Genomic DNA, 56,166 nt, shown 5'->3' with positions numbered 1-56,166 from the left:
GGCTGCGGGTCCGCACGCGCGTTTCCAGGGCGACGGCCTCGACGGCGCGACCCTCCCAGCGCGCCATGCCGTAGTCGACCAGGATGCTCGACGTCTCCACCGGCTCCCAGGCATCGGCGGCCAAACCTTCGCGCCAGCTGGCGAAGCGCGGGAACAGCCCGGCCAGGTGCTGTCGCTCGGCGGACGTGGCGTCGCCGCGCACGAAACGCTCGATCAGGGGCGCGAATCGGTTGAGAAGCGTCGCCGCCTCGGTTCCGTGCCGGGCGCGAAGTTCGCGCTCGCGCGCCTGCGCGGTTTCGGCCTGCCGTTGGCGCGTGCGCTCGGCGTCGGCCCGCTCCCCGTCGGCGGCGAGACGCCGCGCCTCGGCGCTGGCCCGTTGCGCCGCGTCCGCGCTGGCCAGCGCGGCGCGTCGCTGCTCGATCACCGCCGGTGCAAGCCAGACCGGAGCCACCGCTACCGTCTCGCCCTCGCGGCGCAGCGCGTCCCGCACCGAGGCGAGCGTCGGCCCCTCGGCGTAGATCGCACCGCATTCGCCGCGCCGAGCGGCCTGAAAGGCATCCTCGGCCGTCATCGAGCGGATCCGCGGTTCCTCGCTCTCGCCGCGGCGCGCCATCCGCGCGACCTCCCGCAGGGTCGGCTCGTGCAGGGCGCGCGGCTCGGCATCCACCGCGCAGACCGCGCCGCGCCTCGCGAGCACGGAGCCGAAGCCGGCGCGCCCGCGTCCCGTCAGGTCGCGCTCGATCTCGCCCGCCAGCGCCTCGTCGGCCTCGACACGCCGGCGAAGGTCCGCAAAGCCGAGCGCGGGATAAGGGCGAAGGCGCCCCGCCTCCAGCGCTTCCAGCACCGGCACGGCGAAGGCGGTCGGCGCGTCGAGGAAGCGACCGCGCTCCAGGATCAACAGATCACGGTCCGCCAGATCGCGGCTCGCGCAGTCCGCTTCCGCCAAGTTGAGGGTCCGCGCGCCGCTGGGCGCCAGCGCGGTCTCCAGCGCGCCGCGCAGCGCCGCCGTGCGGTCCACGCCGAGCGTGCAAAGAGCGGCCGCGCCGGTGCGGAAGGAAAAGTCGCCGCGCAGGTTGCGGCTGAGCGAGGGCGCGCGCGGATCGGCGTTGTAGAGAACCACCACCTCGTCGCGCGCGCCGTCGAGCAGAACCGCATTGAGCGGCGTGCGAACCGTGGCCCTGGCGAGCACCGCGGCATCGGGTTCGACGGCGGCCGGTTCGTTTGCCGGACGCTGGAGCCGTTCGACCTGGGCTTCCAGGCCCTTCTCGCGCAGGAGCGCCGCGACGCGCCGGTGCGCCTCGTCCAGCGCCGCGATGTCGGCGCTGTTCCGGTCCCGGCCGAGCCGGTCGAGTTCGGCCACCACATCGGGAAGCGCGGGCGCCGTGAGGTTGGCGGCGATCCAGGCCGACAGGCCCGCCCGATCGCGGTCGAGCGCCGCGCGCAGCTCGTCGCGCCGCGCGCCCTCGGCCGCCGCCCGCTCGGCCGAACGCCGGGCCGCAAAGGCCGCAAAGCCGCCTTCCGCTGCCAGCGCGTCGCCCAGACGAGCGGTCGCGGCCGCGACGGCGTCGGGGTCGCTCGTGCCGCTCGCGCCCTTCAGGTCGGCTGCGGCCTTGGCGATCTGCAGGAGGTTCGGGCTCGTGGGGTTGAGGCGCAAAAAGGCATCGGCGTCGGAAAGCTGGGCGTCGGCCGCCTCGCGCGCGTCCTTCAGCGCCTTGGCCCGGGCCGCCCGCCAGCTGGCCTCGTCGCCGAAGCCCGCGCGCGCCGCCTCACGGAAGGCGGGGGCGTCGCGGAAGCCCGAGGCGCGAAACGCCGCGAACTCGCGGGCCGTGTCGAAGCCGGCGCGCCGCGCCTCGGAAAAGGCGCTGGCGCTCTGGAAGCCGCCGGCGCGGGCGCGGACGAACTCGTCGCTCGAGCGAAAACCGCCGGCCAGCGCGTCGTCGAAGTCGCGGCGCGTGCGAAAGCCCATGGAGCGTGCTTCGTTGAAGCTCGTGGCCGACGGGAATCCGCCGGCCCGCGCCTCGCCGAAGCTGGCGGCGTCCGCGAAGCCGCCGGCCTGCGCGGCCATGCGCTCGGCGGGCGAGCCGAACCCGTCCACCGCGGTTTCCTCGATTCGGGCCAGCGCGTCATCGTCCAGCCGCTCGCCGCCGGGCGTGCCGAAGCGCGTCTCGAAACGCGCGAAGGCGTCCGCCGTCGAAAGGCCGATCAGACCGTCCACCGGCCCATCGTAGAGGCCCAGTCGCTGGAACGAGGCCTGAAGGCGCCGCACCGATTGCCGATAGGCCGGGCGCGTCATCAGGTCGAGCGAGCTGTTCTCGGGAAACGCGTGCCACACCACGCGCTCGAGGTTGCGCCCGTCCGACAGGAAGCTGTCCTGGGGAATGAGCCGGATGGCCTTGAGCGTCTCGAGGTTGATCTTCGCGCGGTCCCTCGCCAGGGTTCCCGCCAGAACGGCGTAGCGCCCGTTGCGGCTGAGCATGACGAGCGTGGGTCCGAGCGTCGGGCCGTAGCTTTCGGCCAGGGCCACCGCCTCCTCCGGTCCCTCGCGGCTGGCGATCACCAGCCAGCGCTTGTCGCTGATCGGCACGCGCTGCCGGGCGGCGGTGCCGCGGCGGGGCGCCGGCCGCGGCTCGTTCTCCGCCGCCATCTCCCGCAGAACCGCGCCGATGAAGCCGGCGAAGTGACCCTCGGCCCGGACCGGAAGCACTGCCGCGCCCGCGACAAGCCACGCCAGAAGACCTGCCCCGACCACCGTGCGCACCGTCGAACCTCATGAATTGTGGCAGACCCGAGGCGAGAGTAGCAGCTTTGACACAATCTCCAAGCGCGCAAGTGGTCGAAAGTTCAACCGACCGATGGGATCGGTCGCCTGCCTGCGACCCTGTATGTCTCCACCGGAAATTCCCCTGCCTTTGTGCCGTCGGCAGGCGGAAGCCGTCGCGATATTTCGTCCAATAAATAATGCGTCGATATTCGATACTACCGACAATGCGTAGGATTCGTTCAAGGTGTTGGTAACGCGCCGAACCCTATCTGAACGCATGACGACGCATTCACCGACACGCACGGGCATCCTGCAAGGCTTTGCAGCGCATCGGGGCGGAGCGGCGGCGATCGAGTTCGCGTTGATCGCCCTTCCGTTCTTCTTCGTGCTGTTCGCCTCGATCGAGACGGCGATCGTGGCGGGCGCGAACGTCGTCCTGCGCAATGCGGTGGACCACGCGGCGCGCGAGGTGATGACGGGCCAGATCCAGACCCGCGACGTCACGGCGGCGACCTTCCGGTCGGAGATGTGCGCCGACGTGTCGTTTCTCCTGTCCTGCGACCGGTTGAAGATCGACATGCGGACCTACCCGACCTTCAACGCCATTCCGACCGACGTGAGCTTCAAGCTCGGCGACGTCGACGACACCGGCTTCTGCTTCGACCCCGGCGCGCAGGACACCATCACCGTCGTGCGGGCCTTCTACGCCTGGCCCTGGGTCACCGGCTTCCTTCAGGAGCTGGCGGAGGACACCAACGGCAACGCCACGATCTTCGCGATGGCCGCCTTCATGAACGAGCCGTTCGGCACCGCCGCCTCGACGCGGTCGACATGCTGAGCGCGCGCCGCCTCGCTCGAGCCGCGCGGCGCTTCGGACCCGACCGCCGGGCCGTCGCAGCGGTGGAGTTCGCGCTGATCCTACCCGTGATGCTGGTCTTCTATCTCGGTACCGCCGAGCTGACGCAGTTCCTGAACGCCAACGCCAAGGTCGCCGCCACCGCCGATACGGTGGGAAACCTCGTGACGCGGATGAAGACCATCGACGGCACCTCGATGGGCAACGTCTTCGCGATCTCGTCGGCGGTGATGAACCCGTTCGCGATCGGCTCGCTGTCCCTGAAGGTTACCGCGGTGCGGGTCGACGCGAGGGGCCGAGGCACGGTGCACTGGTCGAGGGTGCGCGGCGCCGCCACGGCCGATACGGCCGGGGCGCCGTTCACGGTTCCCGCCGACCTGGCGGCCGTCACCGACAGCTACTTCGTCGCCTCCACCGCGACCTACGCCTATCGCCCGGTCATCGGCTACGGCGGCATCGTGGGTCCGGTCACGCTCGAGAAGACCGCGATCTACCGTCCGCGCAAGAGTTCGGAGGTCACCCCGCAATGAGCGTTCCGGCGCCTCACCGCTCGCGCGGGCTTCGGCCGCTGCGCGGCCTGCTGGCCGACCGGCGCGGCAACGTCGCGCTGATCTTCGCGATCGCCGCGCCGGTGCTGGTCGCCGCCACGGGTGTGGCGATCGACATGACGAACCTGCAGGCGCAAGGGGTGGCGCTGCAGAACGCGCTCGACGCCGGCGCGCTCTCGGCCGCCAAGGAGTACGGCCATACGCAGGACAAGAACGAGCTGAAGCGGATCGCCGAGGCTTATTTCACGGCCAATCTCGGCACCAGCGCCGTCATGCCGACGACGTTCCACTTCGACGGCGTGGTGCTGGAGAACGGCAACAACGTGCTGAAGGTGTCGGCCGAGCGCGTGGTGCCGCAGTATTTCGGGCCCGCGATCCAGCGTCTGATCGGGGGCGACGCCCCGAGTTCGCGCACGCTGCAGCGCGCCAGCCAGATCGTGATCCAGAACCGCTCGATCGAGCTGGCGCTGGTTCTCGACAACTCGGGCTCGATGAACGATCCCCCGGCGGGCGGCGGGGCGAGCAAGATCTCGACGCTGAAGACCGCGACCACCAACCTCGTCAACCAGATGCTGACGGCCAGCACCTCCAACGTCCAGTATCCGGTCTCGATCTCGGTGGTGCCGTTCTCGGGTGCGGTGAAGGTCGGCACGACCTATGCCAACGCATCCTGGATGGACACGAAGGGCATCTCGCCCGAGCATCACGACGACTTCGACTGGTCGACATGGAAGGTGGGCCCTGTCCGCCAGGCCGTTCAGGTCTTCGACCTCTACGGCTCGCCCTACTGGGTCAAAGCCATTCCCAGTGGCGTGACGGTCCTTCCCGGCACCGAGGCGCTGACACGCTTCTATCTCTACAAGCACGCAGTGGGAGCGGGCAGCTGGGCCGGGTGCGTCATGTCGCGACCCAACGGCTATGCCGTGACCGACGACGCGCCGACCGAGAGCAACCCCTCCACCCTTTTCGTCCCGACCTTCGCGCCGGCGGAAGCGTACTGGAAGGAGATGAACCGGAATCTCGGAAACGACTGGATCACCGCCGACGGCACCGCGCGGAGCGACAAGGATGCCATCGTCGCTCAGCGCGACATGAACCGCTACTTCAACGGAAAGAAGAATCCGGCCAACTACGCCACCGGCCCCAACTTCGTCTGCAACACCCAGCCGATCACGCCGCTCACCAAGACCAAGTCCACGATCCTGTCCTCGGTATCCGGGATGGTCGCCTCGGGCGGCACGAACATCATGGAGGGACTGGCCTGGGGCTGGCGCACGCTGACCTCGCGCGAGCCCTTCCCGGAAGGCAAGCCGGCCCGGACGCGGGACAATCTCAAGGTCATCGTCCTGATGACCGACGGCGAGAACACCTACAACGCATCGAACAGTCTGACGGGTCAGCAGGTCGAGATGGCCAGCCCGGGGCACTCGCTCTACGGCACCTACGGCTATGCCCAGATCCTCCAGAGCGACCCGAAGCTGCCGAACGCCGGCCAGCTGCGGCCCGGCCGCATGTTCGATTCCGTGAAGACCACCAGCAAGCAGGCCAACATCACGCAGGTCACCGCGGCGATGAACGAGAACATGTCCCTGGTCTGTGAGAACGCCAAGTCCGACGGGCGCAACGAGGATGGCAGCGACGGCATCGTGATCTTCACGATCGCCTTCGACCTGAAGGACGGAAGCCCGGTCAAGGACCGCCTGCGGGCCTGCGCGTCGAACGGCATCAGCGGCCGGGGCGCCAAGCTCTACTACGACGCCCGGTCCTCGGCCGACCTCAACCGCGCCTTTGCCGACATCACCGAGGAAATCTCGAGCCTGCGCATCGCGCGATAGGCGCGGACCGCTCAACCATCGAGGACGCCGGAGCGCGCCACCGCGCGGGGAAACAGGCGGGCGCAGAGCGCGGCCCATTCCGCCTGGCCCCCGTCGGTCGCGATCAGGTCCTGCCGGATCTCGATCTCGGCATAGGGAAGCCCGGCGCCTTCCGCATGGGTGGTGATCGTATAGTCGCTGAGCGCGCTCGCGACATAGGGCTCGTTGCGCCCGACCGTGAAGGCGGTCTCCTCGCGCAGGATCTCGATCAGCGCGTCGCCGACGCGCCAGTCGCGATCCGCCAGGATGCCGATCTCCCAGGGACGGTGGACGCCGTCGGCGCGCAACGCGTCGGTGCAGGAGTGCATGGCGAAGACCACGGTCGGAAGGGTCCGCGCGCGCCGCGCCGCCAAAAGCTCCGCCACCGCGTCCTGGTAGGGATGGAACACCTCGCGCTCGCGCGCCGCGCGCGCCTCGTCCGACACCACGAGGTTGCCCGGCACCTCGGTCGTGTCGCTGATCGGGGCGATGGACTGCGGGTGTCCGGGGCGGCGGTTGCAGTCGATCACGAGACGCGAATAGCGCTGAAAGACGTAAGGGGCGCCCAGCGCCTCGGACAAGCGCGTCGAGACGCCGTGGATGCCGATGTCCCAGCCGATATGACGGTTCAGCTCCGCGTCCGGCAGGCCGAGCGTGCCGAGGCTCTGCGGGACGGCCCGGCCCGCGTGGTCGCCGAGCAGCACGATCGAACCGGCAGCATCGGGACGAAGCCGGCCGACCGGTTCGGGATCGCCGGGCTGCAGGAGGGAGGTCATGGGCGGCTCGCGGGGACGGGGAGGGACGGGTGGTTGATGCCCCGCGCCCGTCCGCTTGTCCACCGCCGTCCGGCGCGTCGCCCGCGCCGGCTACCAGCGTGCGTGGACGTGGGGCGCGACGATCCGGTCGTAGATCTCGCGCGCCGCCGCCATGGTTTCGGCGGGAAGCGCGGCCAGATCGCCGGCCGCCGCGTTGCCGCGGGCCTGCTCCGCGCGTCGCCCGCCCGGGATCACGACGCTGACGGCGTCCTCCATCAGGATCCAGCGCAACGCGAAGGCGGCCATGCCGCCGGCGTTGCCGGGCACGAGCGGCCGCAACGCCTCGACCGCTTCCAGCGCCGCCTCGAACGGTACGCCCGAAAAGGTCTCGCCGACGTCGAAGGACTCGCCGTGCCGGTTGAAGTTGCGGTGGTCGTCGCTCGCGAACTGCGTGGAGCGGTCGATGCGGCCGGTCAAAAGGCCGCTCGCCAGCGGGACGCGCACGATCACCGCCGTGTTGGCCGCACGCGCCGCCGGGAAGAAGTCGTCGGCGGGGCGCTGGCGGAAGAGGTTGTAGATGATCTGGACGCTCACGACGCCCGGCTGGCGGATCGCCCTGAGCGCCTCGTCGACGCGCTCCACCGAGACGCCGTGAAAGCGGATCTTGCCCTTCTCCACGAGCCGATCCATCGCGCCGAACACCTCGGGCCGGTCGTAGACCTCGGTCGGCGGGCAGTGGAGCTGGACGAGGTCGAGCGTCTCGACCTCGAGGTTCGACAAGCTCCGGTCGACGAAGCGCTCGAGGTTCTCCAGCGTGTAGCCGTCCGCCGCATGCGGCTGGAGGCGGCGTCCCGCCTTGGTGGCGACAAGCGGGCGCTCGGCATCGCCGCGCTCCCTCAGGACGCGCGCGATCAAACGCTCGGAGCGCCCGTCGCCGTAGACATCGGCCGTGTCGAGAAAGGTGACGCCGCTGTCCAAGGCGGCATGCAGCGTCGCCACCGCGTCGTCTTCCGAAACGTCGCCCCAGGAGCCGCCGATCGCCCAGGCGCCGAAGCCGATCTCACCGACGCGCCAGCCGGTGCGCCCGAAGTCGCGCTGTTTCATGGATAGCCCTCCCGTTCGCCGTAGCGGATGCAGGCGGCTCCAACTGGCGCGGGCGGCCGGCCTGTCGAGGGTGTTTCACGGGAAACACCCCGTGGCCGCCTCTCGATGCCGAACGCGTCAGCCGCGAGCGGCCGGGTCCACCGAGGCCGCAAAGAGCGCGTGCAGGCGTTCCAGGTCCGCCTCCTCCAGAAGCAGCACCTCGGGCGTGCCGAGCCGACCGCTCGGGTCCACCAGAACCAGGCCGCGCCCCGGCCCCTCGCCCAGAACCACGTCGAGCGAGGCGCGGCTCGTGCGCCGCGCGATGCCCGGCTCCAGCAGAAGCGCGGCGGCCAGCGGGTCCACGAAGCGGAAGACGTCGCCCGCCCCGTAGGATGCGTTGGTGCGCCGGGCATGCCGGGCGAGCGCCTCGGAGAAGCGGCGCCCTTCGCTGTCGGGCGCGCTCGCGAAGACAGCGTCGATCTCGTCGCCGGTCATCACATGGCGGCGGCACGGCTCCCACGGCACGAGCTCGATCGGCAGACCCGAGGTGAGCACGATGCGGGCCGCCTCGGGGTCGGACAGGATGTTGAACTCGGCGGCCGGCGTGGTGTTGCCGCGACCCTCCAGCGTGCCGCCCATGATCACGAGGCGCCGCACGGCGACGGCGACGCCGGGATCCAGCGACAGGAGGATGGCAAGGTTGGTGAGCGGGCCGAGAAACAGGAGATCGACGCTGGCGGGAGCGGCTGCCCGCAGAAGCCCGCGCAGCGCATCCACCGCGCCCTCCTCTCGCGCCGCTGCCAGGCCGGCGGGACGCGGCGCGCCGCCGAGCCCGTCCTCGCCGTGGATGTGCCGCGCCTCGATGCGGGGCGCCAGCAGCGGGCGCGCCGCGCCGGGATGCACCGGCACGTCGCCCGCGCCGCCGCTGGCGAGCGTCGCCAGGACGTTGCGCGTCGCCGCCTCGAGCGCGACGTTGCCGAAGACCGTCGTCACCAGCGCCGGCACGCGCCCCGCGCCGAGCAGCATCAGGAGCGCCTGCGCGTCGTCGACGCCGCCGTCGGTATCGACCACGAGAACGGGGGAAGCGGTGTCGGGCATGGCGAGGCGGGTCCTTCCGAAAATGGCGCGTCGGCTTATGGCTTGCGCGGGGCGCGTTGGGTAGCCCCGCGAACCCGTACCCGCGCCGCGCCCGCCTTACCGATCCGTATAGGCAAGGAGCCGCGCGGTGCCTTCCCAAACCGCCCGTTTCGGGCGCAGGAAGGCACCGCTCGCCCCCTTGCCCAAGCGGCGCGCGTCAGACGAGGCGAGTACCATCATGAACGGCATCCTGGCTGCGATCTCGCGTGTGGTCGTTTGGGTGATCTCGGCCGGGGGCCTGCCGGCTCTCGCGCTTCTGATGGCGCTGGAGTCCGCCTGCATTCCGATCCCTTCCGAGATCGTTCTGCCGTTTGCCGGCTATCTCGTCGGCGAGGGACGCTTCACCTTGCTGGGCGTCGCGACCGCCGGAGCGATCGGCTGCAACCTCGGCTCGGCGGTGGCCTATCTCGCGGGCTCGCGCGGCGGACGCGCGAGCGTGGAACGGTTCAGCCGGCATTCCGTGTTCGGTCGAGCCGAACTCGCCATGGCGGACCGCTTCTTTGCCCGCTTCGGTTCGGCTGCGGTCTTTGCGGGCCGTCTTCTGCCGGTGGTGCGCACCTTCGTGGCCCTGCCGGCCGGCATCGCGCGGATGAACGTCTGGACCTTCCACGCTTTCACCTTCGCGGGGTCGTGGATCTGGTGCTATGTGCTTGCCCGTATCGGCCTGTCGCTGGGCCATGGCTGGGCCAGCGACCCGCGCCTGAAGACCGCCTTCCATGCGGCCGACATCCTGGTGGTCGTGGCGCTGGCGGCCGGGCTCGGCTGGTTTCTCGTCAGCCGCCGCCGCCGCTCGCGTCCGCGATGAGGTCCGACCCGGCGCCAGTTGTCGCAGCCGCCCGGGCTTCGACCACGCCGCACTGGCCGCCGATCGTTGGCTGCCTAACTGATGCGTGCCGAACCCTTCCCGCCTCACCATCATGCCGCCGGCCGCGACACGGCGCGGCGCGCGGGAGGGCGGCCTTCGACGCGCGAGGATGACATGGATACGAGACTGGACGACGTGGGCACGGGCATGTGCCCGTTCGGCGGCACGCGCATCAGCGGCGCGGCCGGCACCGGGCCTCAGATCGACCATTGGTGGCCGAACCGCCTGAAGGTCGAGCTTCTCCACCAGAACCCGCCCGCGGCCAACCCCTTGCGCGACCACGACTACGCCCGGGCCTTCGAGGCGCTCGACCTCGAGGCGGTGAAGGGCGACATCAAGAGCTTCTTGACGAGCTCGGTTTCCTGGTGGCCCTCGGACTACGGCAACTACGGGCCGCAGATGATCCGCATGGCCTGGCACTCGGCCGGCACCTACCGCATCGCCGACGGGCGCGGCGGCGCGGGTCAGGGCATGCAGCGCTTCGCGCCGATCAACTCGTGGTGGGACAACGGCAACACCGACAAGTCGCGCCGTCTCCTGTGGCCGATCAAGCAGCGGTACGGCGCGGCTCTCTCCTGGGCCGATCTCATGGTGCTGACCGGCAACTGCGCGCTGGAGATCATGGGGTTCCGGACGTTCGGCTTCGGCGGCGGGCGCATCGATGCCTGGGAGCCGGACCGTTCCACCTACTGGGGGCCGGAAGGCTGGGACGGCAAGCCGGTCGACGAGGCCCCCCACGGGCCCAAGGCCGGCCACCCCGAGGAGATGGTGAACCGGGGCCTGCGCTGGCAGGGCGGACCGAAGGACGCGACCTACGAGCTCGACAGTCCGCTGGGCGCCACGCACCAGTCGCTGATCTACGTCGACCCGGAGGGGCCGAACGGCAACGGCGACCCGCTGGATTCGGCGCGCGACATCCGCTTGTCCTTCGGCCGCATGGCGATGAATGACGAGGAGACCGTGGCGCTGATCGCGGGCGGCCACGCCTTCGGCAAGTCGCACGGCATGGTGAAGGCCGACCGCATCGGCGGGGCGCCGGAGAACTCGCCGATCGAGGCGATGGGTCTGGGCTGGCACAATCCGGAAGGGTCGGGCAACGCCGAGTTCACGATGACCAACGGCATCGAGGGCTCCTGGACGCAGGACCCGACGAAGTGGGACAACAGCTATCTCGAGAACCTCTTCCGCTTCGAGTGGCGCAAGACCAAGAGCCCGGCCGGTTCGATCCAGTGGACGCCGGTCGACCCCGACGCCCCCAAGACGCCGGATGCGCACGTGAAGGGGCGGATGAACCCGCTCATGATGATGACCTCCGACATCGCGTTGAAGGAGGATCCGGCCTATCGCGCCGTGTGCGAGCGCTTCCTTCACGACTTCGACGCCTTCTCCGACGCTTTCGCGCGCGCCTGGTTCAAGCTGACCCATCGCGACATGGGCCCGAAGGTGCGCTACCTCGGACCCGAGGTGCCGGCCGAGGACCTGATCTGGCAGGACCCGATCCCGCCGCTCGACTTCACGCCGATCAACGACGACGACGCCGCGCGCCTCAAGACGGAGGTTCTGGCGAGCGGCCTGACGGTGACCGACCTCGTGACGGTCGCCTGGGCGGCGGCCTCGACGCATCGCGTCTCCGACAAGCGCGGCGGGGCGAACGGCGGGCGCATCCGCCTCCAGCCGCAGCGCGGCTGGGCGGTGAACGAGCCCGAGCGCCTGGAGCGCGTCATCCCGAAGCTCGAGGAGATCGCGGAGCGCTTCAACGCCGCCGGCAACGGGCGCCACGTCTCGTTTGCCGACATGGTGGTCCTGGCTGGTTGCGCGGCCGTGGAACAGGCGGCGCGCGACGCCGGAACGCCGGTCGCGGTGCCCTTCGTGGCGGGCCGGCGCGACACGACGCAGGAGCTGACCGACGTCGAGCAGTTCAACTGGCTGCAGCCCGTCTCCGACGGGTTCCGCAACTACCAGGACGACACGATCGACATTCGCGTCTCGCCGGAGGAGCTGTATCTCGACCGAGCGATGCTGCTGTCCTTGAGCGCGCCGGAATGGACCGTCCTGCACGGCGGCCTCAAGGCGCTCGGCCTGGCCTATGGCGGGTCCCGTCATGGCATCCTGACGGACCGTCCCGGGGTGCTGACCAACGACGTGTTCCGAAACCTCACCTCGATGGACACGGTCTGGTCGCCGGTGGACGGCGCAAGCCGCATCTTCGAGGGTCGCGAGCGCGAGGGCGGCGCGCCGCGCTTCACGGCCACGCGCTGCGACCTCGTGTTCGGCTCGAACTCGCAGCTGCGCGAGATCGCGGAGGTCTACGCCTCGGACGACGCGGGCGAGCGCTTCGTGCGGGACTTCGTGGCCGCCTGGCACAAGGTGATGATGCTGGACCGCTACGACGTCGCAAAGTAGCCCGAGCCCTGAGAAACCGGCCCGCCCGCGCGGGCGGGCCGGTTCCCTTCAGCGCCGGATGCGGTTGCCGAGCACGAAGCCGAAGAGCCCCATCAGGATGATGCCGACCGCGCCCTGCAGGCCGACCAGGATGTTGGTCCAGCGACCGACGGGATCGAGGCCGATCGCGGGCGGGTTGGCGGTCATCATGTTGAGCGCGCTGTAGCTCATGAGATCCACGACATGGCGGGTGCCCTGCGCCGCGCCGGTCGGAACCAGCCCGGCCGACAGGCCGTAGAGCGCGGCGAAGACGACGATCAGGAGCGCGAAGGCGCGCACGATGCGCGACATGCTTTCCCCGTAGTCGCAAAGCCATTCCACGGAGCGGTCGGCGGCCCAGCGGTAGCCGGCCGCCAGCGCCTCGCGCCGCCGCCCGGCGCGCCAGCTGGCGACCGCCTTCTGGCCGGCGGCGCGCCGGCCCATGAGGCGCGAGCGCTTGTAGGCCCAGCTCGCCTCGTCCTTGGCGCCGATGCTGGACAGGTTCGTCTCCAGCGCGCGGTAGCTTTGCGCCGCGGCCTCGAAGTCGCCGGCCCGCTCCTCGCCCACCATGCCGCCGAGCTGCTCGACGCTCATGCGGCTGCCCTCGATCCAGGCGCCGGCGAGGCGCACATGGGTGAGGTCGCAGCTCGACAGGTTGAGGCGCACGAGCGTGGTGTTGGAGAGATCCGCCCCGCGCAGCTTCGCCCCGTCGAGCCGGGCGCCCGCGAACTGCGCGCCGCGCAGGCGCGAGCCCGACAGGTCGGCGAGCTTGAGGCTGGCGCCGGTGAAGTCGGCATGGGTGAGGTTGACGTCGGCCAGCCGGGCCTCGTCGAGGCGGGCCCCGCGAAACACGGTGTTGTCGGCGTCGGCGCCGTTGAAGTCCGCCCCCCAGAGGTCGGCCTCCGCGAAGTCCGCCCCGTCGAGCAGCGCGCCGGGGAGCTTGGCGAAGCGCATCGCGGCGCGGGCGAAGGTCGCGTCCTCCAGCATGGCCTGGGCCAACACGGCCTGGCCGGCGACCGCACCCGCGAACGAGGCGCCCGATAGGTCGGCACCCGTGAAGTCGGTTTCCTCGATCAAGGCGCCGTCGAGGCGCATGCCGCGCCCGACCGCACCGGCCAGTCGCGCCGCGCCGAGATCGGCGCCGGACAGATCGGCTCCGTCGAGCTGGGCGCGTTGAAGCTCCGCGCCCCGCAGCGCCAGGCGCGCCTCGCGCTCGTCCCACCAGACGGGGGGAGGGGCGTTCGCGCCGAGCGCTTCCCGCAGCGCGGCCGTTCGGCTCGCCATCGCCTCGCGGCCCAGCGCGGCGCGGCGCAGATCGAGACGCTCGCCCGCGCGCTCCAGGCCGCAATCGGCGAGAAGCGCACCGAGCGGAGCGTCGGCGCGAGGAGGAGCATGCTGGTTCATGGAAGGGGGCTCGCCGGCGTCCGGCGCCCGGCAAGAGACCGGACGCTGGATGATGCTCACGAACGGGTGAGGAGCCCGCGCGGTTCCGCCCGTCAGATGCCGCGAACGAGCCCGCCGTCGCAGCGCACCGTCGTGCCGGTGACGTAGGCGGCCGGTCCCGACAGGAGGAACGTGGCGACCGCCGCGAACTCTTCCGGCGTGCCGTAGCGCCCGGCCGGAATGCCGGCGCGCGCCGACTCCCGAACCTCCTCCACGGCCTTGCCCGTGCGCTTGGCGGCGGCCTGGTCGAGCTCCTCCAGGCGGTCCGTCGCGATGCGGCCGGGCAGGAGCATGTTGACGGTGATGCCATCGCCCGCGACCTCGGCCGCCAGCGTCTTCGACCAGCCCTGAAGCGCGGCGCGCAGCGTGTTGGACAGGGCAAGGTTCGGGATCGGCTGCTGCACGCCCGACGAGGCGATGGTGAGGATGCGCCCGAAGTCGCGCTCGCGCATGGCGGGCAGGAAGCGGTTCGTCAGAGCGATCAACGGGAAGACCATCGTGTCGGCCTGACGCTGGAGCAGCTCGGCGGTCATCTGGCTGGTGGTGCCCGGAGGCGGGCCGCCGGAATTGTTGACCAGAAGATCCACGGGTCCCAGCCGCTCGGCGGCCTCGGCGATCGTGTCCACGGCGCCGGGCTGACCGAGGTCGGCGACGACGAACGAGGCGTGACCCGCACCGTGGGCGGTGATGCGCTCGGCCTCATGGCGCAGGCGGTTCTCGTCGCGGCCGACGAGGAGCGGATGGGCGCCCTCGGCGGCGAGCTGGCGCGCGATCGCAAGGCCGAGGCCCTTCGAGGAGGCGAGAACCACCGCGCGGCGGCCGGCGAGTTGAAGGTCCATGAACGAGAACTCCCTTGGTCTGTCTGGATCAATCCACCGACGCGTCGCCGGCGGGTGGCGGATAGGGGTGGAGGGTGCCCTGCGGGTCCTCGACGCGCCATGCCTCGCCGTCTCGTTCGAGATAGGCGGGGCCGACCGGCACCTTGCCGTGGCCGCCAGGGATGTCGAGGACGTAGGTCGGCTGCGCGAGACCCGACAGCTGGCCGCGCAGCCGGCGCATCAGGGCGCGGCCCTCGGCCAGCGGCACGCGCAGGTGCGAGGTGCCCGGCGCGAGGTCGCCCTGGTGGAGGTAGTAGGGCTTCACGCGGTTCTCGGTGAAGCGGCGCATCAGCGCCTCCATGGCCTCCGCCGTGTCGTTGACGCCGCGCAGGAGCACGCTCTGGCTGACCATCGGCACGCCCGCATCCACGAGCCGCGCGATGGCGGCCTCGGCTTGCGGGGTGAACTCGCGCGCGTGGTTGGCGTGTAGCGCGACGAACGCGGCTCCGCCGAAGGCGCGCAGCGCCGCCGCGAGCTCCGGCGTGACGAGCGCGGGTGAGACCACGGGCACGCGCGTGTGGACGCGCAGGACGCGCACGTGCGGAATGGCGGCGAGCGCTTCCGCGATCGCGCGAAGCCGGCGCGGCGACAAAAGGAAGGGGTCGCCGCCCGTGACCACCACCTCCCAGATTGCCGGGTGGTCGCGGACGTAGTCGAGGGCCGTATCGAATTCCGCCGCCGAAAGCGTCCCGAGACCGTCCGGTCCCACCATCTCGCGCCGGAAGCAGAAGCGGCAGTAGACCGGGCAGACGTGGAGCGGCTTCAGGAGCACGCGGTCGGGATAGCGATGGACGATGCCGGGAACGGGCGCATGCGCCGCGTCGCCGATCGGGTCGGCACGCTCCTCGGCTTCTGTTTCCAGCTCTTCGGCGCGCGGCACGAACTGGAGGCCCATCGGATCGTCGGGATGCTCGATCAAGGCCGCGACGTCGCCGGTCACGCCGACGGCGTAGCGCTCCGCCACGCGCCGGATCGCATCCAGACGCTCGGGTGCGACGAGGCCGGCACGGGCGAGCGCGTCGGCGTCGCGGATCGGGACGGGCACGCCGCTCACCAGTCGCCCCCCGGCACCGGCGTCCAGACGACGTCCTCGACGCGCGAAGCGCCGGTCGCGAGCATGGCGAGACGATCGAAGCCGAGCGCGGCGCCGGACGCCTCGGGCATGTGGGCGAGGGCCGCGAGAAAGTCCTCGTCGAGCGGATAGCGCTGGCCGAAGCGGCGCTCGCGCTCGCTCATCTCCGCCTCGAAGCGCCGGCGCTGCTCGGCCGGATCGGTCAGCTCGCCGAAGCAGTTGGCGAGCTCGACGCCGCAGGCGAACAGCTCGAAACGCTCCGCGACGCGCCCGTCATGGGCCGAGCGGCGCGCGAGCGCGGCCTCGGGCGTGGGGTACTCGCAGAGGATCGTCGCCCGCCCATTGCCGATCGCGGGCTCGACGCGCTCCACGAGGAGGCGCGTGAAGAGATCGCCCCAGGTGTCATCAACGGCCTGGCGGATGCCGGCGCGCGTCAGGGCGGCCGCCAGCGCCTCGCGGTCGGTCTCGCCCTGCGCCGAGACGGTGGCGAGGAGGTCGATCCCGGCGAAGCGCTCGCAGGCCTCGGCCACCGTCAGGCGCTCGGGCTCGGCGAAGGGGTCGACCTCGCGGCCCCGGAAGCAAAAGCGCGTCGCGCCGGTTGTTTCGGCCGCGAGCTGCAGGAGCGCGGCGCAGTCGCGCATCAGCTGCTCGTAGGGCTCGCCCGCGCGGTACCATTCCAGCATGGTGAACTCGGGCGCATGGAGCGCGCCGCGCTCGCCGTTGCGCCACACGGGACCCAGCACCACGAGGCGCCGCTCGCCGGCGGCCAGGAGCTTCTTGGCGGCAAATTCCGGCGAGGTATGGAGGTAGAGCGGCTCTTGCTCCCCGTCGGCGGTGTGGAGCACGGTCGAGAAGGCCGACAGCCCCATCTCGTTGCCGGGCGAGCGCTGGAGCGCCGCGGTCTCGACCTCCAGGAAGTCGCGATCCTCGAACCAGCGGCGCACCGCCGAGCGCAGGCGGTTGCGCTGGACGAGGTGCGGGCGCCGGTCGGCGTGGACATGGGGCGTCCACCAGGGAGAACGGGAAGCGGAGGTCATCGCGTGCCCTTTAGAGCCTCGGGACGGCGCGCGCAAAGCGCCCGAAGCTGGCGCTGCGGGGCGAGATGGGCTAGGCGAGGCGCCACGCATCCTCCGGCGGGCTCTCGTGTCCGCCTTCCCCATCCCTCTTCGATACAAGGTTTTCGCCCGTGGTGAAGGTCATCGCCAGCTCGCTCCGCAAGGGTAACGTCGTGGAGCGCGAGGACGGCAAGCTCTACGTGATCCTGTCGGCCGAGAACATCCATCCCGGCAAGGGTACGCCGGTCACCCAGCTCGACATGCGCCGCATCTCGGACGGCACCAAGGTGTCGGAGCGCTACCGCACCACCGAGCAGGTCGAGCGCGCCTTCGTGGAGGACCGCGAGCACACGTTCCTCTACAGCGACGGCGAGGGCTTCCACTTCATGAACCCCGAGACCTACGATCAGGTCGCGGTGCCCGAAAGCGTCGTCAGCGACGCCGCGCCCTACCTCATCGAGGGCATGGCGGTGATGGTCTCGCAGCACAACGGCGTGCCGCTCTCGATCGAGCTGCCGCAGCGCGCGACCTTCGAGGTCGCCGAGACCGAGCCTACCACCAAGGGGCAGACGGCCTCGTCGTCCTACAAGCCGGCGGTGCTGTCGAACGGCGTGCGCACCCTCGTGCCGCCGCATATCCAGGCTGGCACGCGCATCGTCGTGATGACCGCCGACGGCTCCTATGTCGAGCGTGCCAAGGACTGAGGCGGTCCGGAACGGACATATTGCATTGCACGCATGGGTGCCATGCAGCATGAGCAATTCTCAGGCAAGGGTCCGCATGGCATAAGGGAGAGGCATTGTTCCTCCCAGATTGATGCATAAACTCAACCCGCTCCGGTCCTCCCACCGAGCGGGTTTTTTCTTGTCCGCCGGTCAGCGGGCGGCCCGCGTCGGAGCATGGAAGTCCGGCGGCTTGCCCTCGATCCAGCTGAGATAGCGTCCGAGGCGGGGATCGTCGGACGGCTTCTCGCCGCGGGCCGCGATGTCGGCGAGCTCGCGGTTGGTGAAGTTCGCGTGCATGGCGCGATGGCAGATCGGGTGGACCGGTACGGTCTCGCGCCCGCCGCGGCTCTTGGGCAGCGGATGATGCCACTCGACGCGCGCGCCGAGGGTGCGGCCGCAGAGCCAGCAGTTGCCGGGCCCGACCGACACCTCCTCGCCTTCCACCCAACGGTTGTCCTTGTGCGGTCTCGCCTTGCGCTGTCGTGCCATGCGGCGGGATCTAGGAACAACGCCCCCGGGCGGCCAGCCGCGCGCGCCGTCCGGCCCCGCGTTGCGGCGCGAGGTCGCGCCAGCCCGTCGCCGACCGAAGACTTGAGGATCGATCCGCTTTCGCGTTAGTCATCACGCCAGCGTGATGAAAGGGTGTCCCGATGACGCGCAAGACGAGAAAGGCGCTGCGCCGCACCGCGATCGCGGTGCCGCTGGCAGCGCTGCTCCTGTGGTTCCTGTTCTGGCCGACCGTGGTGTGGATCGTCGCGGGCCTCGTGGACCTGTCGCGCAACAAGGCCAAGACGCGGCTCATGGTGGGGCGCTACTTCACGGGCAACGGCATTCCGACCTGGCTCCTGTCGCCCTTCAACCTCCTGGTCGACGCACTGAGCTACCGCAATCCCGGCATCTACCGCCTGGAGGACTTCCCACCGGCCTGGCGCGAGGAGATCGAGACGGTGCTCGACACGTTCCGCACGCGCCGCGAGGAGATCACCGCCGAGATCGACGCCAAGTTCCACGACGGGCGGCGCGGCATGTACGTCTACCGCTGGTACGGCAAGCAGCACATCCGCACGGTGCCCGAGTTCGAGCGCGACTTCCGCTACGTGAAGACCATCGCGGTCTCGGTCTTCTCGGGCAAGGAGTCGACCACTTGGCACTACGGGCCGCTGCGCCTGACCTTGCGCGTCCTCCTCAACCTGAAGCCCGCCGACAGCGACCGCGTCTTCATCGAGTGCCAGGGCCGCCGGCACCTGTGGCGCGACGACCCGCTCTACATCTTCGACGACACGCTGTTTCACCGCTCGGTGAACGAGGTCGACGCGCGGCGCTACAACGTCTTCATGGACGTGATCCGGCCGAGCCCGGTGCCGGGCGTGCTGAGCGTCCTCCTGCGCGGCGTCTCGGCGATCGCCGACCAGATGAAGGCGATGTTCTACAAGAACTGGCGCATGATCGGCGCGCCGAAGGCCAAGGCCCCGGCCGGCGACGCCGCCGCCTGACGCAGCGCCCGCATGACCGCATGAGACAGGCCCGACGGGGAAACCCGGCGGGCCTTTTCGTTATGGCCCCGGGTGATGGCATCGACGGCGGTGCAATCTTGACGCCGGGCTCCCGGATGCTGCTCGCCAGACGGTTCGTCGGCGATCGCGCTCGCTGCGCACACGGCGATCTGTCCGGTCCTCGGTAGGGCCTGCGCGTCGCGCAAGCTCGGCGCTCGTAACGCCGTCCTCGCACCGCCGGGTGCCGCGCGAGAGCGGCGAGCGGGGCCGGGTGACCGAGGCGCTTGTCCCCGGCCGGTCCAAGGTCGGTCCAGGGGTGTGCGATCGGCGCTGCGTGCGGCGATCGCGACCCGGACGCCGAGGCTGGCGTTGGCGATGACCCGCCTGTGGTTCGTCCCGAGCGCGAGAAGCCCGGAGACGGCGGTCGAGGTCATGACCTGGGCCGCAGTCGCCCCATGTGCCGGCGCCGCCTCATACCACCACATCGGGACCGGTGCCGCGCGAGAGCCTATCGGGCCGGACTGCCCGGGAACTGGGACACCGGCCGGAGAGACGCGCCCGACGCGTCCGCGCGCAGGATCGCGGTGCGCCTGGGTTGGCCTCGTGCCAAGTGGCGGAAGGCAAGGGTGCGGTCTCCACCGGGCAACCGCGCGGAGTTCGGCTCAAAGGCCGGATGGTCGTCGCACCACAACCCTCATCAGGTGTCGAATGCCCGAAGCGTTTGCGCCGAGAACCGGCGTATAATGCGGCTCTAGGTTGCAGATAATTTCGACGAGTTGGGCTGCCGTCTAAGCGCTCGCGCCAACGAGGCACGCACCCTAAGCCGCTACAAAGGTTATAGTCCGTATCTTTTCCGAAGCGAAACCACTCTGTGTCGGTTTGGCATCACACGCAACCAAGGGATGCAAAATACCAGACTCGCTGTCTTGTCTCGCGACGCGCATCGATCCATACAACTCGCCGTATGGTTGCATTACCGGGTTGTAATGACGCCTGCGACGGGAGGGTGCGCGGTGTGCACGCCCGCCCCCTCATCGAACCCTTGGGGCTCCAGGAGAGACAATGGCCGAATTTCTTTACGAGGGTCTGGCGACCCGGTCGATCGACACGTTCGATCCGGCCGCGGACACGCTGACGCTGAACCTCACCACCGCTCAGATCTTCGACATCCGCGAGACCGACGGGTCGACGCAGATCGTCACCACCGCCGGCACCGTGCTCACGCTGACCGGCGTCACCTACGCCGAGCTCGCCGCCAACGCGGATGCCATCGTCCTGGCGGCGGGCGGCGACTTCACGGTCCTGTCGGCGGGCGGCTCCGCAACCGGCACGGCGGACAACGACGTCATCGTGGGCGGCGAGGGCGCCAACACGATCGATGCGGGCGGCGGCGACAACGTCGTCTTCGGCGGCGGCTCCTACACGCAGCCCGACGACGGCAACGATTCCATCACCGCAGGTGCCGGCAACGATACGCTCTACGGCAACGGCGGCAACGACACGATCGACTCGGGCACCGGCAACGACCTCGTCTACGGCGGCCTGGGCGAGGATTCGATCACCGCGCGGGCCGACGCCGGCCAGACCGCGACGGTCTACGGCGGCGGCGCGCTCAACGACTCGGTGGACGGCGGCGACGAGATCACCGTCAGCGAGGGCGCCGGCTCGGCTCTCGTCTACGGCAACGGCGGCGACGACGACATCTTCGTGGGGGCGAATGCCGGCGCGACCGTTTACGGCGGGTTCGGCGACGACGACATCGTCATCGTCGGTAACGGCGACAACCTCGTGGTTGGCGGCGTCGACGACAGCGACCTCGTCTTCATCGACGGCGATGGCGACAACACCGTCTACGGCGGCAACGGCGTGACCGCCGAGGCGGATGGCGACGACCTCATTTTGATCGACGGTAGCGGGGCCAACCTCGTCTACGGCAACGGCGGCATCGACGGCATCGCCATTCGTGGCGACGGCGCGAACACGGTCTACGGCGGCGTGGGCGACGATGTGGTCGGCATCATCGGCGAAGGTGCGAACCTCGTCGTGGGTGGCCGCGCCGACAACGACGTCGCGCTGGTTATCGGCGGGGGCGACAACACGCTCTACGGCGGCAATGCCATCAACAGCGTTGATGACGGCAGCGACATTCTCGGCGTCATCGGGGACGGCGATAACCTGATCTACGGCAACGGCGGCGACGACTTGCTGGGTGTGATCGGCGACGGCGACAACACGATCTACGGTGGGCTCGGCAACGACACGATCGTGGTCGGTTTCAACACCACCGATCTTGGCGACGCTCTGAATGTCCTGCCCGAGCAGTCGATCCAGAATGGCATCGTGCTCGCGCAGATTGCGGCCAACGTGTTCGATCTGACGATCGACGATGTCTTCAACGCTACCAGCGACGAGGTTGCCGACGGCAACAACCTGATCGTCGGCGGTACCGGCGAGAACGTCATCAACCTCCTCGGCTCCGGCGACAACACCGTCTATGGCGGCAACGGCGTCACGGATGCGGCCGACGGCGCGACCACGGTCAACGCCGCGCTCTTCGGCGGCGAGTCCGTCTTCTACACCAATGCCGGCGACGACTCCGTCACCGCGGGCCTGGGTGCGGACGCAAGCCTCACCGTCTACGGCGGCCTGGGCGACGACACGATCAATGTGTTCAGCCTCGACGACAGCGATGACACCTCGGTGGTGGTCTACGGCGGTTCCGGCGAGGACCAGATCGACCTCTCGGACTTCGATGGCTCGGCCACGATCTACGGCGGCAACGGTGCGAACGACTCCGCCGACGGCGCCGACACGATCATCGGCGGCAACGGCGACGACGTGATCTACGGCAACGGCGGCGACGACTCGATCGAGGGTGGCGACGGCGACGACAGCCTCTTCGGCGGAGCCGGCGACGACACGCTGATCGGCGGTGCGGGCGACGACACGCTGACGGGCGGTCCGGGAAGCGACACGTTCGTGGTCGGCGACGGCGACACGATCACCGACTTCGACGGTGACGAGGATACGGTCGTGGTCGTTGGACTGAATGGTCAAGAGCAACTCATCGACCTTGATGTGCTCGTGAATCTCGAACCACTTACGCAAATTCCGGTCGTCGGTGACTTGGTTGGAGGTCTCCTTGGTACTCTGGTCGGCGAAGGAACTGTTGCCGTCGTGAACGCGACGGTCGGCAACGTTCTGGGCACCTATCTTGTGGTTAACAACACCGGAACCGACAACGACGCCGTCATCGATATCACCGGCGCCATCAACCTGCCGGCAGTGACAACGGACCCGGTCTGATCGCCGATCGGCCCCTGACGACCAACAAGGAGGCGGCCTCAGGCCGCCTTTTTGTTTGCGCGCGGCAAGCCATGGTTTCGACGAACCCGGGCGGAAGCGCCCCTGTCCGCCCGTCCTGCGGACCGGCGATCCGCCTGATCGCGATGAAACCATCGACAGTCTCCGGTTGTCCCGCCAGGGCTCTTCACGGCGGCAAGCTCGGTTTCACGGTGCTGGGCATGGGCTCAGGCCGCTGGAGAGAAGGGGTCGGGATGGCAGCGGCTTACACAGGCACGAGATGGGGAGCCTCGGACGCGGCCGGAACACCGGGCGGCGTCGTGACGTGGAGCTTCAACCTCCTGGGGGCGGAGTTCTTCGGCTTCGATGAATCGATCCTGTCCGCACCCTTCCAGGCTGCGGTCCGGGCGGCCTTCGACGTGTGGGAAAGCCTTGCCAACATCGATTTCCAGGAAGTCGCGACCGCGTCCGCCCAGATCCAGCTCGGCTGGGACACGTTCGATGGCGCGGGCGGAACCCTGGCCCTGGCCTACTGGCAGTATCAGGGCGCAAAGACCCTTCAAGCCGAGGTCGCCTTCGATATCGCCGAGAACTGGAACCCGACCGCCGGCGGCGCGTCCTTCCAGGCGGTTGCCATCCATGAGATCGGCCACGCGATCGGACTTGCCCATACGGATGATCCGACCTCGATCATGTATCCCTACCTCAGCGCGCAGACCCTGCCGTCCGCCTCCGACATCGCGGCGATCCAGGGCCTCTACGGTCCATCGGACCGCGGCTTCTCCCTGCCTGGTACGGCCGGCAACGACATCCTGACGGGAGGTCGCGGCAACGACGTGATCTCGGGTCTCGAGGGCGCCGATACGTTGCAGGGCGGGCTCGGTCGCGACGTCCTCCAGGGCAACCAGGGCGACGACCTCGTCCAGGGCGGCCACGACGGCGACGAGGTCTCTGGTGGTCAGGGCAACGACTGGGTCTACGGGAACCTAGGCAACGACACGCTGTCGGGCAATCTCGGCAACGACGTCCTGTCGGGCGGGGCGGGCGCCGACACGTTCGTCTTCATGCCCGGCAGCGGTGCCGACATCGTCACCGACTACGCCTTTGCGGAAGGGGATCGGTTGAACGTCGGCGGCCGGACCTATGCGGTCGCCACCGCCTCCGACGGCTCGGCGCTGCTGCAGCTCGCCGATGGCGACATCATCATCCTGCAGGGCGTGACGCAGGGCGAGTTCTCGCAAAGCTACGTCGCCTGATCCGAGGGAACCAACCGGGGCGGCGTCCGTCCTCCTCCGATACGAAGGAGGACGTCCATGTCGAACCCGCTCAACCAGCCCGGTCAGGATCTGCCCGAGCCCGTTCTGCCCGGCCAAGGTGACGATGCGATCGGCCGGCCGGGCATCGGTTCCGGCATCGGCAACGACACACCGACCAAGCCGGCCGAGAGCAATCCGGCCGGCGAGCCCGATCCGACGCGTCCGGGGCCTGCCGTGCCGGGCATGCCCGGCGGCCTGTAGGTTCCAGGCCGGGCGAACCGGATCGCGGCCGCTCCCCCGGCTCGATCCGCGCGACAAGGCGGGCGCACCCGCTATGATCCTTCCGCGGCGTGTCGCAGCGGTGTTCGACGCGCTCGGCGCTTCGCGGGGCGAAAGCCAGGCCGATGCCACTCGTCGGGCTGGGGCTGATCCGCTCGCGCGCCACACCAGCGAGCCGACCTGACCGGCCATGGTGATCGCTCGCGTCGGCTGGCGAGCGCGCGGAACGGAGCCCCGAAACCCATGCGCGGGCCCGGGTCCTGGCGGGAGCCGAACCGTCGACGGTCCGGGTTTCCGCCCGCGGCGGCTACCCGCACCCGTCGGGGCGCGGGTGCCCTGATGAGGCCGGCAGCCCGCGTCAGCCCATCTTGGACTGCAGGTCTTCCAGAAGCGCGATGTGCTCGCGGACCTGGCCGCGCGCCAGCTTGGCGACCGAGAGATGCTCGCGGTTCTTGCCCGCCTTCAGGTAGTCCTCCTGGATGGTGAGGAGCTTCCGGTGTCCGTCGAGCTGAGCCATGACGTACATCTTGTCGAACTCGGCGCCCGACAGGCCGCGCAGCTTCTCGAGGCTTTCCTTGCCGGCGGGATCGATCATCGCCTCGACCTCGGCCTCGCTCGGCTTCTTGAGGGCGCCCTCGGCCTGCATCGGGTCGGCCTTCATCGACATGAGGATGTCGGCGATCGTTTCCTGCTCGGCGACCTCGAAGCCGGCGAACTGCTTCACCATGGCGTCGGTCGCCTTCTCCTCGGCGACGCGGCTGGTGGCGAGCGACAGGGCGCCCACCATTCCGGTCTCCTTGGCATGCTTCATCTCGGCCTCGCCCATCGCCGCCTCGCCGGGCATGGCGGACTGGGCGAGGACGGATGTCGCCATCAGGGCGACGGAGGCGGCGGCGGCGCTGGCCAGCATCTGGCGGCGGTGCATCATGGTTTGTCTCCAAGAGGGGTGGATCCCTCCCGGGTTGTAAGGCGAGCGAACGTCGTGACCGCTCCGCCGGCGATCTATTCGGGTGGCTGACTATTCAAACGTCGCGAGAAGCCATCCGGCATGGGCATCGCGCTGGCGCGGCGTGCGCTTTCGTCGCTGCCGACACGGGTTCGCTTCGAGGCTCGGCACGCCAAGGGGCGTCCGCAGGCGGCGGATCCGGCGCCGATCGGGGCCGGGGTCAGGGAACCGGTACGCGCCGGACGGGCTTGCGGTCAGGTGATCCGTGCCAACGGAGGGAGATCATCATGCGACCCCGGACCGCTGCGAAGAAGACCGCGCGCTACACGCTGCTCGCCGCCTCGCTCGTGCTCCTGTTCGGTCTCGGCTTCCTGTTCCTGCAGGATCTGGGACGCGGCCGCGAGGCCCGGCAGATCGAGACGATCCAGAACGCGCAGGAGCGCGGCCGGCAGGTGACGCCCGCGCCCGTGCCCGCCGCACCGCCGCCCTAGGGTCGGGCGACAGGGCGGTCCCGGGCGCTGGCGAATCTTGAACCGGTGCGGGCGATCTCAGGCTCCGGTGCGCGGACCCGGCGCGGCGATCCCGCCCTCGTGCTCGGCGTCCTCGTATTCCGGCGACACGCCGCCGTTCGGCAGCCGGCTTTCCTCGCGCCGGACCTTTTCGGTCTCGGTTTCGCCGGACGGGTTGTCCTGCGTGGCGACCTTCGAGCCGTCGTCGCGGAACTCGGTGCCGTCCGGTGCGGTCTTGCTGATCTGGGACATCTGCACTTCCTCCTGGGTTGGACCATCGGGGGAAGGCTCGTCGAGGCGGAGGGTTCCGCCCCGACGTCGGCGACGCCGCAGCGTGTCTGGCCGACGCTCGGAGCGCAGCGCAGGCGTCACGCTTGCGACGATCCCGTCACATCGGCGGTACGACACCTTGGTTCCCGACCACCACGAAGGCGGTCGTGAGCGAGCCGTCGGCCGCCTTTGTCGCGGGCACGAAGACCGGGGCGCCGGGCTTGAGGTCGGCCTTCGTCGCCTCGGCGAAGGTGACTACGGGAACGTTCGCCGGCAGGGTGATCTGCTTGGAGCCGGTCGGGTAGGTCAGCGTCAGCTCGCGGCCCGACACGCTTTCCACCGCGTTCGAGACCGTGGCGTTGGTCATCGTCGAGCCGGGCTGGAGGTCCCACGGAAAGCTGCCCTCGTTGGCGCCCTTCATCGCGGCCGGGAAGATCAGCACCTCGAGCGCCCCGGCCCGGCCGCCCTCGCCCGGGAGCGTCGCCGCTCCCACGTAGTCGCCCGGCTTGATGTCGCCGGCCGAGGCGGCCGTCACGCCGCGCACGCCGACATCGGGGGCCATGGTGATCGTGACCACCGGCCCTTCGCGCGAGGTGACCGACAAGGTGTTGCCGTCCACGGCGGCGATCGTGCCGCGAACGCGGCTCGGCTGGCCGTCCTGCGCGGCGGCGAGCGACGTCGAGACAGCCAAGGATCCCAGAAGCACCAGCGCGGTTCGAACTGAGCGATGCATGCGATCAACCTTTCGCTACGGCGCGCCCGTGCCGGGCGCGACCGGAAGCGCGACACGTGGCCCGGATCGCGGTGGATTCAAGGCGACGCGGCCGGACCGATGCGTCAACGGCCCGTCGCGCGTCCGAGGCACCGCAAGGTCTCAGTCCTCGCGGCGCCGGTCGCCGTCCCGGTTCCCTTCGAAGCTGCGCGCGAGCGGAAAGGACGGCAACCAGCTTTCGCGGCGGACGGTCCACAGCTCGTAGGTCGGCGCGAACTGGTCGGGCGCATCCAGGGTCCCGAGACCCAGTTCGATCTCGTCGCCGGAGCGACCGAAGACCGTGGATCCGCAGCGCGCGCAGAAGAAGCGGCCCGCGTAGTCGCGCGTGGCTCCCTCGATCGTCACCGCGTCCTGCGGAAAGATCGCCGTGGCGTGAAACAACGATCCCGTATGCTTGCGACAGTCGAGGCAATGGCAGAGGCCGACCCGGTTCGGCGCGCCCGCCGCTGCGATGCGCACGTCGCCGCACAGGCACCCACCCAGAACGCGATCCATGATGTCTTCCTTCCTGATGCAGGCTGTTGCGCACCATCATGCCCCGGCATCGATCCATCGAATACGCCGGACCGCTCAGCGATGTCGGGTGACAGGCTCGGTGCGAGGAGCCGGACCGCACGCGAAGACGTTGCACGGCCGCCCCGATCGGGCGGGCTGGGTCCATGAGATCGACAGGGCGTGCCCCGACGAAGCGGAACGCGGCCGTCGAGCCGAAAGCCGGTAGGACTAGAATGATGATCTGGAAGGAAATTGGAGCGGGCGAAGGGATTCGAACCCTCGACCCCAACCTTGGCAAGGTTGTGCTCTACCCCTGAGCTACACCCGCCCGCTCCCCGCCAAAGCGCCGTTGGCGCCGCGGATGACGGCCTTATGACGTATCGCGGCCGGGGATGCAACAGGGAAAATTGCAGCCCGCGCGGCGATGTCGGCCGGTGCCCCGGCCAGCGGACGCTTGACGCCCGCCGCGGCCGCTTCGATAGGAGGCGGACCCGGGAGGCGCGATCCGCGCCCTGATAGTGTTTGCGAGGGCCCTTGAGCGCCGACGCCGATTTTCCTCCGTCCGATCCGGTGCTGGAGCGTCTCGCCCCCGAGCTGGCCCGGGCGCTCGCGCAGGCGAAGGTCCCGACGCGCACCGTGGAGCACGAGGCCGTCTTCACGGTGGACGAGTCGCAGGCTCTGCGCGGCACGATTCCTGGCGTCCACACCAAGAACCTCTTCGTGAAGGACAAGAAGGGCCGCCACTTCCTGGTGACCGCCGCCGAGGATACGCCGGTCGATCTGAAAACGCTGCACGGGCGGATCGGCGCCTCGGGCCGCCTGTCGTTTTCGGACGCCGAACGCATGGGACGCATGCTCGGCGTCGAGCCGGGCTCGGTCACCGTGCTCGGCCTCGTGAACGACCGCGCGGGGGAGGTGACGCTGGTTCTGGACGAGCGCCTCCTGCGACACGATATCCTGAACGCCCACCCGCTGACCAACCGGGCGACCACGTCGCTCCCGCTTGCCGATCTTCTCCGCTTCCTCGGTGCCACCGGCCACGAGCCGATCGTGACGCCTCTCAGCGAAGCCTCCAACGACGGAGCCCCCTCATGAGCAATCCCTACGGTTCCGGCTTCGGCGGCGGCTACGGGCGCCAGACCACGGCCCCCGCATCCGCTGCGCCGGCGCGCGCTCCCGCTCCGGCGGCGGGCGGCGTCCCGACGGCGTCGGGCGATCTGGTGAAGGACACGACCACCGCCGCCTTTTCGACGGATGTGATCCGCGAGTCGCGCAACCAGCCGGTGCTGGTGGACTTCTGGGCGCCCTGGTGCGGACCCTGCAAGCAGCTGACGCCGATCCTGGAGCGGGTGGTCCAGGCCGCCGGCGGGCGCGTCAAGCTCGTGAAGATGAACATCGACGAGCACCCCTCGATCGCGGGCCAGCTCGGCGTCCAGTCGATTCCGGCGGTCTTCGCCTTCGTGAACGGCCAGCCCGTGGACGGCTTCATGGGCGCCCTGCCCGAGAGCGAGGTGCGCGCCTTCGTGGACCGGCTCGCCGGACCCGGCGGGGCGGGCGCGGGCGATCCCGTGGCCGAGGCGCTGAAGGAGGCGGGCGAACTCCTGAAGGCGGGCGATGCCGCCAGCGCCGCGCAGGTCTTTGCTGCGGTCCTGCAGCACGATCCCGAGAACGCCGCGGCCGCGGCCGGCCTGGCGGAATGCTATCTGGCGGCGGGCGACACCGCGCGCGCCCGGGCCGTGGTCGACCAGTTGCCGCCGGCCATGCTCGACGATCCCGCCTTTGCGACCGTGAAGACCAAGCTGAAGCTCGCCGACGAGATCGGCCAGCTCGGCGACGCCGCGACGCTGCAGGCCCGCCTGGAAGGCGATCCCGACGACCACCAGGCGCGCTTCGACCTCGCTCTCATCGCCCAGGCCAAGGGCGACCGCGAGGCGGCGGCGGGACATCTTCTGGAAATCATCCGCCGCGACCGCAGCTTCGACGACGACGGCGCGCGCCGCAAGCTCCTGGAGTTCTTCGAGGTCTGGGGCCCGACCGATCCGGCCACCAAGGAGGGTCGTCGCAAGCTGTCCTCGCTCCTGTTCCGCTGAGGCGGACCGCGGGCTGTCGCTTCGCGTCGCGCCCTCTTGAGTTCGGGGGCGGGCGCGCCAGTTGGGGTCGCTCAAAGGGAGGCGCCACTTGGTTCAGGCGGGCAACCAGACCTATCGCTCGAGCGCGGATCTGCCGGAAACGGTCGCCGTGTTTCCCCTGTCGGGCGCCCTGCTCCTGCCGGGCGGCCAGATGCCGCTCAACATCTTCGAGCCGCGCTACATCGCGATGATCGACGATGCCATGCAGGGCGCACGCGTCATCGGCATCATCCAGCCGCGCCTCGACGGGGCGGTGAACGAGGCGGGCGAGCCCGAGCTGTGCGCCGTGGGGTGCCTGGGGCGCATCACGTCGCTGACGGAGTCGGGCGACGGACGCTATCTCCTCAACCTGCAGGGCATCGTGCGCTTTCGCGTCGCCGAGGAGGCGCCCGCGCGCGGCCTGCCTTACCGCCTGTGCCGCGTGACGCCCTTTCTGGTCGACTTCGACGCGGCGGCGGGCGCCGACGAGGTCGATCGCGAGGAGTTGCTGCGCGCCTTTCGCGCCTATCTCCAGGCCAACCAGCTGGAAGCGGACTGGGACAGCGTCACGCGCGCCTCCAACGAGACGCTGGTGAACGCCCTGTCCATGATGAGCCCCTACGGCCCGGCCGAGAAGCAGGCGCTTCTGGAGGCACCCGACCTTCGCACGCGCGCCGAAACGCTGGTCGCGATCGTGGAGATCGCGCTGGCCCGCGAGGGGCGCGAGGACGGCGGGCCGACGGTGCTCCAGTGATCGCGGTTTTCCGGTCGGCCGCGCTGCGCTAAGGACCATTCATGACCGCCGAAACGCCGCAGCCCGACCCCAAGCTCCTGGAACTCCTCGTCTGCCCCCTGACCAAGGGACCGCTGCGCTACGACCGCGAGCGGGCCGAGCTCGTGTCGGAGAGCGCGCGCCTCGCCTATCCGATCCGCAACGGCATTCCGATCATGCTGCCCGCCGAGGCGCGCCGCCTCGACTAGCCGCTCGCCGTCACGCGCGCCGTGCCTCGAAGGCGACGCGCACGGCCCGCGATACCGAGACCGGCAGCATCGTCATGTGCGTCTCGCCGGGATAGATCTCGCATGTCGCCTGCAGGCCGGGGACCCTCGCCAGGCGCGCCGCCATCGCCTGCGTCAGATCCAGCGTGCGCACGGAGCGCGCCGCCGCGCGTCGCTTGTCGGTATCCTCGCGCCCGTACTGGAAGGGGGCGAGCGCATCGCCCTCGTATTGCCCGGCCGACAGGTGGACCAGCGTGCCGGGCCGCGCGCCGCGCGCTCGAAACCGCTCCTCCGCGTCGAGAAGGACGCCGTCCTCCCAGTAGATCGTCGGGCTCGCGGCCACGAAGCGGCTGAACGCATCGCTTCCCGAAAACAGCGCGTAGAGCGCGAAGAGGCCGCCGAAGGAATGGCCGAACAGCGTGCGCCGCGCAGCGTCCACGGGCGCGAGCCGCCCTACGGCCGCCAGGACGTCGGTCTCGACAAAGCGCAGAAACGGGTCCGCGCCGCCGGTCCGCACCTGCGGCCCGTTCTCGGTGAAGGGCGGATAGGTGCGGCCCGGCGGAGGCGACAGATCCAGCGAGCGGCGCAGCGAGTCGTAGGCCGCGTCGGTCGGATAGCCGACCGCCACGACGACGCCGGGCTCGACGTTGGTGCTGTCGGGATAGGCCCCTTGGACGCGCACGGTGTCCACGGCGGTCGCGATCATCGCATTGCCGTCGGTGATCGCGAGAAGCGGCCAGCCGGCCGCCGGTGCTGGGCCCGGCGGCACGTAGACGAAGAGGCGCCAGGGCTCGCTCGCGCCCTCCGGGGCGAGGTCGAGGACCACCGTATCGGGCAGGCCCGCCGGCCGCGGCGTCGTTTGTAACGGGTCCAAAACGCGTGTCCTTTTTACGGCAGTCGGCGGCGATCCGGCTCGGGGACGGGCGGAATCCGCCGCAACGGGGGATGGAGGCCGGCTCGAATGTTGACTCTACTGTTCAACTTTCCTTAGCCGAGTGGACCGCACTCCTCCAGAGCATCCGGATCCTGCCATGCCCCCTCGTCCCGTCCTTCACCTCTCGCGTCTTCTGGGCGTCTCGCTCCTGACGCTGGCCTCGGCCCAGGCCGCCCGTGCGCAGGACAGCGTCACGCTCGATACGGTCGTGGTGGACGGCAACGGGCGCGAGGCGGGCACCGGCGAGGGCGGTGGCCTGGAAACCGAGGGCTACGTCGCCAGCGAGGTGCGCGCCGGCACCAAGACCGACACGGCGATCGAGCGCGTGCCCCAATCGATCGCGGTGGTCTCGCGCGAGCAGATCGAGGACCGCAAGGTCCAGACGCTGACCGAGGCCGTGAACTACACGGCGGGCGTCACCACCAGCGTGTTCGGCTTCGACCCGCGCTTCGACAGCTTCTACATCCGCGGCTTCAACGTCCAGGAGACGGGTGTCTACCGCGACGGCCTGCGCGAGCTCGGCGCGGGCTTCGCCTTTCCCCGGACCGAGCCCTACACGCTGGGGGGCATCACGATCCTGAAGGGCCCGAGCTCGGTTCTCTACGGCGGCGGCTCGCCGGGCGGCATCGTGAACCTCACCTCCAAGCGCCCGACCGAGGACCCGTTCTACGAGGTCGAGGCGCAGATCGGCACGCAGAGCCGGCGCCAGCTGAACTTCGACGCCTCGGGCCCGATGGGCGAGGGCGACAACTTCCTCTACCGCCTCACCGGCGTCGCCCGCGACGCCGACACCGACTATATCGGTGTCGCGGACGACCGGGGGGTGATCGCGCCCGCCTTCACGTTCCGCTCCGACGACCGCAACACGCACCTGACCATCCTCGGCGAGTACGGCGATCTCACCACGGGCGGCGGCGTCGGCTACTTCACCGAGAACGGCCGGCCGACGCCCTACCAGCTCACCGACCCGGCCTATGCCGACTTCGACCAGGAGCAGTGGCGCATCGGCTACGAGTTCGAGCACCGCTTCAACGAGACCGTCACGGTGCGCCAGAACCTGCGCACGGCGCATGTCGACGCCGACGTGAAGTACACGCAGATCGATGCGATCTCGCCCGACCGCCTGACGGCCACGCGCTCGGCCTGGCGCATCCCGAGCACCGCCAGCACGTTCCAGGTCGACAACCAGGCCCAGTTCGACTTCGACACGGGCGAGGTGAAGCACCAGGTCCTCGGCGGCATCGACTACAGCTATATCGACGCCAGCACTGCCTACGGCTTCACGGCCGCGCCCGATCTCGACCTCGTCCGGCTGAACTACGGTCAGCAGCGCATCGACGGCCCGAGCGCGATCGATGCCTACCGCCTCGACACGCTGCAGAACCAGACCGGCGTCTACCTGCAGGATCAGGCGGAATACCGGCGCTTCGTCCTGACGCTGGGCGGGCGCTACGACTGGCTGACCACCAAGACGTTCAACATCCTGCCCTCGACCGCGAGCAACGAGCAGGACGACACGAACTTCTCGGGGCGCGTCGGGCTCGCCTATCTCTTCGACAACGGGCTCTCGCCCTATGTCAGCTACTCGACCTCGTTCGCCCCGACCGTCGGCTCCACGTTCTCGGGCTCGGCCTTCAGCCCGTCCAAAGGCGAGCAGGAGGAGGTCGGCATCAAGTACAAGCCCGCCGACCTCAACCTTCTCGCCACGGCCGCGCTGTTCCGCATCCGACAGACCAACGTCCTGTCGACCGATCCCGTCAACAACGGCTTCCAGATCCAGCAGGGAGAGGTCACCTCGCAGGGCTTCGAGCTGGAGCTGACCGCGAGCGTCGTGGAAGGGCTGAACGTGACCGGCGCCTACACCTATCTCGACCTCGAGAACACGGGCGGCGACAACCTCGGCTTCGTTCCGCTCGGCATCCCGCGCCAACAGTTCTCGCTCTGGACCGACTACACGGTGCAGGACGGCATCGCCGAGGGCTTGAGCTTCGGTGCGGGCACGCGGTTCCTGGGGCCGACCTGGGCGGACGCGCGCAACACGCGCGAGAACGACAGCCGCGTCATGATCGACGCGATGGTGGCCTACGACTTCGGCGCGGCCAACGAGAAGCTGGAAGGCGTCAAGGCGCAGATCAACGCCAAGAACCTGTTCGACGAGGACGACACGACCTGCAACGGCGGCTTCTGCTACCGCGACCAGGGGCGGCAGGTCATCGGTTCGCTGCGCTATCGCTTCTGACGCGAAACGGGGCGGCCGTCGGCGCCGCCCCGCCGGCTCCTACAAACGGGGATCGATGATCGTGATCCCGTCCGGCGCCTGGCTGCCCATGGCCGTGAGCGCCGGAACGGCCGCGGCGAGCGGGATCGTCTCGCCGATCAGCCGGTCGGGCCGCAGCGTTCCGGCGGAGATCATCGCCAGCATCGCATCGTAGCGCCAGCTCTGCATGCCGTGGCTGCCGTAGATCTCCAGCTCAAACGCGATCACCCGGTCCATGGGGATCGTCGGGCGCGCATGCTCGGCGAGCAGGAGGCCGACCTGGACGTGGCGACCGCGCCGGCGCAGGCCGGCGATGGAGTTGAAGCAGGTTTCGGGGTGGCCGAGCGCGTCGAGCGAGACATGCGCACCGCCGCCCGTCGTCTCGCGCACGGCCTCCACCACGGAGGCGACCTCGCGCGCGTTCACAACCGCTTCCGCGCCCATCGCACGAGCCAGATCGAGCTTTCGCGCTTCGACGTCCACCGCCACCACGCGCGCGCCGAGCGCGCGGGCGATCATGATCGCCGACAGGCCGACGCCGCCCGCCCCGTGCACCGCGACCCACTCGCCGCCGCGCACGCGCCCCTGGTCCACCACGGCGCGAAACGAGGTGGCGAAGCGGCAGCCGAGGCTCGCGGCGGTGGCAAACTCCATGGATTCGGGAAGGGCGACGAGGTTGTGGTCGGCGCGGTCGATCGCGACGAAGCGCGCGAACGAGCCCCAATGCGTGAAGCCCGGCTGGAACTGCTGTTCGCAGACCTGCTGGTGGCCGGCATGACACTCGGCGCAGCGCCCGCAGGCGGCGATGAAGGGCACGGTCACCCGCTCGCCCGCGTGGAAGCGCCGCACGTCCCGCCCCACCGCCGCGATCGTGCCGGCGAACTCGTGACCCGGCACGTGCGGCAGGCGGATGTCGGTGTCGTGGCCCATCCAGCCATGCCAGTCGCTGCGGCACAGGCCCGTCGCCACGACCTCGATCACGACGCCGTCCGGCGCGGGCGCGGGATCCGGCACGTCGCGGATCTCCGGCGTCTGGCCGAAGCGCTCGAAGAGCATGGCTTTCATGGGAGGCTCCTCGGCGATGGGGCGGTCCGACGCTTGTCGGACGCGCCCCTCCGCCCCGTCAAGCCGGGGCGCCGGCGCTCCAGGGCTCGACGCGGCAGCCGCCGAACAGCATCTCGCGCGGCAGGCCGAAGATGAAGTAGGGGCTGAGCATCGGCAACGCGCTCGCCGCTTCCAGCCGCGTGCGCTGGTCGGCGGTCAGCTCGAAGCCGAGCGAGGCCACGTTCTGGCGCATCTGCTCGGGTCGGCTCGCGCCCACCAGAACCGTCGAGACGCCCGGTCGCCCGGCCACCCAGTTGAGCGCGACCTGCGCCATGGGGCGTCCGATCTCGTCGGCGACCGCGCGCAGGGCGTCCACCACCGCGAAGTTGCGCTCGGTGAAGAGCATGCCGCCGAACGGGTTGTCGCCCGCCAGCCGTCCCTCGTCGCCGGCCGCCTCCTCGCCGGCGCGGTTGGGGACCGCACCCGCCGGTCCCGCCTTCGCCAGCATCTCGCGCCCGTACTTGCCGGTCAGGAGGCCCGCGGCGAGCGGGCTCCAGGGCACGAGGCCGAGACCCAGCTCCCGGCCCATCGGCACGACGTCGAGCTCGGCGCCGCGATCCGCCAGCGAGTAGCTGTACTGGAGACCGATCGGGCGGGGCAGGCCGTGGGCCTCGGCCAGCGTCGCGAGACGCGCGACGTACCAGGCCGGCGTGTTGGAGAAGCCGTAGTGGAGGATGTCGCCCCGGTGCATGGCGGCGGCGAGGGTCTGCAGAACCTCTTCCACCGGCGTGGTGCGGTCCCAGACGTGGACCCAGTAGAGGTCGATATGGTCCGTGCCGAGCCGGCGCAGCGATCCCTCGAGGCCGAGGCGGATGTTCTTGGCGCCGTTGCCGCCGGCCATCGGCGTGCCCTCCGCGCGCGGGAAGCCCGACTTGGTGGCGATCACCACGCGGTCGCGCACGCCCGCCTCGCGCACGAAGCGGCCGACCATCTCCTCGGACCGGCCGCCCGAATAGACGTCCGCCGTGTCGAGGACGTTGCCGCCGGTTTCCAAGTAGCTGTCGAACACGGCGCGCGAGACCGCCTCGTCGGAGCCCCAACGTCCCGCGCCGAAGGTCATGGTGCCGAGCGCGAGCGGACTGACCACGAGGCCGGAGCGGCCGAGCGTGCGAAAGGATGGATCGTTCATGGACGGAAAACCCTCAAGACAGGCCGCACCGGGCGGCGTCGGGCCAGATCTACGGCGGATGCCCGGCTGGCATTAGGGCTTGCGACCGGCATGGGCTTGTGAGCGAGATGCAGCAATGCGGCGCAGCAACCTCGACGATCTTCATCTTTTCGCGGCGGTCGCACGGGAGAGGTCCTTCACCCGCGCCGCCGCCCGGCTCGGCCTGTCGCCGTCCGCCCTCAGCCACGCGATGCGCGGGTTGGAGGAGCGGCTCGGCGTCCGCCTTCTCCAGCGCACGACGCGCTCGGTCGCCCCGACCGTGGCCGGCGAGCGTCTGCTCGCCCGGCTCGCACCGGCGCTCCACGAGATCGACGCCGGGCTGGCGGACCTGGCCGAAGCGCGCGCGGAGCCGTCCGGCACGGTCCGCGTGACCACGTTCGGCTATATCGCGCAGACGATCCTGGAGCCTCGCCTGCCGCGCTTCCTCCTGGACCATCCCGCGATCGAGGTGGAGATCCACATCGCTCAGGAGCTGACCGACATCGTGGCGTCGGGGTTCGATGCCGGCATCCGCTTCGGCGACACTGTGGAGCGCGACATGGTGGCGGTGCGCGTCGGGCCGGATCTGCGCACCGTGGTGGTCGGCACGCCCGGCTATTTCGAGCGCTTCGCGCCGCCCGAGACGCCGGCCGATCTCGCGCGCCACCGCTGCCTCTGCCATCGCCTGGCCTCGGCGGGCGGGCTCCTGCCCTGGGAGTTCGAGCGCGACGGTCGCGAGGTCCAGGTCCGCGTCACCGGTCCGTTGATCGCCGACGACGACGGCGGCCTGGCGCTCGCCGCCGTGCGCGCGGGCGCGGGGCTCGGCTACATGATGGAGGAAAGCGTCGCCAGCGACATCGCGAGCGGTCGCCTCGTGCAGGTCCTGGACGACTGGTGCCCGCCCTTCTCGGGTTGCCACCTCTACCATCCGAGCCGGCGCCAGACGCCGCCGGCCCTGCGTGCGCTGATCGACGCGCTGCGCTGGCGCGGGCCCTTGCGCTAGCGGGCCGTCAGGCCGTCGCGCGGGCGCGGACGGGGATCCGGAGGCGCCAGCGGATGCCGCCGGGATGGCGTTCCATGCGGGCTTCGCCGCCGAGTTCGCCCTCGATGCTGCGGCCGATGATGCGAAGGCCGAGACCCGGTTCCCGGGGCGCCGGTGTCTCGCTCGCAAGGCCGAGCTCGTGCCAGTCGAGGTGGAGGGCTTCGCCGTCCGCACCCTGCTCCAGGCGCCAGCGCACCTCGATCCGCCCCTCTGGGCCCGCCAGCGCGCCGTGCCGGGCGGCATTGGTCGCCATCTCGTGAAACACCATGCCGATCGCCAGCGCCTCGCGGGTATCGAGCGTCACGCTTCCCCCGCCCAGCACGACCCGCTCGGGCGGATGGGACGCCAGCGTGCCCGTCAAAATCTCGGCGAGATCGGCGCCCTCCCATCCCCGCTGCGTCAGGACGTTGTGGGTCGAGGACAGCGCCAGGATGCGTCCCTCCAGGTCGCGGTGGAAGCTCGCCACCGAAGGGGCGCCGGACGCCATGTGCCGCGACAGGGACTGGATCGTCGAAAGCGTGTTCTTGACGCGGTGGTTCAGCTCGTCGACCAGGAGGCGCTGCCGCCGCTCGCTGACGACGATGCGCTCCAGCGCGCGGCGCCGCTCGGTGACGTCGATCACGACCCCGACCATGCGCGTCGCCCGCCCGTTGCCGTCCGCCATGGTGCGGCCCCGCGCGTTGACCCAGCGCCCGCCGTCGAGCAGCGGATACTCGACGTCGTAGTCGGCGCCGGTGGCGATCGCCTGGGCGAGCTCGCGCTCGCGCTCGGCCCGGCTGCCGGGTGCGATCCGGTTCAGCGCCTCGGCATAGCTCAGCCGCTCGTCGGCGGCCAGGCCGTACAGCGCCTTGCCCTTGGGCGAGATATGGAGGTGGCAGTTGCGCAGGTCGAGTTCCCAGTAGCCGACGCCCCCCGCCTCGAGGGCGGCCAGGATGTTGGCCCGCTGATCGTAGAGCGAGGCCATCAGCGCCAGAAACAGGATCAGAATCGTCGTCCCGGCGACGCCGAACGCGAGTGGGTAGGCCGGCGCCGCGCCGGCGCCCATGGCATGGCCGCCGACCGGCATGAGGCTCAGCGCCGCCATGGCCGTGTAGTGCATGCCCACGACAGCCAGGCCGAGCGCGACGGTGGCGGCGATCCGCGTCGCGGTTCCCTTCTCGCCGCGCGCGACGAACAGCGCCGCGGTCGCGGCCACGATCGCGATCAGGAGCGACAGCGCGACGAGCGGCATGTCGTAGCCCATCGGAACCGCCGTCTCGAGCGCGGCCATCCCGACATAGTGCATGAGGCAGATGCCGATGCCCATCAGGGTCCCGGCCGCCACGAGAGGGGCGCGGCCCGCCCGGTCGGACGCGGCCACGACGAAGGCGACCGCCGTGGCCCCCACCGCCAGCACCAGCGACAGGAGGGTCAGCGCCGGATCGTAGCTGACCGGCGCGCCGGGATCGAAGCCCAGCATCGCCACGAAGTGCATCGACCAGATGCCGAGGCCCATCGCGCAGGCCGCGGATCCCAGCCAGATGCCGCGCTCGCGCCCCGCCTTGCCCTCGACGCGGCGGAACAGGTCCAGCGCGGTCCAGGCCCCCAGCATCGCGACCGCGAGCGACAGGCCGAGGAAGACGAGGTCATGATGGCCATGGAACATGCGAAACGGGTTCCTGCGGGCGCGACCGGCTCGGGTCGCATGGCATTGCCACAGGTCGCCCTCGCGAGCGACGGGTCGGCGCAAAAATTCGCAGCCCCGTCGCAGCGTTCCCGCGGCGCGTTCGCGCCGGGGTCTTTTTTACGGGAACCGGCTAGATGCCCGCGCCGTCCCGCACGTCGCTCGGGTCGGGTCGGGGCACCTCGGTCTCGCGCGGAACCATGAGGCGGCGCAGCAGCGGGCGAAGCCCGAAGTCGAGCGCGCCGACCAGGATCGCCTGCCAGAGATGCAGGCCCATCACGAGCACCAGGAGACCAACCAGGATCGCCGACGCCGCCCGGAACAGCGTGACGCCGCGCGCCCTCGACGGGTCGGCGGCGAGCGCCGAGCCGAGCCACAGGCGCCGGAAGGTTTCCCACCGCGTGGCGGCCGGCAGCGTGTCCTCGACATGGGGCGGCGGCGCGAGGCGGGGGGCGGCGGTCGCCTCCTCGCCGCGGTCGGGCGTCGAGCGGACGACGCCGAGCGCGACCGTCTCGTTGGTCAGCTGGTCGACGAGGATAAAGGCGCCGAGCGCGCGGCTTTCCTCGTACGGCGCGGCGACGACGGGCCGGTCGAGCGCGATCGTGACGCGCCCGATCTCGTTCATCAGGAGCGCGTTGGCGCGGCGCGGCTCGTAGGAATGGATGTCGATCGCCTCGTCGAGCGAGCGCACGTTGGCGGGCGTCTGGGCGGAGGCGAGGCGCAGGATGAAGCGCCCGCCGGGGATCAGCGGCCGGTCCACCATCCAGAGCATCTCGGCCTGGAGGAGCCGGTGCGCGCGGATCGGATCGTCGGCATGAACGAGGACGTCGCCGCGCGAGGCGTCGATCTCGTCGTGCAGCGTCAGCGTGACGGCCTCGCCGACATGGGCCTCCGCCTTCGCGCCGTCCGGCCCCAGCACCTCGCGCACCGTGGAGCGGCGGCGGCTGGGCAGCGAGAGCACGGCGTCGCCGGGCTTCACGGCACCGCCCGCGACCTGGCCGCAGAAGCCGCGGAAGTCGAGGTTCGGCCGGTTCACCCACTGCACCGGCAGGCGGAAGCGCGCCGACGTGCCGCCGGTCTCGGGCGGTTGCGCCCGCTCTAGGGCTTCAAGCAGCGTCGGTCCCTCGTACCAAGGCGAGGCTGCTGAGCGCGAGGCGAGGTTGTCGCCGTTCTTGGCCGACAGCGGCACGTAGGTGACGCTGGTGAAGCCGAGCTGCGGGCGGATCGCCTCGTAGGCGGCGCGGATCTCGTCGAAGACCGTTTGGTCGAAGCCGACGAGGTCCATCTTGTTGACCGCCACGATCACCGACTTGATGCCGACCATCGAGGTGATGAAGGAGTGGCGCCGCGTCTGGGGCAGGATGCCCTTGCGGGCGTCCACGAGAATCACGGCGAGCTCGGCCTGGGAGGCGCCGGTCGCCATGTTGCGCGTGTACTGCTCGTGGCCCGGCGTGTCGGCGATGATGAACGCGCGGGATGCGGTGGAGAAGTAGCGATAGGCGACGTCGATCGTGATGCCCTGCTCGCGCTCGGCCGACAGGCCGTCGACGAGAAGCGCGAAGTCGAGGTCCTCGCCGGTCGTGCCGAACTTCTTCGAGTCGCGCTTGAGCGCGTCCATCTGGTCGTCGAAGACCGAGTCCGTGTCGAACAGGAGGCGACCGATCAGGGTCGACTTGCCGTCGTCCACCGAGCCGCAGGTGATGAAGCGCAGGAGAGACGCCTTGGCGCCCGCGCGGGCGAGCGCCGCCGCGCGCCCCTCGGGGTCGGCGAGCGCATCGGGCGCGGGACCGGCATAGCTATCCATCTCGGCGACGGCGGCGGTGTTGCTGGCCGCTTCCAGCACGGCGTCGCCTTCGGTCTTGTGCAGCGCGCTCGACATCAGAAGTAGCCTTCCTGCTTCTTTTCTTCCATCGAGGCGCCGCCGTCGCGATCGATCACCCGGCCCTCACGCTCCGACGAGCGGGACGCGCGCATCTCGGCGATGACCTCCTCCAGCGTCGAGGCCGTGGAGGGCACCGCGCCGGTCAGGGGATAGTCGCCGAGCGTGCGGAAGCGCACCGTCATCATCTCCTCGGTCTCGCCGGGCAGAAGCTTCATGCGATCGTCGTCGCGCATGATCAGCGTCCCGTCGCGCCGGAGGATGGGGCGCGGCTTGGCGAAGTAGAGCGGCACCACCTCGATCCCCTCGATCGCGATGTAGTCCCAGACGTCGCCTTCCGTCCAATTCGACAGCGGAAAGACGCGGAAGCTCTCGCCCTGGCGCTTGCGCGTGTTGAAGAGGTTCCAGGGCTCGGGGCGCTGGGACTTGGGGTCCCAGCGATGCTCGGCGGTGCGCAGCGAGAAGACGCGCTCCTTGGCCCTCGACTTCTCCTCGTCGCGGCGCGCGCCGCCGAAGGCCGCATCGAACTTGTACTTGTTGAGCGCCTGCTTCAGCGCCTCGGTCTTCATGATGTCGGTATGGGTGCGCGAGCCGGAGTCGAAGGGGTTCACGCCGGCGGCCAGACCCTCCTGGTTGGTATGGACGATGAGGTCCAAACCCTTCTCGCGCGCCGTGCGGTCGCGAAACTCGATCATCTCGCGGAACTTCCAGGTCGTGTCGACGTGGAGCACGGGGAAGGGGAGGCGCCCCGGCGCGAAGGCCTTCAGCGCCAGATGCAGCATGACCGCCGAGTCCTTGCCGATGGAATACATCATCACGGGGTTCTCGGCGGTGGCCGCCACCTCGCGGATGATGAAGATCGACTCGGCCTCCAGGCGCTGGAGATGGGTCATCGGGGTCATGGATCGGGAAACCTTGGAACTCGGGAGCGCCGGGGCGCCGAAGACGTCAGGACGGAATGGTCTCGAAGGCGCTGTCGCCGGGAGCCGGCTTGCCGTCGCGGGCGCGCACGGACCGGCCGCTCGCGTCCATGTGGAGGCCGCACTCGCGCAGCGTCTCCTCCTCCCACCACCAGCGGCCGGCACGCTCCACCTCGCCGGGGCGGATGGCGCGCGTGCAGGGAGCGCAGCCGATCGACAGGAAGCCCTTGTCGTGGAGCTCGTTCACCGGCACGCCGTTCTCGGCCGTGAAGACGCGGATCTCCTCGCGCGTCCAGTCGAAGAGCGGGTTGGCCTTGACCATCCCCCGCGCCTCGTCGAACTCCACGAAGTCGAGCTTCTCGCGGTTGGGTGACTGGTCGCGGCGCAGGCCCGTGACCCAGCCGCTGGCGCCCGCCAAGGCGCGTCCCAGCGGCTCCACCTTGCGCACGCCGCAGCAGGCTTTTCGCATCTCCGGCGCGAAGTAGAAGCCGTTGATGCCCTGGTCGTCGATCAGAGCCTCCAGCGCGTCCGCCTGCGGGTATTTCGCCTTGATGCGCCGGCCGTACTGCTCCTCGGTGCGTTGCCAGAGCGCGTAGGTCTCGGGAAAGAGGCGGCCCGTATCCAGCGTCACGACCTCGATGGGGAGCTTGGCGCGGAACACGAGATGCGTCAGCATCTGGTCCTCGATCCCGAGCGAGGTGGTGAACACGGTGCGGCCCGGTACGCGCTCGGCCAGAAGCCGAAGGCGCCCTTCCGGGTCGAGCGTGGCGAAGGCCGCGTCGAGCTCGAGGCTGAGGGCGCGCAACGCGTCCGTCCCCTCGATCGCCGCGGCAGCCGGCGCGCTCACGCCGCGCTCCCGCGCGCGGCCAGGCGCTTCTGGAGGATGCTTTCCCCCTCGCCGTAGCCGGTCTGGTAATGCTCGCGCACCGCATGGAGCGCGGCACCCCATTGCTCGGCCGGCTGGCGGGCGGCACTCGCCTCGGGCAGCGCCACCTCATCGAAGCCGCAGGCGAGGGCCTCGGCGAACTGGTCCGAGATCAGCGGGCCGCTCGCGCGCAAGGTGCCGGCAAAGCCCGCCCGGCGCAGGCGCTTGGCGAGCGACAGGCCGCGCCCGTCGGAAAAGCTCGGAAACACCACCGAGATGAGATCGATCTGCCCGAGATAGGCTTCCACCGCGGAAAGCGGCGTGTTGTTGCCGATCTCGAGCCCCAGGCGCTCGTTGCGCCGGTCGCTGAGCGCCTGGTCGATGGTCTCCAGGGTGACGATCACCGGGCCGCCGTTGAGCGAGAGCTCCGCGACGTCGGCGACGCGCGCGTACTCGTCGGCGACGGGCCCTTCCGGGCGCAGAAGGAGGGCGGCGCTCACGCCGGCTCTCCTACGCGCGCCACATAGGCCGTGAAGCCCTGCTTGAAGGGCTCGAGCCCGGCGCGCTTCACGGTGTCGATGAAGCGCTCGTCGCCCTGCCGCTCCGCCATGTAGACGTCCACCAGCGCCTCGATCGCGCCGGGCACCTGGTCACCGTCGATGCCGGGGCCGACGCGCTCGCCCAGGCTCGCGTCCTCGGACGCGTCGCCGCCCACCGTGATCTGGTAGTTCTCGCGGCCCGACTTCTCGAGGCCGAGAATGCCGATATGGCCGACATGGTGGTGGCCGCAGGCGTTGATGCAGCCCGAGATCTTGATCTGGATCTCGCCGAGCGCACGCGAGCGCGCCTCGTCGGCGAAGAGGTTGGAGATGTCCTGCGCGATGGGGATCGAGCGGGCGGTGGCGAGCGCGCAGTAGTCGAGGCCGGGGCAGGCGATGATGTCGGTGACAAGGCCCGCGTTGGCGGTGGCGAGCCCCGCCGCCTTCAGCGCGGCGAAGACCGCCGGCACGTCGTCCTGTCGCACGTGCGGCAGGACGAGGTTCTGGACGTGGGTGACGCGCAGCTCGTCGAACGAGTAGCGCTCCGCGATGTCGGCAAAGGCGCGCATCTGCGCGTCCGACATGTCGCCCGGCACGCCGCCGATGGGCTTCAGCGAGACGGTGAGCGTGATGTAGCCGGGCTGGCGGTGCGGGAAGCCGTTCTGGCTGACGAAGCGGTCGAGCTCGGGGTCGCCGGCACGGGCGGCCCGCAGCGTCTCGGACTCGGGCGGCAGCGTCTCGTAGGCGGGCGGGGCGAAGTAGCGCGCGATGCGCTCGATCTCGTCCTCGGGCGCGTTCACGGTCGGCCCGTCGAGAAGCGCGTACTCGGCCTCGACGCGCTCGCGGAACTCCTCGGTGCCGATCTCGTGGACGAGGATCTTCACGCGCGCCTTGTACTTGTTGTCGCGCCGCCCTTCCGCGTTGTAGACGCGCATCACGGCTTCCAGATAGGCGAGGAGCTCGCCCTTGGGCAGGAAGTCGCGGATCACCTTGCCCACGAAGGGCGTTCGGCCGAGCCCGCCGCCCACGATCACCTCGTAGCCGACCTCGCCCGTTTCGGGGTGCCGCAGGATGCGCAGGCCGATGTCGTGCACCTTCACGGCGGCCCGGTCATGCTCGGCGCCGGTGACGGCGATCTTGAACTTGCGCGGCAGCCACGAGAACTCGGGATGGAGGCTCGACCACTGGCGGATCAGCTCGCCGGTCGGGCGCGGATCCTCGACCTCGTCGGCGGCGACGCCCGCGAACTGGTCGGCGGTCACGTTGCGGATGCAGTTGCCGGAGGTCTGGATGCAGTGCATCTCGACATCGGCGAGCAGGTCCATGATCGCCGGCACGTCGCGCAGCTTCGGCCAGTTGAACTGGAGGTTCTGGCGCGTCGTGAAGTGACCGTAGCCCTTGTCGTATACTTCGGCGATATGGGCGAGCTGGCGCAGCTGCCTGGAGTTCAGCGTGCCGTAGGGCACGGCGATGCGCAGCATGTAGGCGTGGAGCTGAAGGTACAGCCCGTTCTTCAGGCGCAGCGGCTTGAACTCGTCGTCGGTCAGCGAGCCGTCGAGGCGGCGTTCCACCTGGCTCCGGAACTGGTTGACGCGGTCGCGCACGAAGCTCTCATCGAATTCATCGTAGCGGTACATGCGGGCGGGTCCTTGGCGATATCTCGAGGCGGCCGGGCAGGTGTCTAGGCGGGGAAGTCGGCCTGCTTGCCGAACTGCGTGAGCATGGTGGGGCCGCGCTGACGGATCGCCTCGCGGAAATGCTTGGCCCGAGGAAGGCCGTCGACCACGTCGACCTCGACGAGGTAGGCGTCGACCACGCGGTTCTCGGCAAAGGCGCGTCGTCCTTCCGCTTCCATCCAGCCGGCGGTCTCGGCGTCCCCGGCCACCAGCGCGTCCTTGGGGTCGAAGCTCCAGCCGTCGCGTGTCAGGAACACGACCTCGCCGTCCAGGAGATCGTTCGCGGTCATGATCACCGGGAGCTTGGGCCCCTTCGGCGTCTTGGCCGTCTTGGCGTTCGTCTTGACGTCGTCGACCATGCGGTTCTTCCCGTTTCGGACCATCGCGCCCGGCCCCTGACGCGCGCGTCCACAGGGTCCCGTAATCTAGGGTGCCGCCGCGACGCGCGCCCGGACGGGCGTACCAAAGCCGGCGCCGGAGAGAAACGAAATTTCCTCGAACGGTTCCAAGTCGAGGCCGCGCATGCTGCGGCGCGGGGAACAGCGCCCCCGCACGCCATCAATACAGAATAATAGTAGATTTAACAGGGACTTGCCGCCGGCTGCCCTGTTCGCCGCCTCAGATCGCCTCGCCCTGAAGGAGGCGCGGCACCGCGCCGCCGGTCAGACCCGAGGCCTGACGCACGAAGCCGTTCTTGGCGAACGGCAGCCGGTCCACCACCGACAGGCCGAAGGAGCGCACGGCCCGCAACGCGCCGTTGTCGTTCGAGAACAGGCGATTGAGGACGTCGGTGGTCAGCCCCATGCGCAGCGTGTCGAAGCGCCGCCAGCGCTGGTAGCGCTCCAGCGTGTCGAGCGCGCCGATGTCGCGCCCGAGCCTTGCTGCGTCCACCACGGTCTCGGCCAGCGCCGCCGCGTCCTTGAAGCCGAGGTTGAGGCCCTGGCCCGCGATCGGGTGAATGCCGTGCGCCGCGTCGCCGGCGAGCGCCAGGCGCGGACGCACGAAGTCGCGCGCGAGCGTCAGGCCGAGCGGAAAGGCGCGCGGACGGTCCTCCACGGTGATGGCGCCGAGCTTCAGGCCGAAGCGCCGCTCCAGTTCCAGCTCGAACACCATCTCGTCGGCACGCACGAGGCGGTCGGCCTCGGCCGCGCTCTCGGTCCAGACCAGCGAGGACCGGTTGTTCTTGAGCGGCAGGATGGCGAAGGGCCCGGCCGGCAGGAAGTGCTCCTCGGCGCGGCCGTTGTGCGGACGCTCGTGGCGCACCGTGCACACGATGCCCTTCTGCCCGTAGTCCTGATGCACGGTGCGGATGCCGGACAGCCGGCGGATCGTGGAATGAACACCGTCGGCGGCCACCAGAAGGCGCGTCTCGATCGAGGCTCCCTCGGCAAAGCGCACCGTGGTGAAGGCGGGACCCTCCTCGATGCCGTCCACCGCATGGCCGGCGCGGATCTCGAGGCCGAGCTCGGCCGCGCGCGCCCGCAGCGCCCCGTTCAGGGCCGTGTTGGGCACCATGTGCGCGAAGGGCTCGCCCGGGCCCGCTTCGCCGCCGAAGGTGAGAAGCGTCGGGCGCACGACGTCGCCGGCGCGCGAGTCCGTGACGATCATGTCGCGGATCGGTTCGGCCTCGCCCTGGATCGCGTGCCAGACGCCGAGCCGCTCCAGCATGCGCACCGCGGCGGCGGCCACGGCCGAGGCGCGGCCGTCGCGCCGCCAGACCTCGGCCGGCGCGGCGTCCACCACGAGAACGCGAAGCGCGGGCGCCGACGCCTTGATCGACACGGCGACCGACAGGCCGACATAGCCGGCCCCCGCCACCACGACGTCGAAGCGCTCCAGGTTCCGGCTCGTATCCTCGGCCATCGCGGCTCCTTTGAGCTTCTGCCGTTACCACACGGTGCGGACGGCGTTGGGGAACCTCAGATAGGCGCCGGGGTGAGATGCAGCAACCGCGCCTCGTCACCCCGGCGCTATCAGTGCCAAACAGCACATCGGCCAGCGCGCACAGGGTGCTAGAGCCTGTTCCAGGACGAGCGGTTCCCATGTTGCGTCCGAGCTGTGCCGAAACGCTAAGAGTCGGCGTGCCGACAAGAGGACGAGAGACGATGAGAGATGTTTATCACGCCCTAGAGCGCTTGCGCGACATGAGCGGCCTCTCGAAGTTGGAATTCAGTCGCAATGGCCATGTCGAGCTGGTCTTCGACCGGTCGATCTCGGTTTATGTCGTGAAGATTGATGAGACGGTGCTCGAATTCGTGTCTTATCTCGACCTTGCCTCTTTCGACGCCGGTGACACGAGCCTTAAGGCGCTGTTGAGGGCCAATCACTTCGGTGACGGAACAGGGCCGGCACGCCTTGCGCTCGATCCGGCCGATGACCAGCCGCTGCTGTGCCTGCGCGTTGATGTCCAGCTTTACGACGACAAGGCGTTTGAAGCCATGCTTCTCGATTTTATCAAGCACGTCTCGTTCTGGAAGAGCGAGGAGGCTGATGCCCTCCTCGGTTCGTCGGTCTCCGATGCCGAAGGCGCGGATCCAAGCGCCTTCCCTTACCTACTTCGCGTCTGATCCCCAGCATTCCGTTCGAGAAAGGGTCGAGCACATGAGCAAGATTTCAAATCAGGGCGGAAACGTCGGCCAGATCGACTCAATGCGTGGCGCCCAAGGCGTCGAGCGCGCCAACGTCGGCTCCGTCAACGGCATGCGAGTGGAGGTGGGCGAGGGGACCCGTCAGCCTTCGCGCGCCGGCGAAACGCTGAACGCCGTCAAGAACTTCTTTAAGGATCTGCGCAGCGGCTTCCACGATGCCTTCGCGACGCTGAAGGATAAGGTCAGGACGGCCTATCAGGACTTCCAGGGCTGGCGCGCCGCCGGTGGGGGCGGAGCCGGCGCGGCTCAGCAGGCCCAGGCTCCGGCGAACGTGCAGGCTGTGCAGGCGCCACTCGTCCAGACCTTCGACGAGAAGCGCGCCGCGCTTTTGGAAGGCCTGCCCTCCGGCGTCGCGATCGATAACCAAGGCGTGATTTCCGGCAGCCACGTCGTCCAGGCCTTTCCGAACGACCCTTTGCTCGGCTCGCAGGCCGGCCAATCCCTGGACGATACCCTCGAGGAGACAGGGAACTCCCAGCTCAATCCGGTCAACAAGCAAGGCCAGCCGGTGTCATTGGCGACGATCGCGGGCATCCCGGTTTCGTCGCAGTCGGTGAAGGATTTTTACCGGCTCGATCTGACGCTCGGCACGGGCAACGGCGCCTACAAGTCGGCAAGCGACCCGACCACGAACAACGACCGCAACGAGAGCGTGGTGCGGAACCTCAAGAACTTTACCGGAAGCGACGAGGCGGTGACCGTCCTGTCCAGCGTCGTGAACCAGCAGTTCTCGCGCCTCTTCACCGACAGCTGGTCGAAGAGCGACGGCTCGCGTTCGGTCTGTCAGGTCGAGCAAGGCAAGCTCGGCCCCGTGAACTACCGGGCGCCGGACGGCTCGGAGTCCATGGTCCAGCCGGGCGGGATCGGCACCGCGCCGGTCCACATCACGCAGACCCAGAACGGCGACTTCAAGGTCGAGATCAGTTGGGACATGTACTATAGCGGTCTGGGCCGCGGCCACGGCAAGACCGATTTTCCGGGCATGGACGGCAGCGTGATGAAGGCGAGTGGCCACATCGAGTTCGTGGTGGACGGCGCGGCCGCGCGCGCCGGCCAGTTGGACGTCACGGTGACGCAGCCCGCGACGATCACCTTCGAGGGCAAGATGGCCGCCTGACGGCAGGCCGACTTTTCTCGACGATGCGTCAGCCGATCAGGGCGAGGCCTACGCCGAGGCCGCTGTTGACGTGCGCGGCCCTGTCCTGCTCAAAGCCCGTGCTGCCGCTTACGTAAGTGGCAGCATGGGGGAGGGTCAGGCTGCACAAATATGACGGTTCGAACGCCTCTCCTCGATACCCTCGACCTCGAACGGCTCGACGACGATCTGTTTCGCGGCACGAGCCCGGACGTCGGCTGGCAACGCATCTTCGGCGGCCAGGTGATCGCGCAGTCGCTCGTCGCCGCCCAGCGCACCGTGCCGCCCGAGCGCCCGGTCCACTCGCTGCACGGCTACTTCGTGCGGCCGGGCGATCCGAGCATCCCCGTGATCTACAGGGTCGGCCGCGTGCGCGACGGCGGCTCGTTCACCACGCGCACCGTGTCCGGGATTCAGCACGGTGCGGCGATCTTCACGCTGATGGCCTCGTTTCAGCGCCACGAGAACGGGCTCGACCACCAGATCCGGATGCCCGACGTGCCGGGCCCGGACGACCTGCCGACGGGCGAGGCGCTCGGCCGCGAGATCCTGGCCCGCGCGCCGGACGCGATCCGCCGCTACTGGGATCGGCCCCGGCCCGTGGAGTTCCGGCCCGTTTCGACGGACCACTACTTCACCGACGCCAAGCTGCCGCCCGAGCAGCGCATCTGGGTGCGCGTCGTGGAGGACATCGGCGACGACCCGGCGCTCAACGCCGCGGCGCTCGCCTACCTGTCCGACATGACGCTGCTCGACACCTCGCTCTTCGCCCACGGCCTGTCGGTGTTCGATGCGCGCATCCAGGCCGCCAGCCTCGACCACGCCATGTGGTTTCATCGTCCCTTGCGCGTGTCGGACTGGCTCCTCTACGCGCAGGACAGCCCGAGCTCGTCGGGCGCGCGCGGCCTGACTCGCGGTTCGTTGTTCGACCGGGACGGGCATCTCGTGGCCTCGGTAGCGCAGGAGGGGCTGATCCGTCCCAAACGCAGGGATCGCGAGGCCTAAGCGCCCTCTTCTTGGTCAACTGCCCGCAAAAGCATCACCAAGGTCGCGCGCTGGGCAAGGGCGCTGCCTCGCCGGGTGGCAGACTCAGCACGCGTTCAGCCTGAATTGCGGCCGAAACCGGGCCTCTGCGCAGTTGGCACGCATCTTGGATAGCTCTTCGGCGATCCCGTCCCGTTCCGGGGCTCGGGAGCCGCCATTTCGCGGACCGCCGCCTCTCCCAGGGCGCGGGCCGCATCCCCGAAGGGTTCGAGGTGCAAATGAAAATCGTGATGGCGATCATCAAGCCATTCAAGCTCGACGAGGTGCGCGAGGCGCTGACCTCGGTCGGGATCCAGGGTCTGACCGTCACCGAGGTGAAGGGCTACGGACGCCAGAAGGGACACACCGAAATCTATCGCGGCACCGAATACGCCGTCAGCTTCCTGCCCAAGCTCAAGATCGAGGTCGCCGTGCCCGCCGACATGGTGGACCGCACGGTGGATGTGATCGCCGCGGCCGCCAAGACCGGCCAGATCGGCGACGGCAAGATCTTCGTGTTCGGCATCGAGCAGGCCGTGCGCATCCGCACCGGCGAGACCGACACGAACGCGCTCTGAGGGGACCCGTGATGCGACTTCTGAAGACCCTTTCCGCCGCGGCCCTCCTGAGCCCGCTCGCAACGCTCGCCGCCTTCGCGCAGGACGCCGCCACGACGGGCATCGCGCCGGCGCCCGAGACCGTGTCGCCGGACGCGGCCGCCGCCGTGGTCGACACGATGAACAAGGGCGACGTCGCCTGGATGCTCGTCTCGACCGTGCTCGTCCTGTTCATGATCCTGCCAGGCCTCGGCCTGTTCTACGGCGGCCTCGTGCGCGCCAAGAACATGCTCTCGGTGCTCATGCAGTGCGTCACGATCACCGCCGTGGTGGTCGTCATCTACGTTCTCTACGGCTACTCCTTCGCCTTCGGCGGCTCGACCAGCCCCTACTGGGGCGGCACCGGCAAGCTGTTCCTGGCCGGCATCACCAAGGACACGATGGCCGCGACCTTCACCAAGGGCGTCGTGATCCCGGAATACGTGTTCATCGCCTTCCAGATGACCTTCGCCTGCATCACGCCGGCCCTGATCGTCGGCGCCTTCGCCGAGCGCATCAAGTTCTCGGCTGTGGTGCTGTTCACGATCCTCTGGGTCACGATCGTCTACTTCCCGATCGCCCACATGGTGTGGGACGCCAACGGCCTGATCTTCCTCGGCCAGCACGCGGGCGGCGTCGCCGCGCTCGACTTTGCGGGCGGCACGGTGGTCCACATCAATGCCGGCATCGCGGCGCTGGTCGGCTCGTTCCTGGTCGGCAAGCGCGCAGGGCTCGGCCGCGACAACATGGCCCCGCACTCGATGACGCTGACCATGGTCGGCGCCTCGATCCTGTGGGTGGGCTGGTTCGGCTTCAACGCCGGCTCCAACCTCGAGGCCAACGGCGGCGCGGCGCTCGCCATGATCAACACCTTCACGGCCACGGCGGGCGCAGCGATCGCCTGGGTGATCATCGAGGCGATGGCGCGCGGCAAGGCCTCTATGCTGGGCGCGGTGTCGGGTATCATCGCGGGCCTCGTGGCGGTCACGCCAGCGGCCGGCGCGGTGGGTCCGGTCGGCGCCATCGCGCTCGGCGCGATCGCCTCGGCGCTCTGCTACGTCTTCGTGGCGGTGATCAAGCCCAAGGCCGGCTACGACGACTCGCTCGACGTGTTCGGCATCCACGGCGTCGGCGGCATCGTGGGCGCCATCGGCACCGGCATCTTCGCCTCCACCTCGCTCGGCGGCGGCGGCTACCTCGAGGGCGTCACCATGGGCTCCCAGGTCTATTCCCAGGTCGTCGCGGTGCTGATCACCGTGGTCTACAGCGGCGTCGTCTCGGCGATCCTCTACAAGATCGTCGACGTCGTGGTGGGCCTGCGCCCGACCATGGAGGCCGAGCGCGAAGGCCTCGACCTCACGAGCCACGGCGAGGTCGCCTACCACTCCTGATCCTCACCCGCCGGGACGTCAGGTCCCGGCGCATCGGAACACGACCCGAAGGGCTGGCGGAGCGATCCGCCGGCCCTTCGGCGTCTCACGCCGCCCGTGCGTCGACGTCGGCGTAGCGCTCCGGCGAGCGGTCGAAGACGCGCGCCACATAGGAGCAGGCCGGAACGACGCGCAGCGTCCGCTCGCGCGCATGGGCCACCGCCCGCTCCAGCAGCGCCTCGGCGATGCCTCGGCCGCGCAGGTGGCGCGGCACGAACGTGTGGTCGAACACCACGGTGTCGGCGCGCGCCGACGGCCCGTAGGTGAGCTCCGCCCGATCCGCGCCCTCGCCCATCACGAAGGCCCCGCCCGCGCCCCGCGTCTCGTGCTGGATGTCCATGGCTTCCGGCTCCCTGTCACTGGTGGGGAGGGGACGCTCGAGGGCGTATCGCGGTTCCCGGAACCGTCCCGGCGCCCCGACCTCGCCGTCTCGGTTAAAGGGGCCTTAACCGCCTTTGTTTACCTTGGAAGGCGACGACGGCGCACCCCCGCGCGAGGGGGCGCACCGCAAAGGCAGACAGGCGGCCGGGCCCCGCGCGCCCGAACCGCGAAGGCAGGATTCCGGGAACATGACCATGGCGGCAGCGGAGATCGGGGAAGCCACCGGCCACTTGCAGCGACCGGCCCGAGTGGCGGGCGGCGTGGCGCTTCTGGCGCTCGCGGGCTGGATGGCGGTGAGTCTGGCGAGCTGGAACGTCGACGACCCCTCCTTGAGCTATGCCAACGGCAATGCGGTGCGGAACTGGGCCGGCGGCTCGGGCGCAGTGGCCGCCGACCTCGCCATGCAGGTCTTCGGCCTCGCCAGCATCCTTCTGCCGGTGCTGCTCGTGGTGCGCTCGGCCCTGATGCTGGCGGGCCGTCGCGCCGGCCGCGCGGGCGCGCGCGCCTGGTGGGCGCTGGCCGGCGTCGCGCTGGCGAGCGCGGCGCTCGGCTCGATCGAGCAGCCCGCCGGCTGGCCGCTGCCGACCGGGCTCGGCGGCGTCGTGGGCGACCTCGTGCTGCGTGTTCCCGCGCTTCTGACGGGCGGCTATCCTAGCGGGGCCGGAAGCTGGCTCTTCGCGCTTCTGTTCGCGCTGCCCGCGCTCTGGTGCCTGGCGGACGGGGCAGGGCTGGTCGGGTCGGGGCGCGGCAAGGCTGCCGCGCAGACCGCGCGTCCGGCCGCGAACGCGGGCGCCCGCCTGGAGGACGACGACGAGGACGAGGGGCGCGCCGCGCTTCTCAAGGGTCTGGCCGCGCACTGGATGGTCTCGGCGCGCTCGGCGCTGGGACGCGGCATCGGCGCGCTGCGCCGGCGCGAGGACGACCCGTTCGGTCATCGCCAGTGGGATGCCGACCTGCCGCTCATGCCACCGGCCCCGGCGCCGCGCCTGCGCGAGCCGAGCGCGGCGCCCGCCCGCGCGGCCCGCGTCGTGGTGCCCGAGCCGAGCTACGCCTTCGAGGAGCCCGAGGACGAGTATGTCGATGAGGACGGCGTCGTTCACGACGCCGCGCCAGCCGCCTTCGCGCCGCCGCCCGTTGCGCGCCAGCCTGCGCCCGTCCGCCAGCCCGTGGCGCCGCCGCCCGTGCCGGCCGAGACGGACGTCTTTGCCGCGCCGCGCCGCACCGTGGATACGAGCCGCGCGACCGTGCGCCACGGCCGCTCCGACTGGAACGGCACCTACAAGCTGAACCCGCGCCCGGCGGCCGCGGCATCCGGTCACGACGAGGCGGAGGACATCGAGGCGCTGCGCGCCGACGAGCGTCCCGAGACGCACGATCGCTTCGCGGACGATCGGGACGGCTATGCCTACGACGAAGGCTACGAGGACGAGGCGGCGGAGCTTGCCGAGGACCGGGCCGACGAGCGTCGCTACGAGATCGAGGACGAAGAGGACGACGACGACCGCCGCTTCGGCGACGAGGAGGCGTTCCTGTCGCTGGAGGAGCGCATCGCGATCGAGGAGGCGGAAGCCGGCCTGCGGCTCGACGCCGACGAGCGCCGCGCACCCGTTGCCGAGGAGGCCGAGGAGGCCGGCGGCTGGCGCGGCTTCATCGCCAACAACATCGTCGCGTTTCCGGGTCTGAAGCGGGCCGCCCCGAAGGCCGAGCCCGCCGCAGCGCCCGCGCTGACGCGGCCGCCGGTCTCGCCGGTGCCCGCGCGCGCGCCGGGCGTGCCCGTCCAGCGTCCCGCCGCGCCCCCGCTCGATCGGGCGCCCGCGCGCGTCGTCGCCGGCTCGATGCCGGTGTCGGAGACGACCTCGGCGCAGTCCTCCCGCGCGCGCCTGGCCGAGCTCGGCTCGGGCGGCGCGAACCCGGAGTTCATCCTGCCGCCGATCGAGCTCCTGTCGCCGCCCAAGCCCCGCACGCGCGACAACTCGCTGACGCCCGAGATCCTGCAGGACAACGCGCGCCTTCTGGAAGGCGTCCTCGACGACTTCGGCGTGAAAGGCGAGATCATCGAGGTGCGCCCCGGTCCGGTCGTCACCCTCTACGAGCTGGAGCCCGCGCCCGGCATCAAGTCGAGCCGCGTGATCGGCCTGGCCGACGACATCGCCCGCTCGATGTCGGCGATCGCGGCGCGCGTCGCCGTCATTCCCGGCAAGAACGCGATCGGCATCGAGCTGCCCAACCAGCGGCGCGAGACGGTGTACTTCCGCGAGATGATCGGCGCCGAGAGCTTCTCGGCCAACAAGGGCAAGCTTCCCCTGGCGCTCGGCAAGACGATCGGCGGCGAGGCGGTGATCGCGGACCTTGCCAAGATGCCCCACTTGCTTGTGGCCGGCACCACGGGCTCGGGCAAGTCGGTGTCGATCAACACCATGATCCTGAGCCTCCTCTACCGGATGAGCCCGGCCGAGTGCCGCATGATCATGATCGACCCGAAGATGCTGGAGCTGTCGATCTACGACGGCATCCCGCACCTTCTGGCCCCGGTCGTCACCGACCCGAAGAAGGCGGTGGTGGCGCTGAAGTGGACCGTCAAGGAGATGGAGGACCGCTACCGCAAGATGTCGAAGGTGGGCGTTCGCAACATCGACGGCTTCAACACGCGCGTGGCCTCCGCCATCGAGCGCGGCGAAACCATCTCGCGCACCGTGCAGACGGGCTTCGACCGCGAAACGGGTGAGCCGATCTTCGAGTCGGAGGAGTTCGACCTCCAGCCGCTGCCCTACATCGTGGTCATCATCGACGAGATGGCCGACCTGATGATGGTGGCCGGCAAGGACATCGAGGGCACGGTGCAGCGCCTGGCCCAGATGGCGCGCGCCGCCGGCATCCACGTCATCATGGCGACGCAGCGCCCCTCGGTCGACGTCATCACCGGCACGATCAAGGCGAACTTCCCGACCCGCATCTCCTTCCAGGTGACGAGCAAGATCGACAGCCGCACCATCCTGCAGGAGCAGGGCGCCGAGCAGCTGCTGGGCATGGGCGACATGCTGTTCATGGCGGGCGGCGGGCGCATCCAGCGCGTCCACGGGCCCTTCGTGGACGACGCCGAGGTCGAGCAGGTCGTGCGCCACCTGAAGAGCCAGGGCGTGCCGGACTATCTCGACGCGGTGCTGATCGACGAGGACGAGGAGGGCGCGGCGCCCGCCGCCGGCGGCGGCTCGGGCGGGGGAGCGGCCGGCGGCGACGAGGCGGCCGACCTCTACGACCAGGCGGTGGCCGTGGTGCTGCGCGACGGCAAGGCCTCCACCTCCTATGTGCAGCGCCGGCTCCAGATCGGCTACAACCGGGCGGCCTCGATCATCGAGCGCATGGAGCGCGAGGGCATCGTCGGCCCCGCCAACCACGCCGGCAAGCGCGAGATCCTCGTGCCCACCGACAACGCCTGAGAGAGGGCGTCGATCTGCGGGCCTGGCCCGAGGGACGGGGCCCGGTGTCCCGCCCCGTCGGCGGTGGCGATCCGGATGATCCGGTTCGGCGGATGAGGCCGCGGCCACGCGGCTGGCCTCGTCGACCGGACGATCCGGCCCCCGGACGACCCGGCCAGGCCGCTTGCATCGTCCCCGCGGCGATCCCGCAATGGCGACCTCGTGTCTCGTCTGGACGCCGTGGGGGGGCGAGGTCCATCCTGCGCGTTCGAGCGGGGGGACGCTCCGAATGGCGGACCGCGGTGGAGGGCTTGCGTGCAGACGGATCCTGGTCCCGCCTACCGCTACACCGCGATGGTCGTCGCGCATCACGGAAGCTCTCATGGGGTCGAAACGGCCTTTGCGATCGAGAGCCGGGGTCTTTCGGTGATGCAAGGGCGGTCCGTCAGGCTGATTCCATGGAACCGTCTTCGGTTCCTGCAACTCCACGTCACGAGCGGGGTCGGCACCACCGGCTTTCCCGTCTACAGCGCGCGTATCCGAACGCGCTTCGTGTCGCGGGAGATATCCTCGCTGGATTGGCAGGGGGAGAAAGGCGTCGATCGCTCCGCCGACTACGTTCGCTTCATGGAAGCTCTGATCCCATTCGCCGCCGAGCGGAACCCGCATCTGCGCTTGCGACGCGGCGGCGATCCCCTGCTGGAGGCGTCGATCCCGATGGTGCTGAGCCTTCTTGTCCTGCCGCTTCTCTTCATCCCGCTTTTCGCCCTCAAGGTGCCGCTCGGCTTTCTCGCCGTCCTGGGGAAGAAGTCCGGCGCGAAGATCGCGCCGTGGTTGCTCAGCCTGGGGTTCGGCGCGGCGCTGAACGCCTTTCCCTGGTCCAGCGGAACGCGGTTCGAGGCCAATGATGTCCCGGTCGCCGAACTCCCGCCCCGCTATCGCGACGGCGGTGTCGGGACGACGGATGGCCCTGCTCGACCGGCCGGGATCGGATGGAGCGACCCTTCGCGAGGCCCGCCGGGCCAGGGGTGAGACACACGGCGGTCCTGATCGGCATCCGTGGTCGCCGTTCGATTCCGGCCCGCAAGGGCACCGGTTTGCGAACTGCGAGCGATCGCTGGTCGCGCCAGGGCCATACCCGTTGGAGCTGACCGACCTTCAGAGCCAGGCCGCTCGCGGGAAGCCGCCGGCCCGCGTCCAGACCGCCTTCGACCGCCGCGAAACAAACCGGGCGGTTGCTGCCTGCAACCCGCCCGGCTCGAGCGGTTCGCAAAAGGGGTCGCCGGCGACCCGGCTTGTGCGGAGACCGCCCGTCGAAGGGGTCGAGCCTCATCCCGTCCGGCGGGTTGCGCCGCCAGGCTGGCTGGCGTTGGTCTCGGAGACGGACCCGACGGATTGCGGCGTGCGTCTTGAAGGCTGGATGCCCTCTACAAACTCGGCGGCGCGGGCTCGAAGCGCCCGGACGTCGAGCGGGCGGGCGCGCTCCACCGGCGCATCGCCCCCGGTCCCGGATGCGCCCGCGTCCCGGGCCTCGAGTTGAAAGAAGGCGGTTCGCTGGTTGAGGCTGCTGGCCTCGCCCGACAGGGCTTCGGCGGTGGCGGTCATCTCGGTGGCGGCGCCGGCGTTGGC

48 protein-coding genes, 1 tRNA gene and 2 pseudogenes (1 of these 51 only partly in view) are annotated in these 56,166 nt (G+C 70.0%); 24 read left to right on the top strand and 27 right to left on the bottom strand.

Annotated elements, in window-relative coordinates; genetic code table 11:
- Nucleotides 1–2,758: the 5' portion of a peptidoglycan-binding domain-containing protein gene (locus BLQ76_RS15280; protein ID WP_090674976.1), read on the bottom strand. The gene continues 188 nt to the left of window position 1, outside the view; 2,758 of the gene's 2,946 nt are visible here — the first part of the coding sequence; the start codon lies at nt 2,756–2,758; the stop codon falls past the left edge of the window.
- A 280-nt stretch (nt 2,759–3,038) separates the two neighbouring features.
- On the opposite strand from BLQ76_RS15280, the gene BLQ76_RS15275 reads away from it, so the two are divergent.
- From BLQ76_RS15275 to BLQ76_RS15265, 3 genes are read left to right on the top strand one after another with little or no spacing between them, the layout of a single operon-like run.
- Entirely contained in the window at nt 3,039–3,599 is a 561-nt protein-coding gene (locus BLQ76_RS15275; RefSeq protein ID WP_090674973.1) for a TadE/TadG family type IV pilus assembly protein, read from the top strand.
- Nucleotides 3,593–4,147: a TadE/TadG family type IV pilus assembly protein gene (locus BLQ76_RS15270; protein ID WP_090674971.1), complete on the top strand. Its 555-nt coding sequence runs from the start codon at nt 3,593–3,595 to the stop codon at nt 4,145–4,147. The genes BLQ76_RS15275 and BLQ76_RS15270 overlap by 7 nt, the downstream gene beginning before the upstream one ends.
- Entirely contained in the window at nt 4,144–6,000 is a 1,857-nt protein-coding gene (locus BLQ76_RS15265) for a TadE/TadG family type IV pilus assembly protein (RefSeq protein ID WP_090674969.1), read from the top strand. Before BLQ76_RS15270 ends, BLQ76_RS15265 begins: the two co-directional genes overlap by 4 nt.
- Before the next feature lie 11 nt (nt 6,001–6,011).
- Here the strand turns inward: BLQ76_RS15265 and BLQ76_RS15260 are convergent, their stop codons facing one another.
- The 3 genes from BLQ76_RS15260 to BLQ76_RS15250 form a co-directional block, all read right to left on the bottom strand.
- Nucleotides 6,012–6,794, bottom strand: a complete 783-nt coding sequence (locus tag BLQ76_RS15260; RefSeq protein ID WP_090674966.1) for an N-formylglutamate amidohydrolase — start codon at nt 6,792–6,794, stop codon at nt 6,012–6,014.
- Nucleotides 6,795–6,884: 90 nt separating this feature from the next.
- Complete coding sequence (locus tag BLQ76_RS15255) at nt 6,885–7,877, bottom strand: aldo/keto reductase (protein ID WP_090674964.1); 993 nt, start codon at nt 7,875–7,877, stop codon at nt 6,885–6,887.
- A 117-nt stretch (nt 7,878–7,994) separates the two neighbouring features.
- Complete coding sequence (locus BLQ76_RS15250) at nt 7,995–8,954, bottom strand: nucleoside hydrolase (protein ID WP_090674961.1); 960 nt, start codon at nt 8,952–8,954, stop codon at nt 7,995–7,997.
- A 217-nt stretch (nt 8,955–9,171) separates the two neighbouring features.
- Between BLQ76_RS15250 and BLQ76_RS15245 the strand changes: the two genes are divergently transcribed.
- Together BLQ76_RS15245 and katG are read left to right on the top strand one after the other, a co-directional pair.
- Nucleotides 9,172–9,798, top strand: coding sequence for a DedA family protein (locus tag BLQ76_RS15245; RefSeq protein WP_090674959.1), 627 nt, complete (start codon nt 9,172–9,174; stop codon nt 9,796–9,798).
- A 174-nt stretch (nt 9,799–9,972) separates the two neighbouring features.
- Nucleotides 9,973–12,261, top strand: coding sequence for a catalase/peroxidase HPI (gene katG, locus BLQ76_RS15240; protein ID WP_090675352.1), 2,289 nt, complete (start codon nt 9,973–9,975; stop codon nt 12,259–12,261).
- A 48-nt stretch (nt 12,262–12,309) separates the two neighbouring features.
- Here the strand turns inward: katG and BLQ76_RS15235 are convergent, their stop codons facing one another.
- From BLQ76_RS15235 to epmA, 4 genes are all read right to left on the bottom strand, one after another.
- Nucleotides 12,310–13,683 carry a pentapeptide repeat-containing protein gene (locus BLQ76_RS15235; RefSeq protein ID WP_090674956.1) on the bottom strand — a complete coding sequence of 458 codons (1,374 nt, stop codon included), beginning with the start codon at nt 13,681–13,683 and terminating at the stop codon, nt 12,310–12,312.
- A 92-nt stretch (nt 13,684–13,775) separates the two neighbouring features.
- A complete protein-coding gene (locus tag BLQ76_RS15230; protein WP_090674953.1) occupies nt 13,776–14,561 on the bottom strand; it encodes an SDR family oxidoreductase in 786 nt (261 codons plus the stop codon).
- 28 nt (nt 14,562–14,589) lie between these two features.
- Nucleotides 14,590–15,645 (bottom strand): lysine-2,3-aminomutase-like protein, encoded by a 1,056-nt coding sequence (locus BLQ76_RS15225; RefSeq protein WP_090675350.1) that lies wholly within the window; start codon nt 15,643–15,645, stop codon nt 14,590–14,592.
- Nucleotides 15,646–15,650: 5 nt separating this feature from the next.
- A complete protein-coding gene (gene epmA / locus BLQ76_RS15220; protein WP_090674950.1) occupies nt 15,651–16,709 on the bottom strand; it encodes an EF-P lysine aminoacylase EpmA in 1,059 nt (352 codons plus the stop codon).
- 149 nt (nt 16,710–16,858) lie between these two features.
- On the opposite strand from epmA, the gene efp reads away from it, so the two are divergent.
- Entirely contained in the window at nt 16,859–17,431 is a 573-nt protein-coding gene (efp, locus tag BLQ76_RS15215; protein ID WP_090674947.1) for an elongation factor P, read from the top strand.
- A 171-nt stretch (nt 17,432–17,602) separates the two neighbouring features.
- Here efp and BLQ76_RS15210 read toward each other — a convergent pair whose 3' ends face one another.
- Nucleotides 17,603–17,941 (bottom strand): HNH endonuclease, encoded by a 339-nt coding sequence (locus BLQ76_RS15210; protein ID WP_244519663.1) that lies wholly within the window; start codon nt 17,939–17,941, stop codon nt 17,603–17,605.
- 161 nt (nt 17,942–18,102) lie between these two features.
- Between BLQ76_RS15210 and BLQ76_RS15205 the strand changes: the two genes are divergently transcribed.
- From BLQ76_RS15205 to BLQ76_RS15190, 4 genes are all read left to right on the top strand, one after another.
- Nucleotides 18,103–18,945 carry an aspartyl/asparaginyl beta-hydroxylase domain-containing protein gene (locus BLQ76_RS15205; protein ID WP_090674945.1) on the top strand — a complete coding sequence of 281 codons (843 nt, stop codon included), beginning with the start codon at nt 18,103–18,105 and terminating at the stop codon, nt 18,943–18,945.
- A gap of 1,062 nt (nt 18,946–20,007) precedes the next feature.
- Nucleotides 20,008–22,251, top strand: coding sequence for a beta strand repeat-containing protein (locus BLQ76_RS15200; protein WP_090674943.1), 2,244 nt, complete (start codon nt 20,008–20,010; stop codon nt 22,249–22,251).
- A 251-nt stretch (nt 22,252–22,502) separates the two neighbouring features.
- A complete protein-coding gene (locus BLQ76_RS15195; protein ID WP_170842611.1) occupies nt 22,503–23,504 on the top strand; it encodes a matrixin family metalloprotease in 1,002 nt (333 codons plus the stop codon).
- A gap of 57 nt (nt 23,505–23,561) precedes the next feature.
- Nucleotides 23,562–23,765: a hypothetical protein gene (locus BLQ76_RS15190; protein WP_090674939.1), complete on the top strand. Its 204-nt coding sequence runs from the start codon at nt 23,562–23,564 to the stop codon at nt 23,763–23,765.
- 376 nt (nt 23,766–24,141) lie between these two features.
- On the opposite strand, the gene BLQ76_RS15185 is transcribed toward BLQ76_RS15190, so the two are convergent.
- Entirely contained in the window at nt 24,142–24,711 is a 570-nt protein-coding gene (locus BLQ76_RS15185) for a DUF4142 domain-containing protein (protein ID WP_244519662.1), read from the bottom strand.
- 305 nt (nt 24,712–25,016) lie between these two features.
- Between BLQ76_RS15185 and BLQ76_RS15180 the strand changes: the two genes are divergently transcribed.
- Nucleotides 25,017–25,220, top strand: a complete 204-nt coding sequence (locus tag BLQ76_RS15180; RefSeq protein ID WP_090674936.1) for a hypothetical protein — start codon at nt 25,017–25,019, stop codon at nt 25,218–25,220.
- 57 nt (nt 25,221–25,277) lie between these two features.
- Here BLQ76_RS15180 and BLQ76_RS15175 read toward each other — a convergent pair whose 3' ends face one another.
- The 4 genes from BLQ76_RS15175 to BLQ76_RS15160 form a co-directional block, all read right to left on the bottom strand.
- Nucleotides 25,278–25,490 carry a hypothetical protein gene (locus BLQ76_RS15175; RefSeq protein WP_090674933.1) on the bottom strand — a complete coding sequence of 71 codons (213 nt, stop codon included), beginning with the start codon at nt 25,488–25,490 and terminating at the stop codon, nt 25,278–25,280.
- Nucleotides 25,491–25,626: 136 nt separating this feature from the next.
- Nucleotides 25,627–26,241: a hypothetical protein gene (locus tag BLQ76_RS15170; RefSeq protein ID WP_090674930.1), complete on the bottom strand. Its 615-nt coding sequence runs from the start codon at nt 26,239–26,241 to the stop codon at nt 25,627–25,629.
- Nucleotides 26,242–26,382: 141 nt separating this feature from the next.
- Nucleotides 26,383–26,775, bottom strand: a complete 393-nt coding sequence (locus tag BLQ76_RS15165) for a GFA family protein (RefSeq protein ID WP_090674928.1) — start codon at nt 26,773–26,775, stop codon at nt 26,383–26,385.
- 253 nt (nt 26,776–27,028) lie between these two features.
- Nucleotides 27,029–27,103, bottom strand: a tRNA-Gly gene (locus tag BLQ76_RS15160).
- 206 nt (nt 27,104–27,309) lie between these two features.
- On the opposite strand from BLQ76_RS15160, the gene BLQ76_RS15155 reads away from it, so the two are divergent.
- From BLQ76_RS15155 to BLQ76_RS15140, 4 genes are all read left to right on the top strand, one after another.
- Entirely contained in the window at nt 27,310–27,870 is a 561-nt protein-coding gene (locus tag BLQ76_RS15155; protein ID WP_342028261.1) for a prolyl-tRNA synthetase associated domain-containing protein, read from the top strand.
- Complete coding sequence (trxA, locus tag BLQ76_RS15150; protein WP_090674926.1) at nt 27,867–28,865, top strand: thioredoxin; 999 nt, start codon at nt 27,867–27,869, stop codon at nt 28,863–28,865. The genes BLQ76_RS15155 and trxA overlap by 4 nt, the downstream gene beginning before the upstream one ends.
- A gap of 88 nt (nt 28,866–28,953) precedes the next feature.
- Entirely contained in the window at nt 28,954–29,637 is a 684-nt protein-coding gene (locus BLQ76_RS15145; RefSeq protein ID WP_090674924.1) for an LON peptidase substrate-binding domain-containing protein, read from the top strand.
- Between the two features lie 41 nt (nt 29,638–29,678).
- Entirely contained in the window at nt 29,679–29,864 is a 186-nt protein-coding gene (locus BLQ76_RS15140) for a Trm112 family protein (RefSeq protein ID WP_090674921.1), read from the top strand.
- 10 nt (nt 29,865–29,874) lie between these two features.
- On the opposite strand, the gene BLQ76_RS15135 is transcribed toward BLQ76_RS15140, so the two are convergent.
- Nucleotides 29,875–30,756, bottom strand: a complete 882-nt coding sequence (locus BLQ76_RS15135; RefSeq protein ID WP_090674919.1) for an alpha/beta hydrolase — start codon at nt 30,754–30,756, stop codon at nt 29,875–29,877.
- A 157-nt stretch (nt 30,757–30,913) separates the two neighbouring features.
- Here BLQ76_RS15135 and BLQ76_RS15130 point away from each other — a divergent pair, with 157 nt between their 5' ends.
- Nucleotides 30,914–33,055: a TonB-dependent siderophore receptor gene (locus BLQ76_RS15130; RefSeq protein WP_090674917.1), complete on the top strand. Its 2,142-nt coding sequence runs from the start codon at nt 30,914–30,916 to the stop codon at nt 33,053–33,055.
- 39 nt (nt 33,056–33,094) lie between these two features.
- Here BLQ76_RS15130 and BLQ76_RS15125 read toward each other — a convergent pair whose 3' ends face one another.
- Entirely contained in the window at nt 33,095–34,138 is a 1,044-nt protein-coding gene (locus tag BLQ76_RS15125; protein ID WP_090674915.1) for a zinc-dependent alcohol dehydrogenase family protein, read from the bottom strand.
- 58 nt (nt 34,139–34,196) lie between these two features.
- Nucleotides 34,197–35,306: an aldo/keto reductase gene (locus BLQ76_RS15120; protein WP_090674913.1), complete on the bottom strand. Its 1,110-nt coding sequence runs from the start codon at nt 35,304–35,306 to the stop codon at nt 34,197–34,199.
- Nucleotides 35,307–35,421: 115 nt separating this feature from the next.
- Between BLQ76_RS15120 and BLQ76_RS15115 the strand changes: the two genes are divergently transcribed.
- On the top strand, nt 35,422–36,327 hold the full coding sequence (locus BLQ76_RS15115; protein ID WP_090674911.1) for a LysR family transcriptional regulator: 906 nt from the start codon (nt 35,422–35,424) through the stop codon (nt 36,325–36,327).
- Between the two features lie 7 nt (nt 36,328–36,334).
- On the opposite strand, the gene BLQ76_RS15110 is transcribed toward BLQ76_RS15115, so the two are convergent.
- From BLQ76_RS15110 to BLQ76_RS15075, 8 genes and pseudogenes are all read right to left on the bottom strand, one after another.
- Entirely contained in the window at nt 36,335–38,011 is a 1,677-nt protein-coding gene (locus BLQ76_RS15110) for an MHYT domain-containing protein (RefSeq protein WP_090674909.1), read from the bottom strand.
- A gap of 151 nt (nt 38,012–38,162) precedes the next feature.
- Complete coding sequence (gene cysN, locus BLQ76_RS15105; protein WP_090674906.1) at nt 38,163–39,908, bottom strand: sulfate adenylyltransferase subunit CysN; 1,746 nt, start codon at nt 39,906–39,908, stop codon at nt 38,163–38,165.
- A pseudogene (gene cysD, locus BLQ76_RS15100) lies at nt 39,908–40,846 on the bottom strand (sulfate adenylyltransferase subunit CysD); the annotation flags it as partial. The pseudogene cysD and the gene cysN, both read right to left, overlap by 1 nt.
- 10 nt (nt 40,847–40,856) lie before the next feature.
- Nucleotides 40,857–41,651, bottom strand: a complete 795-nt coding sequence (locus BLQ76_RS15095) for a phosphoadenylyl-sulfate reductase (RefSeq protein WP_425285173.1) — start codon at nt 41,649–41,651, stop codon at nt 40,857–40,859.
- A 20-nt stretch (nt 41,652–41,671) separates the two neighbouring features.
- Nucleotides 41,672–42,193 carry a DUF934 domain-containing protein gene (locus BLQ76_RS15090; RefSeq protein WP_244519659.1) on the bottom strand — a complete coding sequence of 174 codons (522 nt, stop codon included), beginning with the start codon at nt 42,191–42,193 and terminating at the stop codon, nt 41,672–41,674.
- The gene (locus BLQ76_RS15085; protein ID WP_090674900.1) at nt 42,190–43,869 is read right to left on the bottom strand and encodes a nitrite/sulfite reductase; all 1,680 of its coding nucleotides are present in this window, start codon (nt 43,867–43,869) and stop codon (nt 42,190–42,192) included. The genes BLQ76_RS15090 and BLQ76_RS15085 overlap by 4 nt, the downstream gene beginning before the upstream one ends.
- A gap of 44 nt (nt 43,870–43,913) precedes the next feature.
- A complete protein-coding gene (locus tag BLQ76_RS15080) occupies nt 43,914–44,267 on the bottom strand; it encodes a DUF2849 domain-containing protein (protein WP_090674898.1) in 354 nt (117 codons plus the stop codon).
- A gap of 259 nt (nt 44,268–44,526) precedes the next feature.
- Nucleotides 44,527–45,771, bottom strand: coding sequence for a ubiquinone biosynthesis hydroxylase (locus BLQ76_RS15075; protein WP_090674895.1), 1,245 nt, complete (start codon nt 45,769–45,771; stop codon nt 44,527–44,529).
- A 242-nt stretch (nt 45,772–46,013) separates the two neighbouring features.
- Between BLQ76_RS15075 and BLQ76_RS15070 the strand changes: the two genes are divergently transcribed.
- The 5 genes from BLQ76_RS15070 (at nt 46,014) to BLQ76_RS15050 (ending at nt 50,701) form a co-directional block, all read left to right on the top strand.
- Complete coding sequence (locus BLQ76_RS15070; RefSeq protein WP_170842610.1) at nt 46,014–46,475, top strand: type III secretion system chaperone; 462 nt, start codon at nt 46,014–46,016, stop codon at nt 46,473–46,475.
- Between the two features lie 34 nt (nt 46,476–46,509).
- On the top strand, nt 46,510–47,673 hold the full coding sequence (locus BLQ76_RS15065; RefSeq protein WP_090674889.1) for a hypothetical protein: 1,164 nt from the start codon (nt 46,510–46,512) through the stop codon (nt 47,671–47,673).
- Nucleotides 47,674–47,823: 150 nt separating this feature from the next.
- Nucleotides 47,824–48,696, top strand: a complete 873-nt coding sequence (gene tesB / locus BLQ76_RS15060; protein WP_090674886.1) for an acyl-CoA thioesterase II — start codon at nt 47,824–47,826, stop codon at nt 48,694–48,696.
- Nucleotides 48,697–48,953: 257 nt separating this feature from the next.
- Nucleotides 48,954–49,292: a P-II family nitrogen regulator gene (locus BLQ76_RS15055; RefSeq protein ID WP_090674884.1), complete on the top strand. Its 339-nt coding sequence runs from the start codon at nt 48,954–48,956 to the stop codon at nt 49,290–49,292.
- Between the two features lie 11 nt (nt 49,293–49,303).
- On the top strand, nt 49,304–50,701 hold the full coding sequence (locus BLQ76_RS15050) for an ammonium transporter (protein ID WP_090674882.1): 1,398 nt from the start codon (nt 49,304–49,306) through the stop codon (nt 50,699–50,701).
- Between the two features lie 85 nt (nt 50,702–50,786).
- Here the strand turns inward: BLQ76_RS15050 and BLQ76_RS15045 are convergent, their stop codons facing one another.
- On the bottom strand, nt 50,787–51,080 hold the full coding sequence (locus BLQ76_RS15045; protein ID WP_090674880.1) for a GNAT family N-acetyltransferase: 294 nt from the start codon (nt 51,078–51,080) through the stop codon (nt 50,787–50,789).
- 235 nt (nt 51,081–51,315) lie between these two features.
- Between BLQ76_RS15045 and BLQ76_RS15040 the strand changes: the two genes are divergently transcribed.
- Together BLQ76_RS15040 and BLQ76_RS15035 are read left to right on the top strand one after the other, a co-directional pair.
- A complete protein-coding gene (locus BLQ76_RS15040) occupies nt 51,316–54,558 on the top strand; it encodes a DNA translocase FtsK (RefSeq protein ID WP_425285172.1) in 3,243 nt (1,080 codons plus the stop codon).
- Between the two features lie 294 nt (nt 54,559–54,852).
- Complete coding sequence (locus tag BLQ76_RS15035) at nt 54,853–55,569, top strand: hypothetical protein (RefSeq protein WP_183193163.1); 717 nt, start codon at nt 54,853–54,855, stop codon at nt 55,567–55,569.
- Nucleotides 55,570–55,866: 297 nt separating this feature from the next.
- On the opposite strand, the pseudogene BLQ76_RS22145 reads toward BLQ76_RS15035, so the two are convergent.
- Nucleotides 55,867–56,166: pseudogene (locus BLQ76_RS22145) on the bottom strand (hypothetical protein); the annotation flags it as partial.

The sequence above is a fragment of the Aureimonas jatrophae genome (assembly GCF_900104035.1).
In the GTDB taxonomy this organism is placed as follows: domain Bacteria; phylum Pseudomonadota; class Alphaproteobacteria; order Rhizobiales; family Rhizobiaceae; genus Aureimonas; species Aureimonas jatrophae.
Note: the sequence above shows the minus strand (reverse complement) of the source record. Positions and strands in the feature narration are given on the sequence as shown.

Excerpts from the sequence above, each read along its gene's own strand:
- BLQ76_RS15200 (WP_090674943.1), top strand. The coding sequence starts at position 20,008 with ATGGCCGAATTTCTTTACGAGGGTCTGGCGACCCGGTCGATCGACACG.
- BLQ76_RS15110 (WP_090674909.1), bottom strand. The coding sequence starts at position 38,011 with ATGTTCCATGGCCATCATGACCTCGTCTTCCTCGGCCTGTCGCTCGCG.
- BLQ76_RS15130 (WP_090674917.1), top strand. The coding sequence starts at position 30,914 with ATGCCCCCTCGTCCCGTCCTTCACCTCTCGCGTCTTCTGGGCGTCTCG.
- BLQ76_RS15185 (WP_244519662.1), bottom strand. The coding sequence starts at position 24,711 with ATGATGCACCGCCGCCAGATGCTGGCCAGCGCCGCCGCCGCCTCCGTC.
- BLQ76_RS15065 (WP_090674889.1), top strand. The coding sequence starts at position 46,510 with ATGAGCAAGATTTCAAATCAGGGCGGAAACGTCGGCCAGATCGACTCA.
- trxA (WP_090674926.1), top strand. The coding sequence starts at position 27,867 with ATGAGCAATCCCTACGGTTCCGGCTTCGGCGGCGGCTACGGGCGCCAG.
- BLQ76_RS15070 (WP_170842610.1), top strand. The coding sequence starts at position 46,014 with ATGAGAGATGTTTATCACGCCCTAGAGCGCTTGCGCGACATGAGCGGC.
- BLQ76_RS15265 (WP_090674969.1), top strand. The coding sequence starts at position 4,144 with ATGAGCGTTCCGGCGCCTCACCGCTCGCGCGGGCTTCGGCCGCTGCGC.
- BLQ76_RS15275 (WP_090674973.1), top strand. The coding sequence starts at position 3,039 with ATGACGACGCATTCACCGACACGCACGGGCATCCTGCAAGGCTTTGCA.
- BLQ76_RS15245 (WP_090674959.1), top strand. The coding sequence starts at position 9,172 with ATGAACGGCATCCTGGCTGCGATCTCGCGTGTGGTCGTTTGGGTGATC.
- BLQ76_RS15270 (WP_090674971.1), top strand. The coding sequence starts at position 3,593 with ATGCTGAGCGCGCGCCGCCTCGCTCGAGCCGCGCGGCGCTTCGGACCC.
- BLQ76_RS15125 (WP_090674915.1), bottom strand. The coding sequence starts at position 34,138 with ATGAAAGCCATGCTCTTCGAGCGCTTCGGCCAGACGCCGGAGATCCGC.
- BLQ76_RS15080 (WP_090674898.1), bottom strand. The coding sequence starts at position 44,267 with ATGGTCGACGACGTCAAGACGAACGCCAAGACGGCCAAGACGCCGAAG.
- katG (WP_090675352.1), top strand. The coding sequence starts at position 9,973 with ATGGATACGAGACTGGACGACGTGGGCACGGGCATGTGCCCGTTCGGC.
- BLQ76_RS15260 (WP_090674966.1), bottom strand. The coding sequence starts at position 6,794 with ATGACCTCCCTCCTGCAGCCCGGCGATCCCGAACCGGTCGGCCGGCTT.
- BLQ76_RS15165 (WP_090674928.1), bottom strand. The coding sequence starts at position 26,775 with ATGGATCGCGTTCTGGGTGGGTGCCTGTGCGGCGACGTGCGCATCGCA.
- BLQ76_RS15230 (WP_090674953.1), bottom strand. The coding sequence starts at position 14,561 with ATGGACCTTCAACTCGCCGGCCGCCGCGCGGTGGTTCTCGCCTCCTCG.
- BLQ76_RS15235 (WP_090674956.1), bottom strand. The coding sequence starts at position 13,683 with ATGAACCAGCATGCTCCTCCTCGCGCCGACGCTCCGCTCGGTGCGCTT.
- BLQ76_RS15175 (WP_090674933.1), bottom strand. The coding sequence starts at position 25,490 with ATGTCCCAGATCAGCAAGACCGCACCGGACGGCACCGAGTTCCGCGAC.
- BLQ76_RS15045 (WP_090674880.1), bottom strand. The coding sequence starts at position 51,080 with ATGGACATCCAGCACGAGACGCGGGGCGCGGGCGGGGCCTTCGTGATG.
- BLQ76_RS15055 (WP_090674884.1), top strand. The coding sequence starts at position 48,954 with ATGAAAATCGTGATGGCGATCATCAAGCCATTCAAGCTCGACGAGGTG.
- epmA (WP_090674950.1), bottom strand. The coding sequence starts at position 16,709 with ATGACCTCCGCTTCCCGTTCTCCCTGGTGGACGCCCCATGTCCACGCC.
- BLQ76_RS15255 (WP_090674964.1), bottom strand. The coding sequence starts at position 7,877 with ATGAAACAGCGCGACTTCGGGCGCACCGGCTGGCGCGTCGGTGAGATC.
- BLQ76_RS15250 (WP_090674961.1), bottom strand. The coding sequence starts at position 8,954 with ATGCCCGACACCGCTTCCCCCGTTCTCGTGGTCGATACCGACGGCGGC.
- BLQ76_RS15115 (WP_090674911.1), top strand. The coding sequence starts at position 35,422 with ATGCGGCGCAGCAACCTCGACGATCTTCATCTTTTCGCGGCGGTCGCA.
- cysN (WP_090674906.1), bottom strand. The coding sequence starts at position 39,908 with ATGTCGAGCGCGCTGCACAAGACCGAAGGCGACGCCGTGCTGGAAGCG.
- tesB (WP_090674886.1), top strand. The coding sequence starts at position 47,824 with ATGACGGTTCGAACGCCTCTCCTCGATACCCTCGACCTCGAACGGCTC.
- BLQ76_RS15210 (WP_244519663.1), bottom strand. The coding sequence starts at position 17,941 with ATGGCACGACAGCGCAAGGCGAGACCGCACAAGGACAACCGTTGGGTG.
- BLQ76_RS15120 (WP_090674913.1), bottom strand. The coding sequence starts at position 35,306 with ATGAACGATCCATCCTTTCGCACGCTCGGCCGCTCCGGCCTCGTGGTC.
- BLQ76_RS15170 (WP_090674930.1), bottom strand. The coding sequence starts at position 26,241 with ATGCATCGCTCAGTTCGAACCGCGCTGGTGCTTCTGGGATCCTTGGCT.
- BLQ76_RS15040 (WP_425285172.1), top strand. The coding sequence starts at position 51,316 with ATGGCGGCAGCGGAGATCGGGGAAGCCACCGGCCACTTGCAGCGACCG.
- BLQ76_RS15050 (WP_090674882.1), top strand. The coding sequence starts at position 49,304 with ATGCGACTTCTGAAGACCCTTTCCGCCGCGGCCCTCCTGAGCCCGCTC.
- BLQ76_RS15085 (WP_090674900.1), bottom strand. The coding sequence starts at position 43,869 with ATGTACCGCTACGATGAATTCGATGAGAGCTTCGTGCGCGACCGCGTC.
- BLQ76_RS15190 (WP_090674939.1), top strand. The coding sequence starts at position 23,562 with ATGTCGAACCCGCTCAACCAGCCCGGTCAGGATCTGCCCGAGCCCGTT.
- BLQ76_RS15195 (WP_170842611.1), top strand. The coding sequence starts at position 22,503 with ATGGCAGCGGCTTACACAGGCACGAGATGGGGAGCCTCGGACGCGGCC.
- BLQ76_RS15180 (WP_090674936.1), top strand. The coding sequence starts at position 25,017 with ATGCGACCCCGGACCGCTGCGAAGAAGACCGCGCGCTACACGCTGCTC.
- BLQ76_RS15140 (WP_090674921.1), top strand. The coding sequence starts at position 29,679 with ATGACCGCCGAAACGCCGCAGCCCGACCCCAAGCTCCTGGAACTCCTC.
- BLQ76_RS15075 (WP_090674895.1), bottom strand. The coding sequence starts at position 45,771 with ATGGCCGAGGATACGAGCCGGAACCTGGAGCGCTTCGACGTCGTGGTG.
- BLQ76_RS15205 (WP_090674945.1), top strand. The coding sequence starts at position 18,103 with ATGACGCGCAAGACGAGAAAGGCGCTGCGCCGCACCGCGATCGCGGTG.